Genomic DNA, 54,474 nt, shown 5'->3' on the forward strand with positions numbered 1-54,474 from the left:
CCGCGATCCCCGGCGTCGCTGCCAGCGCGCGCACCACCGGGAACAGCTTGATCGCTTCCGGACGCGTGCCGAAGATGACGAGGATCTTGTAGGGATCGGGCATGGCGGCCGCGCCTAAATCATTCTTCACGAAACCGCGAGTAGGAAGCCGCCGATTGCGGACGGCGGTCCCACGCTCTAATCCGCGCCGACCTTATTCGAGAGCAGGCAATGACCATCAAACCACTCCGCAAGGCCGTTTTCCCCGTCGCCGGGCTCGGCACGCGCTTCCTTCCCGCCACCAAGGCGATGCCGAAGGAAATGCTGACCGTCGTCGACAAGCCGCTGATCCAGTATGCGGTCGAGGAGGCGCTGGAGGCAGGGATCGAGCAGATCATCTTCGTGACCGGCCGCGGCAAGTCGGCGCTAGAGGATCATTTCGACGTGTCGTACGAGCTCGAGGCGACGATGCGCGCGCGGGGCAAGTCGATGGCGCTGATCGATGGCATCCGCCAGAAGCCGGGCTCGCCGGTCTATATCCGCCAGCAGGAGCCGCTCGGGCTCGGCCATGCCGTGTGGTGCGCGCGCGAGATCGTCGGCGACGAGCCGTTCGCGGTGCTGCTCCCCGACGAGCTGATGGTCGGCAAGCCCGGCTTCATCAAGCAGATGGCCGACGCCTATTACAAGGTCGGCGGCAACCTGATCGGCGCGCTCGAAGTGCCGGCCGACCAGACCGACAAATACGGCATCATCACGCCGGGCAAGGTCGACGGCCGGCTGACCGAAGTGCTGGAAGTGATCGAGAAGCCGCCACTGGGCACCGCCAAGTCGAACCTGATGACGCCGGGCCGCTACATCCTCCAGCCCGAGGTGATGAAGATCCTCGACAATCCGGTGCGCGGGGCGGGCGGCGAGATCCAGCTGACCGACGCGATGGCGCAGCTGATCGGGAAACAGCCGTTCCACGGCTTCACCTTCGACGGCAAACGCTACGATTGCGGCGACAAGGCCGGCTATATCGAGGCGAACCTGGCGATCGCGCTAGGCCGGCCCGATATCGGTCCGCACGTCCGCGTCTTCGCCAAGGCGCTGCTCGACGGTTGAGGCGTCGGGAACGAGCGCGCGCCGCTCGCCGCGCCGGACCAGCCAGCGGAACGCGACCAGGATCACGGTCGGCCATAGCATCGTCAGCCAGAAATCGTGCCATGCCGACGCCCAATTGCCCTCGTCGGTGACATAGGCGGTCTGGAACACGTCGTAGAGTTCGTTGGCCGATTCGATCGCGACCACGATGATGTACGGCCGCCAGTCCCAGGGCGGTCGCCGCAGCACCCATGCCGATACCACCAGGATCAGCAGCCCGGCATGGATGTGCAGCACGTCGTCGGGCGCGTGCAGCCACAGCGACAGCCAGCTCTTGTAATAGATCCAGTCGAAATGCGCCGCCTGCGGGTGGATGGCGGACGGGTCTAGCCGGGCTTGTGGCATCGGCAGCCGGGGTCCTTCGGTAGCGACAGGGTGCGGAAGCGGAAGGCGAGGGCGTCGGCGAGCAGGAGCTTGCCGGCCGGATCCTCCCCGAACGGGACGATCGCGCGCACGACTTCCAGCGCGGCCAGGCTGCCCATGACGCCGGCCATCGCGCCGAGCACGCCGATCTCCGCGCAGCTCACTTCCGGCCGGTCGGGATCGTCGCCGACGAAGCAGCGGTAGCAGGGCTTGTCGGCCTCCCACCCGCGATAGACCGCGAGCTGTCCCTCGAACTGCGCGACGGCAGCGGAAATGAGCGGAATGCGCGCGGCCAACGCGGCATCGGCGACCGCCAGCCGGGTCGCGAAATTGTCGCTGCCGTCGAGCACGACATCGGCGCCGGCGAGCAACTCGGCGGCGTTGCTCGCCTCGATCCGGACGGCCTGTGGCACGATCGTGACGGCGGGATCGATCCGGGCGAGCGCGGCGGCGGCGGCGTCGACCTTGCCGTTGCCGATGTCGGTCATGCCGAACACGGTCTGGCGCTGGAGGTTGGACAGGTCGACCGCGTCGTCGTCGACGATCGTGATCCGCCCGATCCCGGCCGCCGCCAGATATTGCAGCGCCGGCGATCCGATCCCGCCCGCGCCGATCACGACGACATGGCTCGCGCGCAGCCGCGCCTGGCCGACGCCGCCGATCTCCTTCAGCACGATATGCCGGGCGAAGCGCGTCAGGTCGGCATCGCTGAGTGGGGTGGGGTCAGACACCCGTCGAGCCGAACCCGCCTTCGCCGCGCGCGGTCTCGTCCAGATCGTCGACCTCGTCGAGCTCGGCGCGCAGCACGGGGGCGGGCACCAACTGGGCGATGCGGTCGCCGCGGGCGATCGCGAACGTCTCCTCGCCCAGATTGGCGAGGATCACCTTCACCTCGCCGCGATAATCGTGGTCGATCGTCCCCGGCGTGTTGAGACAGGTGAGGCCATGTTTGAGCGCGAGGCCGGAGCGGGGCCGCACCTGCACCTCATACCCCTCCGGAATGGCGATAGCGAAGCCGGTCGCGACCGCCGCCCGCGCGCCGGGCGCGAGCCGCAGGCTCTCGGCGGCGACGACGTCCATCCCGGCGGCACCGGCGCTGGCATAAGCGGGCAGCGGCAGGCCGCCGCCATTGGGCAGGCGCTTGACGGCGATGCGAATCGAATGGGCCATGGCGACGATCTATCCCCCGTTGTCGCGCCAGGCAAAGCGCACTCGCGCCTTCGCTCGCGTTAATCCGGCTGGTTAAGCGCGGCGTCAATCCGGGCGGCCAGCCGCGCGGCGACCTCGTCCTTGGGCAGCGGCGGCCAGCTTTCGATCGTGTCGCGCGTGACGATGTGCACGGTGTTGGCGTCGCCGCCCATCACGTCACCCGACACGTCGTTGGCGACGATCCAGTCGGCGCCCTTCCTGGTCAGCTTCGCGCGGGCATGCTCGACCAGTCGCTCGGTCTCGGCGGCGAAGCCGATCACCAGGCGGGGGCGTTTCGCGCTGCGGCTGAGCGTCGCGAGGATGTCGGGGTTCTCGATCAGGGCGAGCATGGGCGCGCCGCCCGCACCCTTTTTCAGTTTCTGGACCGAGCGTTCGACCCGCCAGTCGGCGACCGCGGCGACCATCACCGCGGCGTCGGCGGGGAGCGCGGCCTTCACCGCGGCCGCCATCTCCACCGCGGTTTCCACATCGACGCGGTCCACGCCGGGCGGGGTCGCCAGCGTCACCGGCCCCGCGACCAGCGTCACCCGCGCGCCCAGCGTCGCCAGCGCACCCGCGATCGCGAACCCCTGCTTGCCCGACGAGCGATTGGCGAGATAGCGGACCGGATCGATCGGCTCGTGCGTCGGCCCGGCCGTGACGATGACGTGGCGGCCGGCCAGCATTCAGCCGCCGATCTTCGCCTGGATCGCCGCCAGGATCGCGGCCGGCTCGGGCAGGCGGCCGGGCCCGTATTCGCCGCACGCCATCGCGCCCTCGTCGGGGTCGAGCACGGTCACGCCGTCGCCGCGCAGCGTCGCGACGTTGCGCACGGTTGCCGGATGCCGCCACATCCGCACGTTCATTGCCGGCGCGGCGAGCACCGGCTTGTCGGTCGCGAGCAGGAGGGTGGTGGCGAGGTCGTCGGCGATCCCCGCCGCCATCTTCGCCATCAGGTCGGCGGTGGCGGGGGCGACCACGACCAGGTCGGCCTGGCGGCTGAGCTGGATATGGCCCATCTCGGCCTCGTCCTTCAGGTCCCAGAGCGAGGTGTAGACCGGGTTCTCGCTCAGCGCGGCGAGGGTCATCGGGGTCACGAACTGCTGGCCGGCGGCGGTGACCACGCAGGTCACCTCGATCCCCGTCTTGCGTGCGAGCCGGACCAGCTCGCATGCCTTGTACGCCGCGATGCCGCCGCCGACGATGAGCAGGATGCGCGTCATGTCAGCCGCGTGACCGTGATCCTGCGCCGCTTCGGGAAGGCGGCGGCGATGACGTCGCGCAGCGCGTCGGGCGCGAAGGCCAGGCCGACCAGAATCGTGGGTGCCACCATCAGCCCCCAATAGAAGGTGTCGGGCCGAGCGAACAGGGCGATCAACGCGGCGTAGATCGTGAACGTCGCCAGCGCCCGCAGCCCCGTCGCGTCGCGCCAGCCCGCCCAGCCGAACAGGGTCAGCGCCATCAATCCCGCCGCCAGCCAGGCCGGCGCAAGCCGCAGCGCCGTCGACAGGGTCATCGCCTCGACGAAAAAGCCGAAGCCGAGCATGCCCGACCAGCCCGGCGAACTGGGATCGAGCGGCTTGACCACGGCCGCGACGGCATAGGCGTGGGCGACGACCGCCACCGCGAGCAGCGCCACCCCCGCGGCCCAGCCGGCCGCCTCGCGCCGATCGCCGTCGATCCACGCCGCCACCGCCATCACCGCGACGTACAGCGCGGCGGTCTCGCGGATCAGCATCGCCAGCGCGCCGATCCCGGCCGCCGCCATCCAGCGCCCGGGCCGGCGCAGCGCCAGGCTGAGCGCGATCAACAGCCCGGCCCAGATCTCATGGAAGGCGGCAAGGTCGCTCTGTACGAACGCTGCCAGCCCGCCGGCGAGCAATACCATCGCCACGACCAGTGGCGGCGGCCGTGCGAAGGTCGGGCGCAGGCGGACGAACCATGCCGCCATCACGCCGGCCGCCAGCGCGTAGAGCAGCACGATCACCGCCCAATGCGGCAGCATCGCCTGCACCATCGCCAGCGTCGGCAGTCGGAAGGTGACGAAGGGCTTCATCGGATAATTGCCCTCGCGCAACTCTTCCGCGGCGACCGCGTAGTAATTGCCCCCGTGGCGGATATCCTCGACGATCGATTCGTAGAGGACGACGTCGGCCTGGTCGTCGGCGCGGTTGGCGGTCGTGCCGCTGGCGACCGCGGCCGGTTGTGGCGCGGCGAGCGACGTCAGCGCGCCTGCCAGCAGCAAGGCGAGCGCGGCCAGCGCGAGCCGCGCCCGGCCTCGCGACAGGAAGGCGAAGCGCGTCGGTCGCGCAAGCCAGATGGTCACTCGTCGACCCTTGTCGCGATCCGTCCGGCGCGGGTCCCTGCCGAAATCACCGCAGCAACAGCCACGTCGCCGCCACCGCCATCGCGGCGCTCAGCACCGCCACCGCGACGTAGCGCCAGCCGCCGCCCAGCCGCACGACCTGGATCTCCTTGAGCGGCGGGGCGGGGGGGGCGCCGCCCGCGGCCGGGTAGCGCGCTTCGATCCGGCGGACGAGGTCGGGCAGGCGGGCGAGCGTGCGCAGGTCGGTGATGATGCGGTCCGCAACCGCCGCCTCCGGCCCCAGTTCGGTCCGGATCCACTCGCGGATGAACGGCGCGGCGGCGTCCCACATATTGATGTCGGGATCGAGGCTGGTGGCGACGCCCTCCACCATCACCATCGTCTTCTGCAGCAGCAGCAGGTGCGGCTGGGTCTGCATGTCGAAATCGCGGGTGATGCGGAACAGCCCGTCGAGCATCATGCCGACCGACATGTCTTTCACGGGGAGCCCGCGCATCGGCTCGCCGACTGCGCGCAGGGCCGTCGCGAACTCGGCGACGTTATGGTGCGCGGGAACGTATTGCGCCTCGAAATGGATTTCGGCGACGCGCTTATAGTTGCCGGTGATGAGCCCGTAGAGGATCTCCGCCAGCCACACCCGTGCGCGGCGGTCGATCCGGCCCATGATCCCGAAATCGATCGCCGCGATCCGCCCGTCGCGCGTGGCGAACAGGTTTCCCTGGTGCATGTCGGCGTGGAAGAACCCTTCGGAGATCGCCTGGCGCAGGAACGCGTTGATGAGCGTCGTCGCGAGCTTCTTCGGGTCGTGGCCCGCGGCGATCAGCCGGTCGCGATGGCTGAGCTTGACCCCGTCGATCCATTCGAGCGTCAGGACGGTGCCGCTGGTCCGCTGCCAGTCGATCGCGGGGACCATGTAATCGGGCTCGGCGCGCATCGCCTCGGCCAGTTCGGACGCCGACGCCGCCTCGCGCCGCAAATCGAGCTCGCGCGAGGTCCAGCGCTTGAACGTCTCGATGACGAGGCGCGGGCGCAGGCGAGCGAACTCGCCGCCCATCGCCTCGGTCTGCGCCGCCGCCCATTGATAGGTGTCGATCGCCTGGGTGAATTCCTCCTCGACGCGCGGGCGCAGCACCTTCACCGCGACCTGCCGCCCGTCGAGCGTGACCGCGCGGTGGACCTGCGCGATCGAGGCGGCGCCGACCGGCTCCTCGTCGAATTCCAAGAACATCGCCGCGATCGGCTTGCCGAGCCCAGCCTCGACCGCGCGGCGGATCGTCTCGAACGGCAGGGGGGGCAGCGCGTCCTGCAAGCGCATCAAATCGTGCGCGGCTTCCTCGCCGACCAGATCGGGGCGCGTCGCCAGCGTCTGGCCGAGCTTGATCGCGGCGGGACCGATCGCCTGGAACGCGTCGGCGTAGCGCGGCACCGCCGGCACGCGCGCGCCTACCCTCGCTAGCTTGACCAGCCGGCGCAGGCGCGGCGGCGTGTTGGGATCGCGCTCGATCCCCCGCAGCGCGCCGTGCCGCGCGAGGATGCGGCCCCATTTGAGCAGGCGCCAGGTATGGACGACGGACGAAGTCACCTAATTCCCCTCCCGCTTGCGGGAGGGGAGAAGAAAGCTCCCCATCAGATCTTCCAGCCGCTGTGAATCGCGACCAGCCCGCCGAGCATGGGCTCGACGCGCGTCTGGACGAAGCCGGCCTCGCCGATCATCGCCTTGAACCGCTCCATGTCGGGGAAACGGCGGATCGATTCGATCAGGTAGCGATAGCTGTCGGCGTCCCCCGCGATCGCCCGCCCCACGCGCGGCACGACATGGTGCGAATAGGCGTCGTACACCTCGCCAAACCCCGGCCACAGCGTGGTCGAAAATTCGAGGCAGAAGAACCGCCCGCCGCGTTTCAGCACGCGGTGCGCCTCGCGCAGCGCCTTCGGGATGTCGGTCACGTTCCGGATGCCGAACGCGATGGTATAGGCGTCGAAGAAGCGGTCGGGCCATTGCAGCGTCTCGGCATTGGCCTCCGACCAGACGAGAGTCCCAGTGTCGGGCTCGCGCCCGCTGGCGATCCCGCGCTTCGCCGCGCGCTCGATCCCGACCTCCAGCATCGCCGGGTTGATGTCGGCGACGGTCACCGCCGCGCCCGATGCGGCCAGCCGGAACGCGATGTCGCCGGTGCCGCCCGCCATGTCGAGGATCGCCTCCCCAGCGCGCGGCTTCACCCGGCGCACGAACAGGTCCTTCCACACGCGGTGCAGCCCGCCCGACATGGCGTCGTTCATGACGTCGTACTTGCTCGCGACGCTGGCGAAGACCCCGCCGACGCGGCGAGTCTTTTCCTCGGGCGAGACGTCTTCGTAACCGAAGGAGACGGTGTCGTTCATGCGGCGGGCTGTAGCGGGGCGCGGGCATAGCGCAAACCCCCACGTGCTCCTGCGAAGGCAGGAGCCCAGAGTAATGCGTGATGCCGCCTGTGGCCCTGGGCTCCTGCTTCCGCAGGAGCACGGCCGGCGGTAGAGGATGGCGATGCCCGAGCTTCCCGAAGTTGAAACCACCGTCCGTGGCCTGACCCCCGTCCTGAAGGGCCAGCGGCTGACGCATGTCGTGACGCGGCGCGGCGACCTGCGGCGGCCGTTCCCGCCCGATCTCGCGCAGCGCATGACGGGGGCGACCGTCACGGGGCTCGGCCGGCGCGCCAAATACGGGCTGGTCGAGACCGATCGCGGCGACACGATGATCTTCCACCTCGGCATGTCGGGGCGCTGGCGAGTCGATCCGGGCGAACTGGAAAAGCACGATCATCTGGTGATCGACACGGCGGGCGGACGGCGAGTCGCGCTCAACGATCCGCGCCGGTTCGGATCGGTCGACCTGGTCGCGAGCGAGACCGTCGCGGACTTCCCGGCGTTCCGCACGCTGGGGCCGGAGCCGCTTGGGCCGGACTTCACCGGCGTGTACCTGAAGCAGGCGCTCGCCGGGCGGTTCGCCTCGATCAAGCAATTGCTGCTCGACCAGCGGATCGTCGCCGGGCTCGGCAACATCTATGTGTGCGAGGCGCTCTACGCGTCGGGCATCTCGCCGAAGCGCGAGGGCGGGCGGATCAGCACAGCGCGGCTCGACCGGCTGGTCGTCGCGGTCCACGACGTTCTCAATGCCGCGATCGAGGCGGGCGGGTCGTCGCTGCGCGACTTCGCGCATCCCGACGGCAATCTCGGTTATTTCTCGAAGCAGTTCGCCGTTTATGGCCGCGAGGGCGAGCCGTGCGGATGCGGCGGGCTGGTGCACCGATATGTTGAGGGCGGGCGCTCGACCTTCTGGTGCCCGACGTGTCAGTCCTAGATCGCGGCACCGGCCCGGTTCGGCCCCGCCGAACCACAAAGGTTGACCGAATCCCCAACCGTCGCTAAGGGCCAGCGCTTCCGGGCGCGGCTATGGTCGTGCCCGTTCCATTTTCTCGCGAAATTTAGAGGACTTTCATGGCGAACACGCCGCAAGCCAAGAAGCGCATCCGTCGCAACGAACGTCGCGCCGAAGTCAACGGCAACCGCGTCGGCCGTATCCGCACCTTCATCAAGAAGGTCGAGGCAGCGCTCGAGGCCGGCGACAAGACCGCGGCGACGACGGCACTGGCCGCGGCGCAGCCCGAGTTGCAGCGCGGCGTCGCCAAGGGCGTGCTCCACAAGAACACCGCGAGCCGCAAGTTCGCGCGGCTGACGAAGCGTCTCGGCGCGCTCTAAGCGTCCGCTTCGACGATCGATTCGGGCCGCCGGCGAGGCATCGCCGGCGGCCTTTTTCGTGTCCGTTTGCCGGCGTTCGGAGCCACGTCCCGGCACTCGCCATACCGCATATTCGAACGAATCGGCGGCACCACGGATATCTGCGCGATTCGGCGAGGTTAACAGCCGAACAGGTTTGAAAACCTTTACTTATCAGTAGTCTACATGCGAAGTCGCCGATTTCCGCGGGTTCGGCGAGTCAACTTTTTTATTTAATAAATCTGTCATCGAATACGCTTGATCGCTCGGTCCCGGGCCGCATAATCGATCCTCGCCGCCCCGATTCAGGGACGGCCGACCAAATAGCAACGAATCATGCCAGACGGACGCGATCCGGCTGTGGCGGAACGTTGTCCGACGAACGTGGTGCGCAGGCGGGGGCTCCGGGCGCACCGGTAGGCAGAGGGATCGAGTTGGTGGCGCTGTCGGTGGTGAACGGAGGGGATGCCGGAGAGGTCGCGAATGCGTGGGCGCGCATTCGCCGCAACCTGCGCGAGTCGGCGGGCGCGCGGCTGTTCGAGCAATGGCTGAAGCCGATCGAGCTCGGTCACAGCGACGATGCGACCAATGTCCGCCTGACGCTGCCCTCGGCCTTCACCGCCAACTGGGTGCGCAACCATTATCAGGATCGGCTGGTGCAGGAGTTCCGCGCGGCGCTCCCGGCGATTCGCTCGGTCTCGATCGAAGTGCGCAGCGCGAACGCGCCCGCGATCCTGCGCGTCGCCGCCGAAGAACCGGCCGAAGCGCCGAAGCCGGCCGCGCCCGCGATCGACCGGCCCGCGCTCGACCCGCGGCTGACCTTCGACCGCTTCGTCGTCGATCCGTCGAATCGTGTCGCCTACAACGCCGCCAAGGCGCTGGCCGAGCCGGGCAAGCCGCGCTTCAGCCCGCTCTTCCTCCATTCGGCGACGGGCCTCGGCAAGACTCACCTGATGCACGCGATCGGCCATGCCTATCTGGCCGCCGTTCCCGATGCCCGCGTGATCCTGATGTCGGCCGAACGCTTCATGTTCGAATTCGTCGCGGCGATCCGCGCCAACGACACGCATGCGTTCAAGGCACGGCTGCGCGGCGCCGACCTGCTGATGATCGACGACCTTCACTTCATCTCGGGCAAGAAGCCGACGCAGGACGAATTCTTCCATACGATCAACGAGCTGACCGCCGCCGGCAAGCGGCTGGTCATCACCGCCGATCGCAGCCCGCAGGGGCTGGACGATGTCGAGGCGCGGATCGTGTCGCGCCTCGCAATGGGGCTGGTCGCCGACATCAAGACGCCCGACGGCGTGCTGCGCCGCGCGCTGATCGAGCATCGCCTGGGCGAGCTGGACGACGTGCGGGTGCCGGGTGACGTGATCGACCTGTTGTCGGCCAAGATCACCGGGTCGTTGCGCGAGGTGGAAGGGGCGCTCAACCGCCTGGTCGCCTATGCCCAGCTGACTGGCGAGGCGATCGACCTCGACTTCGCGCAGTCGACGCTGGGCGACGTGCTGCGCGGGGGCACGCGGCGGATCACGATCGACGAAATCCAGCGTGCGGTGTCGACGCATTACGACCTGAAGCCGGTCGACCTGGTCTCCGCGCGCCGCGCCGTCGTCGTCGCGCGCCCGCGCCAGATCGCGATGTATCTCGCCAAGCGCCTGACCACCCGCTCGCTGCCCGAGATCGGCCGCAAGTTCGGCGGACGCGACCACTCGACCGTCATCCATGCGGTCCGCCGCATCGAGGAACTACGCGGGCAGGATCATGAGATCGACGGCGCGGTGAAGGCGTTGCTGCGGCAGCTTGAGGGCTGACGCCCGTCGCGGCGTGGCGACCGACCACCCCGGCGTCGCGCGCCGGCAGGACAAGGCGATCACGACCGGGGCATGAGTCGGACGAGGCGCGCCATCGCGCCCTTTCAATGTTGGAATCGGCGCGTCATCGTCGCGCCGTGTTGCCGCAATCACCGCTTTCGGCGCGCCGCCAGAGGAGAACCGCGATGCGGCGTACCCCCGTCAAGTTTGTCAAGTTTGGACGCGGTGCCGTGACCGCCCGACGCCGTAAGCTACGAGAACGCCGGGATATTTTTCAGACCTGCAACCCGATCGCCTGCTGTGCCGCCTTCAGCGTCGGCGCGGCAAGGGCGCGTGCCTTGTTTGCGCCCCCTTCCAGCGCCTGCGACACCGCCGCGCGATCGTCGAGCAACTTCGTCAGCCGGTCGCGGATCGGGCCGAGCGTTGCGACCGCGAGATCGGCGAGCGCGGGCTTGAACTGGCCGAAGCCCTGGCCACCATGTTGCGCCAGCACCTCGCCCGGCGCCACGCCCGCCAGCGCCGCGTAGATCGTCACCAGGTTGCGGGCCTCGGCGCGACCTTCCAGCCCCGCCATCTCGCCCGGCAGCGCGTCGGCATCCGACTTGGCCTTGCGCACCTTGCCGGCGATCACGTCATCGGTGTCGATCAGGTTGATCCGCGACGCATCCGACGGGTCGGACTTGGACATCTTCGCCGCTCCGTCGCGCAGGCTCATGATCCGCGGTGCCGCCTGCGACACGAACGGCTCGGGCAGGGTGAACAACTCGTTGCCGAAATCGAGGTTGAACTTGGTCGCGATGTCGCGGGCCAGTTCCAGATGCTGTTTCTGGTCCTCGCCGACCGGCACATGCGTCGCCTGATAGAGCAGGACATCGGCGGCCTGGAGCACGGGATAGTCGAACAACGCGACGCTCGACCCCTCGCGGTTCTTGCCGGCCTTGTCCTTCCACTGCGTCATGCGGTTGAGCCAGCCCATCCGCGCGGTGCCGTTGAGCAGCCACGCCAGCTCCGAATGCGCCGGCACCCGCGTCTGGTTGAACAGGATCGACCGCGCCGGATCGATCCCGCAGGCGAGCAGGGTCGCCGCCATCTCGACCGTCGCGTTGGCGAGTTCGCTCGGCACCACCGGCAGCGAAATGGCGTGAAGGTCGGCCAGGAAGAACAGGCAGACGTCGTCGCTGCCCATGGCATCCTGCATCGCGACCCATTGCTTGATCGCGCCGAGATAGTTGCCGAGGTGGAGGTTGCCGGTGGGCTGGATGCCCGAGACGACGCGCATTTACACTTGCTCCTGACCGGTGGGCTTGCCGCGGCGCCGACGCCCGAGCAGCGACTGGAGGTCCGCGACGCGATAGGCGCCGGTCGCGAAACAGGCCAGCGCATAGACCGCGCACCCGCCGGACACCAGCGCGACGAGCGCGAGCCCGCGCCGGATCAGGCTACCCGTCAGGTACGGCTCGGCATAGGGCGCGAGCAGCCACAGCGCACCGCCCATCAGCACCGCCGCCGCCAGCAGCCGTGGCACGCGCCGCCGCAGCCGCGCATCGGTCGCGAAATGACCGCGCCGCTTGAGCGTCCAGTACAGCATCGCGACATTGACGCTCGACGAGATCGCGGTCGCGAGCGGCGGGCCGACATGGTGGATCGTCGGGATCAGGATCAGATTGCCGATCAGGTTCACTGCGACCGAGATCAGCGCGTAGCGGACCGGCGTCCTCGTATCCTCGCGCGCATAGAATCCCGGGGTCAGCACCTTGACCAGCACGTAGGACGGCAGGCCGACCGAGAAGCCGGCGAGCGCCCAGGCGCAGGCGGTGGTCGCCTGCGCCGTGAACGCGCCGTGCTGGAACAGCCCGCGGATGATCGGCTCGGCCGCGACGATGAACGCGACCGTGGCGGGCAGCGTGAGGAACAGCGCCAGCTCAATGCCGCGATTCTGCGTCTCCATCGCCTCGGCGTCCTTGCCGGTGGACAGCAGGCGAGAGACGGTCGGCAGCAGGATCGTGCCGAGCCCGATCCCGATCAGCCCGAGCGGCAACTGGTTCAGGCGGTCGGCGTAATAGATGTACGAGATCGAGCCCGGATCGAGCAGACCGCCGGCCAGCGCGGTCGAGATCGCGAGGTTCACCTGCACCGCCCCCGCGCCGATCGCGGCGGGCAGGATCAGCCGCATCAACTGGCGGACGTCGTCGCTCAACACGGGCTTGCGCAACCGCAGGCTGATGCCGGCCTGGCGGCACGACCACATCAGCCACGCTAGTTGCAGCGCGCCGCCGACCGTCACCGAAATCGCCTGCGCCCGCGCGGTGACATAGGCGCCTTCCGGCCCATGGCCGTGGAAGAACCACAGCGCGCCGACCATCGCAATGTTGAGCAGGATCGGCGCCGCGGCGTTGACCCAGAAGCGGTTGAGCGAATTGAGGATGCCGCCCAGCAGCGACGCCAGGCTGATGAGCATCAGATAGGGGATCGTCCAGCGCGACAGCTCGACCGCGAAGGCGAAGTCGCTCGCGCTGGGATGCTTGAATCCGCCCGACAGCGCCCAGGTCACTGGCCAGGCGGCGATCAGCATGACCGCGGTGAACACGACCAGAATCGGCAACAGCACCGCCAGCGCCGCTTCCGCGAACGCGATGCCCGCCGACAATTCGCCTTCCTGCCCCACCTTGCGGTTGAACATCGGGATGAACGCGGCGGAGAAGGCGCCTTCCGCGAACAGCGCGCGGAACATGTTGGGCAGGCGGAACGCCACGAAGAAGGCGTCCGACGCGAAGCTCGCGCCGACATAGCTCGCCTGCAACGTATCGCGAACGAGCGCCAGCACGCGGCTGGCGAGCGTCAGCCCGCCGACCCCGCCCAGCGCCTTCGTCAGGTTCATCGCGCCGCTCGCCCCGCCGCGTTGTCGCGGTTCAGGCGTTGCCCTCGGCGCCGGTCGTCGCCGCGTCCTGCTGCGCCTGGAGCTGCTGGAGGTAGAGCGCGCCGAAATCGATCGGGTCGAGCATCAGCGGCGGGAAACCGCCGTCGCGGACGGCGTCCGACACCACGCGGCGCGCGAACGGGAACAGCAGGCGCGGCGCTTCGCCCAGCATGAACGGCTGGAGCTGGTCGGCCGGCACGTTGCGCACGCCGAACAGGCCGGCATAGACCAGTTCGACGATGAACGCGGTCTGCTCGTCCGACTTGGCGCGGACGTCGACCTTGACCGTGACCTCGTGCACGTCGTCGGCGACTTGGGCGACCGCGATGCCGAACTCGACGTCGATCGCGGGCGCGACTTGGCTCTGGAAGATTGCCGGCGCGCTCGGGCTTTCGAACGACAGGTCCTTCACATATTGCGAGATCATGCCGATCGCGGGGGCGGTGTCAGCGCCGTTCGGCTGGATGGTCGTGTCCTGGTCGGCCATGGAAGATGCACTTTCTGCTAGCGGGAATGACGGGATCGCCGACGCGCCGGCATGGCGAAGTCCGTGCGCGCCTAGCAGGGCCGCCGCGCCAGTTCAACGGCACGGCACGATCCATGGTTTGAATCGTTCACGCCTTGCGCCTATGTTGGGATCAGAAAGTGGAGGTCCGGTGCTCGTTTATATCGTCATTCTCGCGATGGTCGCGGTGTTCCTGGGGCTGCGGCTGTATGCCGTGCTCGGCAAGCGGACCGGTCACGAGCAAGTGATCTCCAAGCCGGCGGAAGAGCGTATCGCGGCGCCTGCGGCAATGCCGCGCGTGATCGAACAGGCGCCCGAAGCGCGCGACCCGGCGCGGCAGGCGATTGAGACACGCGCGCAAAGCGGCCTGCGCGCCGTGATCGCCGCCGACCCGACGTTCGACGTCGCCGGCTTCGTCGACGGCGCGAAGAACGCCTATCGCATGATCCTGGAAGCGTATTGGAAGGGTGACGAGGAGACGCTCGTCTGGCTGGCCGACGAGCATGTCCGCGACGCGTTCGTCGATGCGATCCGGGCGCGGGCGGAGGCGGGCCACGTGCTCGACAATCGCCTGGTGTCGATCGAGCGTGCGCAGATCGTCGATGCCTCGGTCGAAGGGCGGGCGGCGCGGATCACCGTCGCGTTCGACGCCGATATCGCCGCCGTCACGCGCGATGCCGAAGGCAACGTGATCGCCGGCTCGTTGAGCGATGCGGTCGAGACGCACGACGTCTGGGTGTTCGCGCGCACGCTCAAGAGCAGCGACCCGAACTGGAAGCTCGCCGACACCGACGAGGCGTGAGCCGGTCGTTTCCGATCGTGAAGGGGGCCGGGGTGAAGCGGAACTGGATCGCGCTCGCCGCGCTGGCGCTGTCGGCGTGCAGCGGGCAAATCGTGCCACCCTCGGCCAACAGCGAGCGCCCCGTCGTCGCGACGCCTGCGCCGGTGCGACAGCCGGTCCGTGCGCAACCGATGGCACCGATCGCCAATCCCGGCGTCGCCGCCAGCGGGTCGAACGCGGCGGGAGCGGGGCTCGTCGCCGGGCCGCCGGTTGCGAGCCTGCCGATCGACCCGACGCGCGCGAACCAGGCGCTGGCCGCATTCCGGCTGAGCTGCCGCGAGCTGATCCGACGTACCGATCTGTCGGGACTGACACGCGGGACTGACTGGCAGCCGGCGTGTGACGCCGCTCAAGCTGCGAGCGACGGACGCACCTTTTTCGCGCAGTATCTGGAAGCGGTGCAGGTCGGCGACGGCAAGGCGTTCGCAACCGGTTATTACATTCCGGAGATCCTCGGCTCGCGCGATCGCCGGCCCGGCTACGACACGCCGATCTATGGTCGGCCGAGCGACCTGATCGACGTCGATCTCGGCAAGTTCTCCGACACGTTGAAGGGCAAGACGATCCGCGGGCGTGTCGATGGCCGCAGCTTCGTGCCCTATTACGACCGCACCCAGATCGAGCAGGGTGCGATGACGACAGCGCCGGTGCTGGCCTGGGCGGCCGATCCGGTCGCGCTGTTCTTCCTCCAGGTGCAGGGCTCGGGTAACCTCCGCCAGCCCGACGGATCGATCCTGCGCATCGGCTACGCGACGCAGAACGGGCGCGATTATACCGGTATCGGCGCGTGGATGCGTGATCGCGGGCTGCTCCAGAAAGGGCATGCGTCGATGCAGGACATCGTCGCCTATCTCCACGCCAATCCGGCGCAGGCGGTCGACATCATGCGCGCCAATCGGTCGTACGTATTCTTCCGCGTGCTCGACGGGCCACCGCTCGGCGCGATGGGCCTGCCGGTGACGGGCGGCGTCAGTGCGGCGACCGATCCGCGGTTCATCCCGCTCGGCGCGCCGGTGTTTCTGTCGATGGACCGGGTCGACGCGAACGGGCTGTGGGTCGCGCAGGACACTGGCGGCGCGATCAAGGGCGCCAACCGCATCGACACCTTCTGGGGCGCGGGTCGCGAGGCGGAGGCGATCGCCGGCGGCATGTCGGCGCGGGGCACCGCGTTCGTGCTGTTGCCGATTGGCACGCTTGCGCGATTGCAGGGGTTGCAGGGAGCGCCCGGTGGCGGGACGACGCCTCAGCCCTGACGAAGCGGCGCTGTGGGCAAGGGTGATGGCGACGGTGTCGCCGCTGTCGCCCGACAAGATTGCGCCGCTCGCCACCGCGACGGACGTACCCGCCAAGCCAGCGCCGAAACGGCTGGCGGGCCGCGTCGCCAAGCCGATGCCTCTTGTGCCGCCACCGTCGCCCAAGCCCGTCGCGCCGGGCATCACGCTCGACGGCGGCTGGGACCGCAAGCTGTCGCGCGGCGCGGTCGAGCCCGATGCCACGATCGACCTGCACGGTCATACGCTGACCTCGGCGCACGGCCTGCTCGACCAGGCGCTCGAACGATCGCGTGCGCGCGGCGACCGCGTCATCCTGCTCATCACCGGCAAGCCGCCGCGGCGCGAGAGCGAGCGCCCGCATGCGCGCGGCGCGATCCGCGCGGCGGTCGGCGACTGGCTCCACGCCTCACGCCATGCGGCGGCGATCGCGGCGGTACGCAACGCCGCACCCCGGCACGGCGGGGCGGGGGCGCTCTACATCATCCTGCGGCGGGCGCGTTCGGCACCGAAATCTTAACCCTTCGCCGTCACATTCGGGCCGGGGCGGCTGTGTCCGCGTGGTGAGATATCGGGGCGAATACGCGGGTGATGCAGGCGAAATCGCTGAAGGGTCGGGCGATCACCTTTGCGCTGTGTGCGGGCGCGGTGGTGTTCTTCCTTGCCGCGCTGGCGACGTCGCACGGCTCGCTCACGCTTGACAATCTCGGTCGCGCGTTGATTCCGGCAGTGGTCTGTGCCGCCTTTTCCTGGGCAGCGGCGGAACGTGCTATCGGTACGACCGCAGCGGCGCTGGACCGGGCTATCGCCCGCCTTGCGACAGCGGCGGAGGGTGACCTCGATAGCGCGATCGACCCGTCGATCGCCGCCGTCGTGCCCAATCTGGCCGACGCGATGGGCCAGTTGTTCAGCCAACTGTCCGCCAATCTCGACAGCGTCCACCGGCTGGCGATGTTCGACCCCGTCACGGCGCTGCCCAACCGCACCCATTTCCGCCGCGCCGCCGAACGCCATCTCGAACAGATGGATCGCGAGGCCGCGGCGTTGCTGTTCATCGACCTCGACCGGTTCAAGGCGGTCAACGACACGATGGGGCATGCGGCGGGCGACATCCTGCTCGGGATGGTCGCCAACCGGTTGCGCACCGTCGCCGACAACGTCGCCGCCGCAGAGGGCGCACCGCCGCCGCTCGTCGGCCGGCTGGCGGGTGACGAATTCACTATCCTGTTCCCGTATCTGGAGCACCAGCGCGACGCCGACGTCCTGGCGCAGGCGGTGCTGACGACGCTGGCCGAGCCGTTCGACGTGGCCGGGACCGAGGTGCAGGTCGGCGCCTCGATCGGGATCGCGCTGCGGCCCGACCACGGCCTGACGCTGCACGATCTGATGCGATCGGCCGACGCCGCGATGTACCGCGCGAAGGACGGCGGGCGGGGGCGGGCGGAGCATTTCTCCGACGCGTTGGCCGCCGAGCTCGCCGATCGCGCGCAGCTCGAACTCGAGCTGCGCGCGGCGATCGAGCGCGACGAATTCGCACTGGTGTTCCAGCCGCAGATGTCGCTGCGTGACGGGCGGATCGTCGCGGCGGAGGCGCTGCTCCGCTGGCAGCATCCCGCGCATGGGCTCAAACTGCCGGCGAGCTTCATCCGCCGTGCCGAGGAGACCGGCCTGATCGTCGAGATCGGCGACTGGGTGACCGCCGAAGTCGCGCGGACGATCCGACGCTGGGCGGCGGTCGGGTTGGAGCAGCGGCTGGCGATCAACATCAGCGAACGCCAGATCGACCATGCCCAGTTCTTCCGCCGCCTGCGCGCGGCGATGGTCGCGGCCGATGCACCGGCGCGGTTGCTCGAACTCGAGATCACCGAGACGCTGGCGATGCGCTGTTCCGACGACGTGATCGCGGCGATGGCGGCGTTGCGCGCGGACGGCGCGACGATCACGATCGACGATTACGGCACCGGCCATTCGAGCGTGTCGCGGCTGCGGCGGTTGCCGATCGACCGCATCAAGCTCGACGCCAGCCTGATCGCGGCGATCGGCGAGGACAGCGAGGCGCGCCAGATCGCGCAATCGGTGATCGGGCTGATCCACGGGCTGGGCTGCGAAGCGGTGGCCGAGGGGATCGAGCGCGACGAACAGGCGCTGCTGCTGCGCGTCATCGGCTGCGACGTCGTGCAGGGCTATGCCGTCGCCGAACCGATGGCGGAGGACATGTTCATCGCCTGGTCGCGCGGCGGCGACCAGGGCGAGGTCCAGGCCCAGGCGGGCTGATTACGCCGCCAGCTTCCTGAGCACGTATTGCAGGATGCCGCCGTTCAGGAAATATTCCAGTTCGTTGACGGTATCGATCCGGCAGCGCGTCTTGAACGTCTCGGTCGAGCCGTCGGCGCGGGTCAGTTCGACTTCGACCTCTTGCCGCGGGCGCAGGCCCGCGACGTTGCGGATGGTGAAGCTCTCGTCGCCAGTCAGCCCCAGCGTCTCGCGCGTCACGCCTTCCGCGAATTGCAGCGGGAGCACGCCCATCCCGACCAGGTTCGAGCGATGGATGCGCTCGAAACTCTCGACGATGACCGCGCGGACGCCGAGCAGGTTGGTGCCCTTGGCCGCCCAGTCGCGCGACGAGCCGGTGCCGTATTCCTTGCCGGCCACGATGACGAGCGGGGTGCCCGCCGCTTTGTAGCGCATGGCGACGTCGTAGATCGGGAGCACCTCGCCGCCGTAGCGCGACATGCCGCCCTCGACCCCCGGCACCATCTCGTTGCGGATACGGATGTTGGCGAAGGTGCCGCGGACCATCACCTCGTCATTGCCGCGCCGGGCGCCGTAGGAATTGAAGTCCGCGCGGCTAACCTGATGTTCTTGCAGGAAAGTTCCGGCGGGCGAGTCCGCCTTGATGCTGCCGGCGGGGGAGATGTGGTCGGTCGTGATCGAATCGCCCAGGATCGCGAGCGGCTTCGCATCGACGATGTCCTCGACCGCCGCCGGGGTCATCGTCATGCCCTCGAAATAGGGCGGGTTGTGGATGTAGGTCGAGCCCGCGCGCCAGGTGTACGTATCGGAGCCCAACACGTCGATCGCGCGCCATTTTTCGTCGCCCTGGTACACCGCGCCATAGCGTTGTTGGAACATATCGCGGTCTATGTTGGCGGCCATCGTCGCGGCGACCTCCTCGTTGGTCGGCCAGATGTCCTTGAGGTACACGTCGCTGCCGTCCGAACCCTGGCCGATCGGCGTCTCGACCATGTCCTCGGTCACTGTGCCCTTCAGCGCATAGGCGACGACGAGCGGCGGCGAGGCGAGGAAGTTGGCGCGCACGTCGGGCGACACGCGCCCTTCGAAATTGCGGTTGCCCGACAGGACCGACGCGGCGACCAGGTCGTTCTCGTTGATCGCGGCGGAGATCGGCGCGGCGAGCGGCCCGCTGTTGCCGATGCAGGTGGTGCAGCCATAACCGACCAGGTTGAACCCGACCGCGTCGAGATCGGCGGTCAGCCCGGCCTTGTCGAGGTAATCGGTCACGACCTGCGACCCCGGCGCCAGCGAGGTCTTCACCCACGGCTTCGGCTTCAGCCCCTTGGCATTGGCCTTGCGCGCGACCAGCCCGGCCGCGACCAGCACGCTGGGGTTGGAGGTGTTGGTGCACGACGTGATCGCCGCGATCACCACGTCGCCGTCGCCGACGTCGTGATCCTTGCCCTCCACCGCGACGCGCACCGGGCGGTCCTTGTGATACAGCTTCGACAGGTCGCCGTTGAACACTTCGTCGACCGTGGTCAGCGACACGCGATCCTGCGGCCGCTTCGGTCCGGCGAGCGAGGCGACGACGTCGCCCATGTCGAGTTCCAGCGTGTCGGTGAACACCGGATCGGGCGCGTCGGCCACGCGCCACATGCCCTGCGCCTTGGCATAGGCCTCGGTCAGCGCGATCGTCTCCTCCGGCCGGCCGGTCAGGCGCATATATTCCAGCGTGCGGTCGTCGACCGGGAAGAACCCGCAGGTCGCGCCATATTCCGGCGCCATGTTGGCGATCGTCGCGCGATCGGCGAGCGTCATGTGATCGAGCCCGGGGCCATAGAATTCCACGAACCGCCCGACCACGCCCTTCTTGCGCAGCATCTGGGTGACGGTCAGCACCAGATCGGTCGCGGTGATGCCTTCCTTCAGCGCGCCGGTCAGTTTGAACCCGACCACTTCGGGGATCAGCATCGAGACCGGCTGGCCGAGCATCGCCGCCTCCGCCTCGATCCCGCCGACGCCCCAGCCCAGCACGCCCAGGCCGTTGACCATCGTCGTATGGCTGTCGGTGCCGACCAGCGTGTCGGGATAGGCGATCGTCGCGCCGGCGCCGTCCGATCCTTGGCGGGCATGCTCGCCGCTCTCCGCCGACGACCACACCGACTGTGCGACATATTCCAGGTTCACCTGGTGGCAGATGCCGGTGCCCGGCGGCACCACCGAGAAATTGTCGAGTGCCTTCGACCCCCATTTGAGGAACTCGTAGCGTTCGAAGTTGCGCTGATATTCGAGCTCGACATTATCCTCGAACGCCTTGGGCGTGCCGAACTCGTCGACCATCACCGAGTGATCGATGACGAGGTGGACGGGAACCAGCGGGTTGATCTTCGCGGCATCGCCGCCGAGCTTGGTGATCGCGTCGCGCATCGCCGCCAGGTCGACCACGCACGGCACGCCGGTGAAATCCTGCATCAGCACGCGCGCCGGGCGATACTGGATTTCGCGGTCGGGCGCCTGCGGGTCGTTCTGCCAGTCGATCAGCGCCTGCACGTCCGCCTGCGTGACGGTCACGCCGTCCTCGAACCGCAGCAGATTCTCCAGCAGCACCTTCATCGAGAAGGGCAGCCGCGACACGTCGCCCAGCTTCGCCGCCGCCTTGGTCAGGCTGAAATAATCGTAGCTCTTGCCCCCGGCCGAGAGCGTGTCGCGAGTGCCGAGCGTGTCGTGGCCGATGGCGGTCATGCGGGTCCTTTCCCCTGTGAGCGGCCAGTCGCGAGCGCGGCGGGGAAGCGAGGCCGCCGGCGCTCCGTCAAACGGATCCAGCGTCTCGCGCGGGCGCGCCCGGACGGGCGAAATGCGAGTGTCGAGCGGCCGATAGCAGGGGGAGGGGGGAGGGGGAAGGGTAGGCGGAAGGTTTCGGTTTTCGTCTCGAGAGGGAAGGGGGCCGCGCATATTTTTCCGCTGTCCTACAGGGCCGTCGATGCGATACCTGGACCGCTTCCGTTCACGTTCGAGGAAGCCGCCATGGCGACGCCGCCTGCCCGACCCGATGCCACCGCCCGCATCCTGTATCCCGCCGCCGACGATGTCGCGCTGGTGCCGCTGCGGTTTCGCCATGACGGCTTCACGCCGCTCAAGCAGCGGCAGTTCCTGACGGTCCTCGGCGATACCGGGTGCATCCGCGATGCGTGCCGGGCGGTGGGCGTGTCGAGCACTACCGCCTATCGCTTGCGCCTGCGGTCGCCCGAATTCGCCGAGGATTGGGATTGCGCGCTGGCGATGGCCGCGACCGTGCTCGAGCTGGCGGCGTTCCGCCGCGCGGTGATCGGGGTCGAGGAGCCGATCTATCAAGCCGGCAAGCTGGTCGGGACGCGGCGGCGTTATTCGGACAGCCTGCTGCGCGTGCTGATCCTGCGCGGCGACTTGCGCAACAGCTCGCCGTTCAGGCGCGCGTCACGCGCCGAAACGGACAAGTTGCTGACCCGGAAGCTCGACGCGCTCGCGCGGCGGTTGCGCGAGGACTCGGCGGGCGACGACCCTACAGGTACTGCCCGTTGACGCGGACCTGGTCGAGTCGGAGGTCGCGGGTGTGCTGGATCACGGCGGGGGCCGTTGCGGTGGCGGTGGCGACGGTGACGTTGCGGATCAGGACGTCCTGCACCGGCGCCTGCGGCACGCCGACGATGTGGAGCGCTTGCCCCGTGTTGCGGCAATCGACGCTTTCGACCGTGAAGCCCTTGTAGGTGGGGGGCGACTTGCCGCGGCGGCCGCCGTGATAGGACGTCGTGAAGTTGATGAGCGTGTTGGTGTTGGCGACCTTCACGTCGCGGACGCGAACCTGTTCGACCACGCCGCCGCGTTCAAGGTTGGCCTTGAAATAGATGGCGTGCTCGGCGCGCTTCACCTGGATGCGTTCGGCGAAGATGTTGGCGGCGCCCCCCGACATCTCGCTGCCGATCGCAATCGCCGCGGCGATGTCGGTGCGCATCCGGCAATCGCGGATGACGACGTTCTTCGTCGGCCTGGCGACGCGCCAGCCGTCCTGGTCGCGGCCCGACTTGATCGCGATGCAATCGTCGGACACGTCGAAATGGCACTTCTCGATCAGCACATTGGTGCAGCTGTCCGGGTCGCAGCCGTCGGAGTTGAGGTGCTTGCTGACCACCGCGATGTTGCGGACAATCACGCCGTCGCAATAGACCGGGTGGATCGTCCAGAACGGCGAGTCGACGAATTTCGGCCCGTCGATCATCACGTTCCGGCAGTTGAAGAACTGGACGAAGGCGGGGCGGAGATAGTGGCCGGGGCCGAACACGCGCTTCTCGACCGGGACGCCCTTCGTCCCCATGTCGCGCAAAGCCGCCTTGTCGGCATCCTGTTGACCGCGCCAGCGGTAGAAGCCGTCCTTGCCCTGGCCGTCGAACATCCCGTTGCCGGTGATCGCGACATTCTCGCAATCGCGCGCGTAGATCAGCGGGGAGAAATTGTAGACCTCGGTCCCCTCCCACCGCGTCAGCACCATCGGCAGCGCGATCTCGCCGGGCTTGCCGAAGCGCAGCACCGCGCCCGATTCGAGGTGGAGCTCAACGTTGGAGCGCAGGTGGAGCGCACCGTTCATCCGCCAGACGCCTTCGGGGACGACGACGCGTCCGCCGCCGGCCGCCGCGGCGGCGTCGACCGCCGCCTGCACCGCGACGTGCGCGGGGGCATCCTGCTTGGCGCCGAAATCGGTGATGGTGAACCTGGCGGCGGGGATCAGCGGCGGGCGGATCGCGGCGACGATCGCGTCGGCGGCGGCCCAGTCCGGGTCGATCGCGGCCGGCGCGGCGGCGGCCGCGATCAGGTCGCTGGCAGCGGCCTTGCTCGCGGCGACCATGGCGACGGAGCCGGTTAAAAACGCCCGACGATCAAATATTTGCGACAAATCCCACACCCCGGTGCCCTGCGGCACCCCCGATCATGCCCCTTTGTCGTGGTAACGGCGCGGACCTGCCCGACCCGCACATAGTGGTTAAACTTTTTTCAGAAGTTCCACGGCTTGCCGCCCACGCGGTGCGGACTGGCGCAACTTCGCCGCCGACGCTAGCGTCGTGCGGTTTACCGGGTCTGAACGGCGACGAGGGGAGTGACGGACGGCGTGAGGACACGGCTGGCGGGACTGGCGGGGATCGCGCTGGCGATGGCGGGATGCGCGACGCCGCCCGCGCGGCTCGCGCCGCCGCCGGTGGTCGTCTCGCCGTTGTCGGTCGCCGAACGCGCGCGGACGTGCCGCCAGGTCGGCGACGTGGCGAGCATTCGGATCGACCCCGCCAGCGCCGCCGCGCTGGCGCAGATCGGGCTCGACCGCGCCGGCATCTTCGCGAGCATGCACGACACGTCGGTGCCGGAGACGATGGGCTGCTGGGCGATGCCGACCGGCAATTTCGACAGCCAGCTGGTGTCGGTCGGCATGGCGCAGTGGAATTTCGGGACGGGCAGCCTGCAACCGCTGCTGACCGCGTGGCGCGACCGATTTTCGAGCCGCCGTGCCTTCGCCGCTGCCCGCGACGCCATGACACCAATCTATGGCAAGCTGCTGTTTTCGAAGGATTGCCTGGCGGTCCCGGTGACGGCCGCCTGTCGCGCCGGGATCCTGGCGGCGGAGGATGCGAAGGGCGCGCTCGGCCAGGTGCTCGACCGCGAGTTGACCGCTTTGTTCGACAGCGACGCGATGCTCCAGGTGCAGGCCGATTCCTACGTCGCGCTGTTGCTGAAGGTGCGCGACGACCTGCTCCGCGTCTTCCCCGCCGGTTCGATCAGCCCACGCAAGGTCCGCTGGGCGATCGACACGCGCGTGCAGCAGGGCGCGTTGCCCGGCGACGAGGACATCGCACGGCTGCGGCGCAAGCTGGCGGCGATACCGGCGGCGGAGCGCGCGCCCCGGCTCCACGCGATCATCGACTGGTACGGCGCGCTCGCACGGACGATCGACCAGGACGGGATCGCACACGACGCGGCGTGGAACGTCGCCGCCTGGCACTGCCTGATCGACGCGGGGCGGATCGACGACGAGCAGAACGAATTGCTGTCGATCACCTTCTTGCGCAGCCGCACCGCGATCGGCAATTCGGGACGCTGGCAGGCGCTGACGTTCGAGCGGCGGGCGACGATCGTGCTGGGCGTCGGCAGCGTCAGCGGCGTGCGCACGGGCGAATGCGGCACCGGAACCGGGGCGACCGGCGGATAGTTGGCCGCATCAGGCGGCAACGACAGGAGGGACGACATGCGGGCAGTGACGGGAATGACGGTGGCGGCGCTGGCACTGGCGGTGGCGGCCTGTTCGGACAAGGAGCCGCGCGTCGGGGCGCCGATCGCAGGCGGGCGCGTCGCCACCGCGATGCTGCGCACCGCCGACGGCAGGGATGTCGGCCGCGCGACGGTGCGCGAAGTGGCCGGCGGGCTGCGCGTCACGATCGACGCGCGCTACATGCCGCCGGGGACGCACGGCGCGCACCTCCACACGGTCGGGCGCTGCGACGGGCCCGACTTCGCCAGCGCCGGCGCGCACTGGAACCCGACCGGCATGAAGCACGGCACGATGAACCCGCAGGGCCCGCACGATGGCGACCTGCCAAACCTGATCGTCGGTGCGGACGGGCGCGGCACGTTGGGCGTCAACATCGCCGGGGCGACGCTCGACGGACTGCTCGATGCCGACGGCGCGGCGATGGTGATCCATGCCGCGCCCGACGACCTGATGACCGACCCGTCGGGCAATTCGGGCGCGCGGATCGCGTGCGGCGTGCTGATGCCGGGATGACGATCGCCGGCTGACAGGACTCCCCGGCGTCGCTAGAGCAGCGGCGAACCGGGGAGCATCCGATGCGCAAGTGGATCATCGCTATCGTCGTCGTCGCGCTGGTCGCCGGCGCGGGCTGGTATTTCGGTTCGCCGTGGTGGACGCTTTATCAGGTCAAGGAAGCGGCTGAGCGCAAGGATGTCGACGCGCTGATCGGCTATATCGATTTCGACGCGTTGCGCGCCGACCTGAAGGTGCAGATGCATGAGGCCGCGCGCAAGGACGCCGCCGCCGACCACAGCCCGATCGATCCCGCCGCCGAGGCGATGGCCGACGAATCGATGGATTCGCAGGTCACGCCCGCGAACGTCCGCAGCTTGCTCCGCGACCAGTTCGCGCCCAAGCCCAAGGCGAGCGGCGGCGCGGCGACGTCCGGCGGCGCGAAATCGCCGAGCCCGATCGACCAGATCGGCAAGGACATCGCGGTCGACCGCACCTCGTTCGACAGCTTCGTCGTGCAGGGCCGCGACAAGCCGGACGGCGTCCGCCTGACCTTCGCGCGGCGCGGCCTGGGGTGGAAACTCGCCGGGTTGCGGTTGCCGGATAATCTGTTCTGAGGCTGGCGCGTTCCGGGTGACCGGCTGGAAACGGCTTATCGCTGTCCGCTTCCCCTTCGTCCTGCTCCTGCGAAAGCAGCAGCCCGGGGTGACGAGCGTCGCGCTACATAACTCTGTATTCCTGCTCTCGCAGGAATACGATTGCGGGGAGGGGCCGGGGTCACGATCTCACCCCAACGGATACCGCGCGATCGGCTCGTACATCGCGCCCTCCCGCGCCAAGCGGCTCTCGTACAGGACCATCGCATCGACCGCGAATGCCGGGCTGGCCAGTGCGGCATGGTCGGCGCGCCAGCGCTCGATCGCCGGGCCGACGCCGGCGCCGCGCGCCAGCCGGGCGAGCGTGACGTGCGGCAGGTAGGTGCGTCGCTCCGGCTCCAGCCCGACGCGGACCAGCGCCTGATCGACCTTGCGGTGGAGATGCGCGAGCGGCGCTGCGGGCGCGAGGCCCGCCCACAACGTATCGACGCGGCCCTGCTTGTCGAACGCGCCGACTCCGGCCACCGCGACGGTGATCGCCGGCGCATGGATCTGGCCGAGCACCGCCGCGATCTCCTCCGCGACCGGCCGCTCGACCTCGCCGACGAAGCGCAGCGTGACGTGCAACTGGTCGTCGTCCTGCCACCGTGCGCCCGGCACGCCGCCCTGCGCGGCGGCGAGCAGCGCGCGGATCGCGGGCGGCGGGCGGAGCGCGACGAACAGGCGGTGCATGGCGGCTCTCCTTTCGCGAAGTGTATCAAAGTGTTTCTGGCCCATCGCGTTTCGCTTGAATAGCGCACCCGAAACGCCGATATTGCGACCCGAACGGCCATAGTGGCCGTGAAGTGGAGAGTTCAGACAATGGCCAATTGGTCGGATCAACGTCCTGGCGTCGCGCCGCTGACCGGTGCCGCGACCGACGCGCGCGGCGTCGCGTACGATGCGGGGCTGCGGTCGTTCATGCTCGGCGTCTACAATTACATGGCGTCGGCGGTGTTGCTGTCGGGTGTCGTGGCGCTGCTGTTCTCGATGGGCGGGCGCGAGAGCCTGGCCGCGCAGGTGTTCATCGGCGGCGGCATTCTCAAGTGGGTCATCACCTTCGCCCCGCTCGCGTTCATCCTGTTCATGAACTTCAAGCAGATGAGCGCCGGCGCGTTGCAGGCGACCTTCTGGGGTTTCGCGGTGGTGATGGGCCTCAGCCTGTCTACCATCTTCCTGGTCTATCAGCCGATGGCGATCGCCTCGGCATTCTTCGCCAGCGCGGCGGGTTTCGCGGGCCTGAGCCTGTGGGGCTATACGACCGAGCGTAACCTGTCGGCGATGGGTTCGTTCCTGCTCGTCGGGCTGGTCGGGCTGATCGTCGCCAGCCTGCTCAACCTGTTCCTGCATTCGGGCCCGCTCGGCCTGATGATTAGCCTGGTCGGCGTGCTGATCTTCGCGGGCCTGACCGCGTACGACACGCAGCGGACCAAGTCGATCTACGCCTATGTCGCGGGGACCAGCGAGGAAGGGCGCGCGCAGATCATGTCGGCGACCAGCCTGTACCTCGACTTCGTCAACATGTTTATGTTCCTGCTGCGCCTGTTCGGTTCGAGCCGCAACTAAGGCGTACGCGACCGAGCGAACGACAATAACCCGGCGGAGCGATCCGCCGGGTTTTTTGCTGTCCTCGGCGCAGGGCGCGGAACACGACCGTGCGGCGCTTCGTTTTCCAGCTGAAACGGTTGCGAGAGAGGGCTGACCATGACCGAGGCGAATAGCGGCATCGACGAGAAGGCGATCGACAGCCTGTCGGTCGCTCCCGGCGGCGACAAGGACACCGATACCAAGACGTCCGGCGGCGACGAAGCGGGCGGTGCATCGGATCCCCGCCAGCAGGCTGGACAGGACAAATCGATCGAGAAGCGCCTGCGCCGCGATCCGGAAAATCCCGACGCGCAGCTCGATCGCGGGCTCGACGAGTCGATGGACGCCTCCGATCCGCCCTCGGCGACGCAGCCCGGCGACAAGGGCGAGCCGCCCAAATCCTCCGGCTATGACGAAGCCGCCGAAGCGGAACGCCAGCAGGACGCCTGACCCGACCGCCATGCCGCGCCGGCCGATGCCGGGGCGGCCGAGGTGGCGATGTCCACGGCGGCAAAATGTCGGCGCCGGTGCGACCGCCCCGTTTTCGCCACGTTGCGTTGCCGAAATCCCTCACATCGCGCACGATTGCGTCGTTACGGCACGGCTCGCCGCATCCGTGTTGCGCCGCAGCACCATCCGTGATTCCTTGCTGAATGCGGGGCGACGGGGCGTTAAGCATTACGTTAACCATCTTGGCGCATCATCGCCCGCATCGATGGTTGGCTGCGTGGGGCGGGGTGACGGCGATGGCAACGAAAAAAGCAGGCGAAGGCGCGATGGCGCTGGCGGAGATGAAGGAATTCGCGAGCTTCGCCCCGGCGACGCAGCGCTACCTGCGCCGCAGCCTCGATGTCGGACTGGGTCGCGAGGACGCGATGCTGCGCTGGTCGCGCGACGCGGTCGAGGCGGCCAGCATCCGTGCCCAGGCGCGCATCTATGCCCGGCTCGAGGAAATCCGCGCGATCGTCCCCGACGATAGCGGGCTCGACGCGATCGAGGATTTCATGGCGCCGCTCATCACGGTGACGGCGTTCGACCTGGGGCAGGGGCGGCTGACCAGTTTCTCCGCCTATAGGTTTCTCTACGAACGGCTGATCGGCGCGGAGGCGCGCCCGTGGCTGCCCGGCGCGTTCTGCGCGGCGGCGGCGCTCCCGCACCTCCACCCCGAACTGCGCCGCAAGCTGCTCCAGTCGATCAGCGAAGCCGCCGCCACCGCTAGCGGCTGGTCCAACCGCCAGCCGAGCTTCTTCCCGGCCTGGGTGGAAAAGGTGGATACCGGCGCCGCGCTGTCGAATTGAGCATCGAGGGGCGTCCAGCCCCATTCGGCACCGCGCCTTACGCGCTCCAACCACCGTCGATGTCGTACGTCGAGCCGGTGACGAAGCCGGCATCGGCCGATGCGAGATAGGCGACGAGTGCCGCGACCTCATCGGCGGTGCCGTGCCGGGGGATGGCGAGCGGACTGCGGTTGAGTTCGGCGTTCGGGCCGTCGGCGGGATTGCGCTCGGTGTCGATCGGGCCCGGCTGCACCAGATTCGCCGTGATGCCGCGTTCGCCCAGGTCGCGGGCCAGCCCGCGCGTCATGCCGCCCAACGCCGCCTTGCTGGCGGCATAGAGCGTCCCGCCGGCGCCGGGCATCCGGTCCGCGACGATGCTGCCGATCGTGATGATCCGGCCGCCATCGGTCATCAGCGCGGCGCATTTCTGCGCGGCGAGGAACGGCGCGCGGACGTTCAGCGCGAACGTGCGGTCGAAGGCGTCGTCGGCATAATCCTCCAGCGGACCGACGATCGCCGTGCCGGCCACGTTCACCAGGATATCCAGCCGACCGAACCGGCCGGCGATCCGATCGATGGCGGCACCGAGCGCCCCGGCATCGGCGACGTCGGCTTGCGCCATCGCCACGCTGCCGCCCAGCGCCAGCAGGTCCGCTTCGAGCCGCTGCGCATCGTCCGCGCGGTTCCGGTAAACGATGCCGACCGACGCCCCATCGGCGACCATCCGCCGGCTGACGGCCGCGCCGATGCCGCGCGTGCCGCCGATCACGAGGGCTACCTTGCCGTCCAACGCCGCCATCGATTTCACTCCCGGTACTGGTGATCGCCATCGTGTAGGGGCGCGATGACGCGCTTGCCAGCGGGTGTCGATCGGGCGTTTCGCGACCTACCCCCGCATCGCCCCGGTCAGCGGCTCGCTCGTCACCGGATAGTCGAGGTCGTCGGGGATGCAGAGGTGCGGCACGCCGTCGCGGTCTTCGGCGAACGGGGTGATCGTGCGGGGCGGGTGGGCGAGGGCGCGAGTGACGGCGTCGGCGTGGCTCGCATATTGCGCCAGGCGTTCGAGGTTGCGGCGAGTCGGGAAGATGACGTGGGCGCGGCCGGCGTCGCATTCTGCCAGGACCTCCGCCGGGCTCGCCCAGAACAGGCGGACATTCTCGGTATCGTCGACGCTCGGCTCGGGCGCGCCGTCGGGCCAGGCGGCGAGGTAGAAGCGCGTGTCGAAGATCCGCATGTGCGCGTGCTGCGGCAGCCAGCGAGCGAACCAGGTCAGCGGCGACGGATCGAGCGACAGGCAGTGCGCGACGAGCAGCGCGCCCAGCGTCTCGCCGTCGTGCAGCCCGGCGCGGATCGCGGCGAGCGTGGCGGGGTCGGGTGCCGGTGTCAGGCCGATCGCGACGCCGGCTTCCTCGATCGTCTCGCGGATCGCGGCGATGCGGGCCGCCATGTCCTCGGGATCGCCGCCCATCGCTGCCGCCAGCGCATGGTCGCCGGGATCGACGCGACCGCCGGGAAAGACCAGCGCGCCGCCGGCGAAGACCATCGCCTTGGCACGCTCGACCATCAGGATGGCGGGTGCGGCGCCGGGGCGGTCGCGGATCAGGACGAGGGTCGCGGCAGGTATGGCGGGCTGGGGGGCGGTCACGACGGTGATATGCGCGGGCGGGGCGGGATGCGCTAGGGGCGTGATGGTGTGTGGAGGGGGCTAGTTCATAAGGCTGGGATACTCCACACCACCCCGGCGAAGGCCGGGGTCCAGGTGGGAAGGCTGCTGTAGTGGAGCGCAACGCGCATCACCGATGTCGCCCAACTGGGCCCCGGCTTTCGCCGGGGTGGGGTTGCGGTTGGGGTATGCTGGCGAACCTATCAGCATGACTCGCATCAGGTTGGGGCCATCCGCCGCAACCTAGAACGACCCCGGCGTCTCGCGCTGCATCGTGGAGGGACGGTCGGGCATGACCAGTTGCTGCGGTTCGGCCTTCAGCGACAGGGTGCTGATCCCGCCGGAGCTGATCCTGGAGCAGACCTTGCCTTCGAGGAAATCGAGCGCCGACCGCACCGACGCCTCGCGCGCGTCGCCGAGCGGATAGGTGTAGTCGTCGCTCGCCGAGCAGCTCGCCTCCATGAATGGTGCGAGGCCGTCATAATAGGCGCCCTGATGCGCGCCGTTCTGCACCGCGAAGGCGATGACGCGGAGGCGATCGTCGCACGCCGACTTGTCGATCGCGACCTGGCCGACCGGCTTGCCATAGGTGTTGGTGCCGATCAGCGCGGCATTGGCGTGGAGGTAGGGGACGAAGCCGTTGATGAGGATCTCGCTTGCCGACGCGGTGCCGGTGGTGCCGATGAAGGCGATCTTCATCGCCCCGATCGATTGCGGCTGCTGCGTGAAGAAATGGCTGCTGTTGTTCGACGTCTTCTCCGGCCGGAAAGTCAGATACTCGAACGCGTCGGTCGATGCGCGATTGCCGCCGAGCAGGTCGCCGAACAGGTCGGCGATCGAGACCAGCCCGCCGCCATTGTAGCGCAGGTCGACGATCACGTTGGTGATGCCCTGCGCCTTGAACGTGGTGAAGGCGTCGCGCAGCGCGGGGTCGGCGGTGTTGATGAAGGTGCGCAGGTTGACGTAGCCGAACTTCTGCCCGCCATCGGTGATGATCTTCGCGCCATAGCGGCTGGAGACGGGCGTCAGCGAGTAATCGGTCTTGGTCACGGTGACGGTCGAGGTGACGCCGCCGGTCACGACCTTCAGCACGCGCGCGGTGCCCGCGGTGCTGGGGCCGAGCGCGTCGACCACGCCCTGCGACCCCGATGCCGCGATCAGGTCGCTGACGTTCTGCAGATTGCTGGCCGAAGTGCCGACCGCCAGGATCTCCGTCCCGCGGTCGATCCCGGCAGCGAGCGCGGGCGCGCCCTCGAACGCCTCGACCACGAACACGCGGCGGGCGGTCGTGTCGTAGGTCAGCCGCACCCCGAACCCCGCGCTCGACCCGCTGTTGTAATAGGCGTCCTCGGTGGCGATCGAGGTCAGGTAGGTGAAATAGCGGTCCTTGTGCTGCGCCCGCGCGGTCGCGGTCAGCGCGTCGATATAGTCGCTGACGGTGGTGTAGGGCGACGGATCGAGGTTGCTCGGCAGCGTGTCGGGGAACAGATACCATTCGTTGAGCACGCCCGCCGCCCAGTTCTGGCGGTCGCGGAGCGTGCAGCCCGCGGTCGGTGTGGGGGTCGGAGCCGCCCCGGTTGCGCCGGTGCCGGACGACGCGGTGGTCGACGATCCGCCGTCGCCACACGCGCTCATCATTGCCAGCGCGACGATCGCGCTCACCGCCCGGTTGATCCTACGCTTCACTGACCGTCCCTCCACGTCCCGTCCGCATCTGTATCGCTAAGCGTCGGCCAAGTCACGGGAATCGATTGGCGATTGCCTGGCGCGGCGGGGCAGGGCAAGCCGGCCCCACGATGACTCGCAAGATCATCCATATCGACATGGATGCGTTCTTCGCGTCGGTCGAACAGCGCGACGACCCGGCGTTGCGCGGGCGTCCGGTCGCGGTCGGCTCGGCCAGCGGGCGCGGCGTGGTCGCGGCGGCGAGCTACGAAGCGCGGGTGTTCGGTGTGCGGTCGGCGATGCCGTCGGTCACGGCGCTGCGGCGGTGCCCCGACCTGGTCTTCGTCCCGCACCGGTTTGACGTGTACCGCCAGGTCTCGCGCCAAATCCGCGACATCTTCGAGGACTATACTCCGCTGGTCGAGCCGCTGTCGCTGGACGAGGCGTATCTCGACGTGACCGCGAACCTGCGCGGCCTGCCGTCCGCCACGGCGACCGCGAGCGAGATCCGCGCGCGCATCCTCGACGCGACCCGGCTGACCGCGTCGGCCGGCATCTCGTACAACAAGTTCCTGGCGAAGCTGGCGTCGGACCAGAACAAGCCGAACGGGCAATTCGTCATCCCGCCGGGCACAGGCGAGGGGTTCGTCGCCGGCCTGCCGGTCGGGCGGTTCCACGGCATCGGGCCGAAGACCGCGGAGAAGATGAACGCGCTGGGCATCGTGACCGGCGCCGATTTGCGCGCGCGCCAGCTCGCCTTCCTCCAGTCGCGGTTCGGCAAGGCGGGCGGCTGGTATTACCGCATCGCGCGCGGCGAGGACGATCGCGCGGTCACGCCGGACCGTCCGCGCAAATCGTCCGGGTCGGAGACGACGTTTGCCCAGGACCTGACCACGCCCGACGACGTGCGGGCGGCGGTGCGCGGACAAGCCGAGCAAGTCTGGGCCTGGGTCGAGCGCACCCGCACGTCGGGCCGGACGGTGGTGGTGAAGGCGCGCTATGCCGATTTCCGCATCGTCACGCGCTCTCGCACGCTGGGCAGCGCGGTTGCGAGCTTCGACGAACTGGTCGGTGTGGCGGAGCGGCTGGTGGCGACGCTGTTCCCGTTGCGCGCGGGAATCCGGCTGATCGGTGTGACGCTGGCGGGGATGGTGGAACTGGACGCGCCGGATCAGCTGGCGTTGCCGGTAGCGTGAGGGCGCTGAGCATGAGGCGGCGACGGGTGTGACGGTCGTAAGACGTTTTCAAGTCCCACCGACCCCACCGACTGTCCCGTTCGTGCCGAGCTCGAAGCACCGCTCTTCTTCCGCTTCTGACGGAGGCTAAGAGAATGTGGCCCTTCGACAAGCTCAGGGCGAACGGGAGTTTCAGGCGCGACTTGCCATAGTCGTCGCTTCCCCGGCGAAGGCCGGGGTCCAGGTGGGGAGCGCCCATGAACAGCGTTGCGCGCCGTTACTTCCGCTTTCCCAACTGGGCCCCGGCGTTCGCCGGGGTGGGAAAAGGGGGATTGGTTACGCCAGCTCGCTTAGCTGGCCATCGGTGAAGGCAAGCGCCGCCGCCAATCCCGCCGGATCAATCCGGCAGGCCGTTGGTAATCCGCTTGATCTTCTCGTTGAACTTCGCCTCGGAGCGCTGGTGCGCGCGGCGGAGGCCGAAGCCAATGCCGCCGAAGCCCAGGATCAGCATGCCCCAGGTCGCAGGCTCGGGCAGGTGCGCCGGGGCAGCCTTCGCCTTGGCGCGCTGGTCGGCCGCGGCGTCGCCGGCGCGGTCGAGCCCCGCCGCCGAAGCTTCGCGCACGATATCGTCGGGCGACGCGCCGGAGAAGCTGCCGCCGCGATCGGCCGCGAGCTGGTCGGTCGCGCGAATCACCTTGGCATTCCATGCCGCGACTTCGAGCGCCTCCGCGCTCGCGCCGTGCCCGGCGCCATAACCGGACGGGGCCGGCGCGCCGGTGAAGGTCGTCATCGGCCCGTCGCGGAACGCGCCCTTGCCGGACGTGGCGACAGGTGCGGCGAGATGGCTCGACCTGGCGGTCGCGGGGACATGCGCCGATGCCACCGCGGCGATCGCCACGGCGCTCATCCCTCCGGCGATCGCCAGAACGCGCTTGTCGAACCTCATCACAACCCCATCGATGCCGCACGAAGCGGCGCCCGGCGCCATTAACATGGGGTTAAGGGCGACTTCCACTGCTTTCGTGAGCCGAACGTCCCGGCGATAGGGCCGTTCCGTACGATTTCGAGACAGGCCCGGTCACCCAAACCGATAGGGATCGAAACAGGCCCCGTCGGGATCGGGCTCCCCGGCCAGCGCTCCGGCGACGATCTCCGCCGCCAGCGCCGCGAACGACACGCCGTTGCCGCCATAGGCACCCGCCAGCCACAGGTGCGGGTGGTTCGTCGCGCGCCCGATCCCGGGCAGGCCGTCGGGCGAGCTCGCGAACGCCGCGCTCCACGCGCAATCGATCGCGATGTCGTCCTGACCGAGCAAGCCGGCGAGCTTGCCCGCGATCGTGCCCGCCTTCGCGCCGATCAGCGCGTCGCGGCGGCGCGCGTCGTCGACATCCTCGTCCTCACCGCCGGCGATCACGCGTCCGTCGGCGGTGGCGCGTGCATAGAGATAGGGCGATGACGCTTCCCAGATCATCGCATCGTCGCGCCACAACGGCGCGATGCCGGGCGCGGTCGCGATCGCGAAGCTCGATCCGATCGCGAAGGCTGGCGGCACGAACCACGGCGCGCGCTCGTAGCCGCTGGCCAGGATCACCTCGTCCGCGACGACCCGGCGGCCATCGTCGAGCAGCAGCGTCGTGCCGTCGAGCGCGGCGACGTCGCAGGGGAAGTGGATGCGGGCGCCATGCTCACGCGCGCGGCGCAGCAGGGCGATGGTCAGCCGCACCGGATCGACTTCGTAGCAGCCGTCCGACACCAGCCCGGCGCGCGGGGCGATCCCGAACCGCTCGGCAACGGCATCGGCATCGAGGAAGGTCGAGGGCAGGCCGTGGCGCTGTCGCAGATCGGCTTCGGCGCGCAACGCGTCGGCGTCGAGCAGCGTCCCTGCTAGATAGAGTTCCGGCCGGTCGATCCGCGAACAATCCAGCCCGGTGGCGTCGATATGCGCGGCCAGATCGCGCATCGCCTGCCGCACCCGCCGCCAGCGCCGCGCCGCTTCGTCCTCGCCGACCCGCTCAGCCAGCTGTGTCAGCGGCACGTCCGCCGCCCACATCACCAAAGCGGTCGAGGCCGCGGTGCTGCCGTGCGCGGGCGGGCGGCGATCGAGCAGCAGCACGTCGCGGCCTGCGCTCGCCAGCCGGTCGGCCAGCATCGCGCCGACCACGCCGGCCCCGACGATCGCGATCCCGGCGCGGTCGGGCAGGGGGTCGGCGTGAATCAGCGTCGCCTGGTCGGTCCAGCACGGCGTGCCGCCGCGCAGGTCACGATGTTCGGTCAGCCCGATCGGCCCGGCGGCGCTCACTGGAGGAACGGCGTGCCCTCGTGCGCCACCAGCAGGTCGTGCATATCGGAGGCGTGGTCCTCCTCCTCGGCCAGGATATGCTCCAGCATGATCCGCGTGGTCGGATCCTTGTCGTCGAAGAAGCGGATCAGCTCCTGGTAATGCTCGATCACCAGCCGCTCGGCGATCAGGTTCTCCTTCAGCATCTGCACCAGGTCGCCGCCCTCGCCATATTCGGTCGCGGCGCGGCTGGCCAAGCCCTTGGGGTTGAAGTTGGGCACGCCGCCCAGCTGGTCGATCCGGTTCGCCGCCATCAGCATGTGCTCGCGCTCGCTGTCGGCATGCTCCTGAAATTCTTCCGCCACGCTCTTGCTGTCGATCCCTTCCGCGGCGATCGCGTGCATCTGGTAGCGCAGCACGCAGACCAGCTCGGTCGCGACCACGGTCTGCAACAGGTCGATCGTCTGCTGCACGTCGCCCTGATAGCTCGGCATCACCGCGCCGTCGTCGAGCGACTTCTTCGCCCGCTCGCGCAGCGTCTGGACGTCGGTCAGGAACGGCGTGGCGGTCTTGGGCGGCTTGGCCATCGGCGGGGTCTCCGGAAAAAAAGGAAGCGTCGTTACGCCGCTGCTACGATCCTCACCTACGTTGGTTCCCGCCTCCCTTGCGCGGCCGGGGGTGGCATCCCCATCAAGGGGTCGAACGAAGGAGCCCGACATGACCGACCAGACCGATTACGTGCCGCCCAAGGTGTGGGAGTGGAAGCAGGGGAATGGCGGCCAGTTCGCCAATATCAACCGCCCGATCGCCGGGGCGACGCACGATAAGGACCTGCCGGTCGGCAAGCATCCGCTCCAGCTCTATTCGATGGGCACGCCCAACGGAGTCAAGGTGACGGTGATGCTGGAGGAACTGCTCGCGGCGGGGCATGCCGGGGCCGAATACGATGCGTGGCTGATCCGCATTTCGAACGGCGACCAGTTCGGCAGCGGGTTCGTCGCCGCCAATCCCAATTCGAAGATCCCGGCGCTGGTCGATCGCAGCGGTGCCGAGCCGGTGCGCGTGTTCGAATCGGGTGCGATCCTGATCTATCTGGCGGAGAAGTTCGGCGCGTTCCTGCCGACCGACTATCCGGCGCGGGCGGAAGTGCTGGCGTGGCTGATGTGGCAGATGGGATCGGCGCCGTTCCTGGGCGGCGGGTTCGGGCATTTCTACGCCTATGCCCCGGTCAAGATCGAGTATGCGATCTACCGCTATGCGATGGAGGTGAAGCGCCAGCTCGACGTATTGAACCGCCGGCTGGGCGAGAGCGAGTATCTCGGCGGGCCGGACTATACGATCGCCGACATCGCGGCGTGGCCGTGGTACGGCGCGCTGGTCAGCGGGCTGGTCTATGACGCCGCCGAATTCCTGCAGGTGAAGGACTATGCCAACGTCATCCGCTGGGCCGACGCCATCGCCGCCCGCCCGGCGGCGAAACGCGGCCGCATGGTCAACCGCGTGATGGGCGATCCGGCGAGCCAGCTATGGGAACGCCACGACGCCGGCGATTTCGACACGAAGACGCAGGACAAGGTGGGGGCGACCAGCTAATTGTCATGCCGGGCTCGTCCCGGCATCCACCGTGCCGCGAACCGACCGTGTTTTGCGGACGCGGCGCGGTGGACCCCGGCACGAGGCCGGGGCGACACCTACCGCTACCGCGTCTTCTTCCCCGCCGCCTTCGCCACATTGTAGCGCACCGCTTCCCGCACCAGCGTCGCCAGCGCGTCCTCGTCCACCGTGTCGCCCGCGCGCACGTCGATCGCGCGGCGGACGTTGCCGTCGAGGCTGGCGTTGAACAGCTTGGCCGGATCGGCGAGCGCGGCGCCGTGGGCGAAGGTCAGCTTGACCACCGCCTTGTAAGTCTCGCCGGTGCAGACGATGCCGTCATGTTCGAAGGTCGGGACGCCGCGCCACTTCCACGTCTCGACCAGGTCGGGGTCGGCGCGGTGCAGCACCGCGCGCAATTTCGCCAGCATCGCGCCGCGCCAGTCGCCGAGCTCGGCGATGCGCTGGTCGATCAGGTCGGACGGTGTCTTGTCGCCATCGCTCATGCCGCAATCCTCTCGTGAACAGAGGTCATATCGTCGCGATGGCAAATCCGGAAGCGGCTGGTGGAGCTGAGGGGAATCGAACCCCTGACCTCTGCAGTGCGATTGCAGCGCTCTCCCATCTGAGCTACAGCCCCGCCGCCGGTTCCCGAGGGGCAAGACCGCTCGGGAGCGCGAGCCTCTAGCGACCCTTGTGGGGCATTGCAACAGGCCGTTCGCCGCTTCTTTCGACCACTTCGCGGCCATGCGCCCGCCGCCGTCGTCGAGCGCCCCGCAATCTGCGACCAACCGCCGGAACTCGCGGCATTTGTCTGCCGTTATGCAGGTCGAGCGGCGCGCGTTCCTCCCCCCGTCCGCGCGCCGCCGTTCGCACAGTCTAGGAGAGTATCGCCATGGTCTATGAACGCTATCCGCGCGACGAATTGTCGGGCGACGAGTTCCGCGGCGCGCAAGGCGGCGACCGCAACCGCCAGTACGGCGCGCGTGACTACAGCGCCGGCCAGAGCAATCGCGGCTTCGGCAACGATCGCTTCCAGAACCGCGACGCCAGCGACTGGCGCAGCAGCGGCAGCGACGACGACCAGCGCGGCTATTACAGCGCCGGTTCGACGAGCGACCTCTATGGCCGCGGTGCGCGCTATGGCGGCAGCTACGGCGACGATTACGGCGCGAGCGGATCGAGCCAGGCGCGCGACTATGGGCGCGGCGGCTACGGCCAGAGCGAGTATGGCCGGTCGAGCCAGAACCGCGATTTCCAGTCGCGCGGCGATTACGGCCGTTCGAACCATGGCCAGTCCGACTATGGCCGCCCCGACATGTATCGCGGCCAGCGCGGGCAGCAGCAGGACTATAACTACAAGGACCGCACCTTCTTCGATCGGGCCGGCGACGAGGTCCGTTCGTGGTTCGGCGACGACGAGGCCGAGCGGCGGCGCGAACTCGATCAGCGCTACGACCAGCGCTATGCCCGCGGCGACGAGCGCGACCAGGACTATCACAGCTGGCGCAGCGGCCAGATCGCGTCGCTCGACCGCGATTACGACGAATATCGCCGCGAGAACCAGTCGAAGTTCCACAACGAGTTCGGCAGCTGGCGCACCGATCGCCAGGGCCAGCGCGATTCGCTGTCGCGCGTGACCGAGCATATGGACGTGGTCGGGTCGGACGGCGAGCATGTCGGCACGGTCGACAAGGTCCGCGGCGACCGCCTGATCCTGACCAAGAGCGATGCCGATGCCGGCGGGCGCCACCATTCGGTCCCGTCGCGCTGGATCGAGCGCGTCGAGGACAAGGTGACGCTGCGCAAAACCGCCGACGAGGCCAAGTCGCACTGGCGCGACGAGGAACGGAACGAAAGCGAAGGGCGCGGGGCGTTCTTCAACGAGGATCGCGACGGCGACCGCGACACCGACTCGAACGGCCGCATCCTCAACCGCAGCTTCTCGGGCACCTATTGAGCCCAACCAGAATCCCCGTTTCGGGGGCGAGCCCGGGCGAGCGATCGCCCGGGCTCAATTTTTTTGTGGCGCTCGGCGCGAACCGCGGAGACGATCCGGTTCAGTCCTTCGCGCAGGTCGGCGCTGTCGCCGCGCCGGCTGCCGGCACCGCGGCATCGTCGATCCCCGGATTCGCCGGAAACCGCCGCCGCGCGTCGGCGAATATCTGCCGCGCCTGCGCCGCGCCTGGCGCCACCGCGGAACATCCGACCCAGCGCCAGTGCCACGGCTCGTAGCTGACGCCCTGCTTCGACACGCACCGCCCGTCGTCCTGATGGTCGCATGGAAACGACAGTTCGAAGCCGTATTCTCGCGCGTGGAGCAGCATCCACTGGCCGGGCTTGCTGGCGGCGAAACCCTGGGTCAGCCCGCCGCAGCGCGCGCCCGCGCCGACGCCGCAGGCGACGAAATCGGCGGTATAGCCGGTCGCATGCTCGCTATAGCCCGGTGGTGCCGACACCTGCGCGCGCTTGACCGGATCCAGGCACTTGGCGGTCGGCAGGTTGCGCGCGGTGTTGCAGAAGATGCCGACCTGTTCGGGGATCGAGCGGAAGCACGACTGCGCCTTCAGCATCGCAGTGCCGGCCAGGTCGGCATTGGCCGCGCGCATCATCTTCTCCGCCGCCGTCGCCGCGACCGGCAGCATGTCGCATTGCTTGGTCCGATAGAGCGGCTCGATCCCGACGAGCGCATCGATCGCGGCGGCAACCGTCGTCGGGTAGGGCAAATGCGACAGCACGCGACCGTCTGCGGCGGGGGTCAGCGCGGCGGTATAGGCCGGCGTCCGCAGCGCGATATATTTGTCGGCATAGGCAGGCGCGCTCTGGTAGAGTCGCTTGTCGACCTGTAGCGTCGTCGCCGTGGCGGCGGCGGCCAGCGCCAGCGCGATCCCGGCCGCAACACCCTGCGTCGATCGTTTCATGCCGCCGTCCTTTCGTGGAATACCGACGACGCCTAGCGTTGCGGGCTCCGGGCTGGCAAGGCGGCAGGATGTTGGCTGACAAGGTTCTTTTCCTCGACGGCGAGGCGCTGGTGATCGACAAGCCCGCGGGGTTGCCGGTCGACCGGCCGCGATCAGGCGCGATCAGCCTCGAAAACCATCTCGACAGCCTGACCTTCGGGTTCAAGCGCTGGCCGATGGCGGTGCACCGGCTCGACCAGGACACGTCGGGCTGCCTGCTGCTGTCGCGCAATCCGAAGGCGCATGCCCGGCTGCAACAGGCGTTCGAGGCGAACCGGGTGGCGAAACGCTATCTCGCGGTGCTCGACGGCGTGGTGGACGGGGAGGGCGTCATCGACCTGCCGCTGGCGAAGGTGTCGAGCAAGGAGGCGGGGTGGCGGATGGTCGGCGCCCCGGACGGCAAGGCGGCGAGCACCATGTGGCGCGCGCTGGCGACGCGCGACGGGCGGACGCTGGTCGAGTTCCGCCCAGGGACCGGTCGCACGCACCAGATCCGCGTCCACGCGCTCGAAGGGCTGGGCGCGGCGGTGGTCGGCGATCCGGTCTATGGCCGGGCCGATCCGCTCGGCCTGCTGCTCCACGCCGCCGAGCTGACGGTGCCGCGCGAGGGCAAGCCGCCGATCGAAGCGGTGGCGCCGCTGCCCGAGCGGTTCGTGAAGGCCGGGTTCGGCGATGAATGATTTTTGGCGCTTCGCCCAACAGGGCTACGCGCGTGCCTGACATCCCCGACGACGCGATCATCGAGGAGAAGTTCCTCGCCGCGACCGGGCCGGGCGGGCAGAACGTCAATAAGGTCGCGACCGCGGTGCAGCTGCGCGTCGACGTGTTCAAGCTCGGCCTCGCGCCGTTCGCCTACCAGCGGCTGAAGGAACTGGCCGGCAGCAAGCTGACGGCGAGCGGCGAACTGCTCGTCACCGCGCGCCGCTTCCGCACCCAGGACGCCAACCGCGCCGACGCGCGCGAACGGCTGGCGCAATTGATCGCCGACGCCCATGTCCGCCAGGCGAAACGGGTGAAGACCAAGCCGAGCAAGGCGGCGAAGGCGAAGCGAGTCGACGAGAAAAAGGGCCGTAGCGCGGTCAAGGCCGGACGGGGGAAGGTGCGGGTGGATTGACGCGCGTCGCCCCAGCGAAGGCCGGGGCCGCTGGATTTCCGGCGTCGCGCTTCGCATATCACGCAACGGCCCCGGCCTTCGCCGGGGCGACGAGGACAGCCATGTACGCTTTCGATATCGCCACCGACGCCAAATCCGACCTCTACCGCGACGTGCTCGCCGCCGTCGATGCGGTGACGGCGGGCGAGGCCGATGCCGTCGCTAACATGGCGAACGTCGCGGCGATCCTGTGGCAGTACCTGCCCGACCTCAACTGGGCGGGATTCTACCGGGCGGTCGGCGACGAGCTCGTGCTCGGCCCGTTCCAGGGCAAGGCGGCGTGCATCCGCATCCCGTTCGGCAAGGGCGTGTGTGGCGCCGCCGCCGCCTCGCGCGACACGCAACTGGTCGCGGACGTCCATGCCTTTCCCGGCCACATCGCCTGCGATGCCGCCAGCCGCTCCGAACTGGTCGTGCCGATCGTCGCCGGGGGTCGCGTCGTCGCGGTGATAGATCTCGACAGCCCGCATCCGGCGCGGTTCGATGCCGAGGACGCCGCCGGGGTCGAGGCGATCGCGCGATTGTTGCGCGACAGGGTTAACGGCTAAATCCCGACCCAGAACGGGACGAACATTCCCCTCCCCGAAACTGGCGGAAAACTGCGGTTTTCGCTAGACAAGTGGCAAGGGCCCGGCGCGATCGTGGTTAATCGGCGCGCCGGTCAACAGGGAGTGTTAAGCATGCGAACCCTCATGATTGCTGGCGTTGCCGCCGCATTGACGCTTGGCGCGACGGCCGCCGATGCGCAGCGAATCGGGCCGAACGGCGCCGGCGCGAACTTCCCCCCACCGGGTGCCCGGCCGATGCCGTCCCCGCCGCCCGCGCCGATGCCCGCCCCGCACGGCGGCGGTCAGTGGAACGGCGGCTCGCACGGCGGCCAGTGGCAGGGTGGCCAATGGCATGGCGGCGGCCAGTGGAACGGCGGGCAATGGTCGGGTGGCCAGTGGTCGGGCGGGCAATGGCACGGCGGCACCGGCTATAACGGCCAATGGCGCCGCGGCGGTCGCTGGGGCGGCTCGATCGGCGGTTTCTGGTATGCCGGGGTGCAGGCGCCGGGCGGTTGGAACGGCTACAAGCATTTGAAGCGCGGCCGCACGCTGCCCGGCTACTGGATCTCCGACGCGTTCATGATCGGCGATTACGGGCGCTATGGCCTCTTCACCCCGCCGCCGGGCTATTACTGGACGCGGTACTATAACGATGCCGTGCTGATCGATCGTTACGGCGTGATCTACGACAGCCGCGATGGGCTCGACTGGGACAGCTACGACGCCGGGTATCAGGGCGATTACGCTTATGGTGCCGGTGGGGACGGCTATGTCGTCGAGGGGTATCAGGCCGGCCCGGGCTATCCGCCGCCGCCCGCTCCGGTCCCGGCCCCCGGGTACGGTGCCAGCTACAGCTATCGCGCCGGTGCTGGCTATATCGCGGCCCCGCCGCCGCCGATGCCGGTCGGTGGCGCGGGCGTGTCGATCACCACCTATCCGACCCCGCCGGGCGTCGCGACGACGATCGTCATCCCGGGGGCGGTGACCACCACGACGACCACCGAATATGTCGAGGAACGCTACGTCGCGCCGCGCCGCGCGGTCCGCGTCGTCAAGCGCGCCTGGCACCCGCGGCCGAAGCCGCGCTGCTACTGCCAGATCCGCGGCAGCTGACGCGAAACGAGCTTGAAGGGGGAGACCGCTCGTCACCAGCGATGGTGGCGGGCGGTTCGCTGTTGGGCTCTACCGCCGCGGGGCGGGGCCGGCGAAGGTGACCAGACTTTCGGCGCCATCGGCGCCGATCGCCGAAACGCCGACGAAATTGTCGTCGATCGGCACGTTCTTCAGCACCACCTGCGTCGCGTTCGCGACGTCGCGGCTGTCGCTCCATGCCGCGGTGTCGGCGCGGCGCCAGTGGACGCGGTAGCGGACGGCGCCGGCGACCGGCTGCCACGCCACGGTCACGTCGCGGGACAGCGCCCCGGACACCGTCACGCCCTCCGGCGCGGCGGGGGCGGCGGCGAGCCGGCGGATCGTCGCGACGTTGATCGCGGTCACCTTGGCGAGATAGGCGAAGTCCATCTTGTCGATCGTGTCGCCATAGGCGACGCCGCCTTCGGTGCGAACGTACTGGTGCTGCCCGTCCCAGCGCTCGGCGGCGACGGTGAAGCGCACCGCGGGATAGCCGAGCTCGAGAAACGGCTGGTGGTCGCCGCCGCGCCCGAAGCGATCGGGCCGCCGCACGATGAACGCGTCGAGCCCGCCCGGGATGCCCGCCGCGACCTGATCCACGGCCTTCGCCAGCGCGCGGCTCGGCCCGTCATCCTCGCCGCCATTGGCGCGGCGGGCGAGGTCGCCCTTCAGATCCTCGGCCTGGCGGATGCCTTCCGAGAACACGCGCACGCTGCGGTCGGCGCGGACGCCGCCCTGGCCGATCGAATTGCCGACGATGTCGTTGTTGAGCATCGCGGTCACCTGCCAGCCGCGTTCCTTCGCGGTGTCGGCGAGCAGCTTGCCGCCCCACAATCCCTGTTCCTCGCCGGAGAAGATCGCATAGACGATCGTCGCGCGGAACTTGTGTTTCGACAGGATGCGCGCCGATTCGAGCACCAGCGCCACACCCGAGGCATCGTCGTTGGCGCCGGGCGCATCGGCCATCGCGTCCATCACGTCGCCGACGATCGAATCGATATGGCCGCCGACGATGACGACGCGGTCGGGGTCGCTGCCCTTCTGGATGCCGAGCACGTCGACGATCTCGACGCCGTCGGGTGCGCGTGGGCCGGTGAAGTTGCGCGCGATCGTCTCGGTCGTCAGGCACCCGCCGCAGGCCGCGCCGATCGCGTCGAACTGTGCTTTGGCCCAGGTCCGCGCCGCGCCGATCCCGCGCTTGGGATCGGTGGTCGAGGACGATGAATGCCGCGTGCCGAAGCCGACCAGCGTGGTGACGGTCTGCTTCAGGCGGGCCGGGGAGGGCTGCTCGGGCGCCGGTGCGGCGGAGACGAGCAGGGGCAAGGCGAACAGGATCGAAAGGCGCATGATTCCCTCAGCTTAGCCGGTCGATCGCGGCGCGGTCCAGACTGCCGGGCACGATCATGATCGGAACCGCGAGCGTGCCGGCGTCGGCGCCCGCGAAGTGGGTGACGAGCGGACCCGGCGCGCCGCTGGGGGCGGCGCCCAGCACGAGTGCGGCGATCTCCGGATTGGCGGCGATGATCTCGCGGATGACCTTCGGCCCGTCGCCCTCGCGCACGGTGATCGCCGGCTGCAGGCCCGATTCCTCGAACAACGTGCCCGCCGCGCCTGCGACCAGCGCCTCGGCATGCAGCCGCGCTTCCTCCTCGATCGTCGCCTGGACGCCGCCGAACGCGATGAACTCCTGCGGCGGCAACAGCGTCAGGATCTCGACCCCGCCGCCGGTCTTGACCGCGCGCCGCGCGGCGAAGCGCAGGGCGACCTCCGCCTCCGGGGTATCGTCCACCACCACCAGATAGATGCGCATCGCGTGATCCTTGGTTGACGCGCTTGCGCGCGTGGGCGGCACCAGCCCGCTCCCCCTCCCGACCGCCCAGGCGTCCTATCCTATGGGCGGTCGGGAGGGGGAGCGGGCCGGTGCTGCAACAAAGCGAAACCTGACGCGGAAGTGGGTTCGGCGCAAGCGTCGGTCTTGACCCGAACCGTGCCGGGCGCGAAAGCGATGCCGACAGTCCGCCTCTTCCCAGGACGATCCGCAAAGGACGCGTGAATGCCCATCGAGATCAAGATGCCCGCTCTGTCCCCGACGATGGAGGAGGGCACGCTGGCGAAGTGGCTGGTGAAGGAAGGCGACACGGTCAAGGCCGGCGACCTGATGGCCGAGATCGAGACCGACAAGGCGACGATGGAGTTCGAGGCGGTCGACGAGGGCACGATCGTGTCGATCGCGGTGCCCGAGGGAACCGACGGCGTGAAGGTCGGCACCGTCATCGCGACGCTGGCCGGCGAGGGCGAGGATGCCTCGGCCAAGCCGGCTAAGGCCGCCGAGGCGCAATCTCCCTCTCCCCCCCGGGGAGAGGGGCGGGGAGAGGGGCAGTCCCAAGCGCCTACTTCCGCGACTGCCCCTCTCCCGACCTCGCCTTCGGCTCGGCCACCCTCTCCCCAGAGGGGAGAGGGAGATAGGGTGAAGGCCAGCCCGCTCGCGCGGCGCATCGCCGCCGAGAAGGGCGTCGACATCGCCGCGCTGAGCGGCTCCGGTCCGAACGGCCGTATCGTCAAGGCCGACGTCGAGGGCGCGAAGCCCGGCGCGGCGCCCGCGGCCGGCGCCGCGGCTGCATCCGCCGGCGCTCCGGCGACCACCCCGGCCGCCCCCGCCAAGCCCGCCGCGATCCCCGACATCCCGCACGAGGCGACCAAACTGTCGAACGTCCGCAAGACGATCGCGCGCCGCCTGACCGAATCGAAGCAGCAGGTGCCGCACATCTACCTGACGGTGGACATCCGGCTCGACGCGCTGCTCAAGCTGCGCGGCGACCTCAACAAGGGGCTGGAGGGGCGCGGCGTCAAGCTGTCGGTCAACGACCTCATCATCAAGGCGCTGGCGGTCAGCCTGATCCAGGTGCCGAAGTGCAACGTGATGTTCACGCCCGACCAGCTCGTCAGCTTCCACCGCGCCGACATCTCGGTCGCGGTGTCGACGCCGTCGGGGCTCATCACGCCGATCATCGCCGACGCGAACGCGAAGGGCGTGGCGGCGATCTCGGCCGAGATGAAAGACCTGGCGACCCGCGCCCGCGACAACAAGCTGAAGCCCGAGGAATATCAGGGCGGCACCGCGTCGCTGTCCAACATGGGCATGTTCGGGATCAAGCAGTTCGAGGCGGTCATCAACCCGCCCCAGGGCATGATTATGGCGATCGGCGCGGGGGAGAAGCGGCCCTACGTCATCGACGATGCGCTGGGCGTCGCGACGATCATGTCGGCGACCGGCAGCTTCGACCATCGCGCGATCGACGGGGCGGACGGCGCCGAGCTGATGCAGGTGTTCAAGGCGCTGATCGAATCGCCGCTGGCGATGCTGGCCTAGGCGCTCGTCGTGTCGGGGCGGACGCTGGCCGAACTGTGCTACATGATCGCCAGCGTCGTCGTGACGTTGCTCATCACCTGGTACGCGGCCTGGGGTTATCCGCAGGGCGGCACCGAGATCTGGGTGATCGGGATCGTGTCCGCGGTGCTGGTCGCGATCATGGCGTTGCGGCCCTTCCTCGATTCGTGGCGAGTCGATCGGGCGCGGATGTCGGGCCGGCGGCATGGCTGAGGACGCGGCCCCGCCCGACCGCGCGCCGGATATCCGCGTGACGGTGATGGCGGCGGACGCCAATCCCTACGGCTCGGCCTTCGTCGGCTGGCTGTTCGGGCAGATGGCGCTGGCGGGCGGGAGCCTCGCGTCGCGGCGCACCGGCAAGCGCGCGCCGGTCGTCGCGGCGGACGGCTTCACGTTCCGCGCGCCCGCCGCGATCGGCGACGAACTGTCGGTCTGGGCCGAGGTGACCGCCGCGGGCCGCACCTCGCTGACCATCGCGACCCAGGCATGGAAACGTGACCGCCATGGCGAGGCCGTCGCCCGGGTCGCCGAGGGCAATTTCGTGTTCGTCGGTGTGGAAGCATGAACCCCTCTCCCTTCAAGGGAGAGGGAGGGGCCCGCCGCGTAGCGGTGGGAGGGTGAGGGCGTGGCCGGGTACGACGCCGCCACCCTCGAACGCGCAAAGGCAATGCGCCGAGATCCGACCGACGCGGAGAAACGGCTGTGGAAGCACCTCCGCGGTGCCCAGTTGGCCGCCGCCAAGTTCCGCCGTCAACAGCCGATCGGCCCCTATGTCGTGGACTTCGTGTGCCAGGCGCATCGGCTGATCGTCGAAGCCGACGGATCGCAGCATGCGGGCAGCGAGCATGACGCTCGCCGCGACGGATTTCTGGAGAGCAAAGGCTATCGCGTGCTGCGATTCTGGAACAACGACATTCTGACCAATATGGCAGGCGTGTCGGAAACGATCCGCGTTGCGCTGCAAACCCCTCACCCTCCCATTGCTTCGCAATGGGCCCCTCCCTCTCCCTCAAGGGGAGAGGGGTTCGGAAAGGACCTTACCTAGTGGCTGACACCTACGACCTCATCGTTCTCGGCTCCGGGCCCGGCGGCTATGTCGCGGCGATCCGCGCGGCGCAGTTGGGCTTGACGACCGCGATCGTCGAGCGCGAACTGCTCGGCGGGATCTGCCTCAACTGGGGCTGCATCCCGACCAAGGCGCTGCTGCGCTCGGCCGAGATCTACCACTATATGCAGCACGCAAAAGACTACGGCCTGGTCGCCGACGGAATCTCGGCCGATCTGGAAGCGGTGGTGAAGCGCTCGCGCGGGGTGGCGAAACAGCTCAATCAGGGCGTCACGCACCTGATGAAGAAGAACAAGATCACGGTCCACTTGGGCACCGGCAAGCTGACGGGGAAGGGCAAGCTGGCGGTCACCGACAAGGACGGCAAGACGACCGAACTTCAGGCCAAGAACATCGTCCTCGCGACCGGCGCCCGCGCCCGCGACCTGCCGTTCGCGAAGGCCGACGGCAAGCGCGTCTGGACCTATCGCCACGCGATGACCCCGGCCGAGATGCCGACCAAGCTGCTGGTCATCGGGTCGGGCGCGATCGGGATCGAGTTCGCCAGCTTCTACAACGACATGGGCGCGGATGTTACCGTGGTGGAGATGCTCGACCGGCTGGTCCCGGTCGAGGATGCCGACGTCTCCGCGTTCCTGGAAAAGGCGCTCAAGAAGCAGGGCATGACGATCCTGACCAAGGCCGGCGTCGACAAGCTCGAGGTGGGCAGCGCGGGCGTCACGGCGACGATCAAGGACAAGGACGGCAAGGTCACCACCGGCGACTACAGTCACGTCATCGTCGCGATCGGCATCGTGCCCAATACCGAGGATATCGGGTTGGAAGCGCTTGGCATCGAGACCGATCGCGGGTTCGTGAAGACCGGGCCCGACTGCCAGACCAATGTCGACGGCATCTACGCGATCGGCGACATCACCGCGCCGCCCTGGCTGGCGCACAAGGCGAGCCATGAGGGCGTGATCGCGGCCGAGGCGATCGCCGGCAAGCACCCGCACGCGATGGACCCGCGCAACATCCCGGGCTGCACCTATTGCCACCCGCAGATCGCGAGCGTCGGGCTGACCGAGGCGAAGGCGAAGGAAGCGGGCTACGAGGTCAAGGTCGGCAACTTCCCCTTCATCGGCAACGGCAAGGCGATCGCGCTCGGCGAGCCAGAAGGCTTCGTGAAGACGGTGTTCGACGCGAAGACCGGCGAGCTGCTCGGCGCGCACATGATCGGCGCCGAAGTGACCGAGCTGATCCAGGGCTACACCGTCGGCAAACAGGGCGAGCTGACCGAGGCGGAGTTCATGGAAACCGTCTTCCCGCACCCGACCCTGAGCGAGATGATGCACGAAAGCGTCCTCGCCGCATACGGCAAGGCGCTGCATATCTGAGGCACGGTTAGCGGTTTGGCGAGGATTGGCCGTTATCTCGCGCGTGACGGGAGGCCGCGTGCGATGAAATCGACCAAGACGATGTTGGGCCTGGCGTTCGCGCTGGTGCCGATCCTCTATTGCGGCGGGCTGGTCTATTATCTCAACGCGGCGCCGCGCCATGTCGAGGGCGTGCTGGGGGTGCCGGGCGGCGCGACCGGCGGGATGACGCAGCAGATCGGGCCGACGGTACTCGGGCTGGGGGCGCTCGGCGTGATATTCGCGTTCGTGTTCGTGCTGAAACTGATGCGTGCCGCGACGGGCAAGACACCCGAGGTCGCGGCCGCCGACAGCGCGAGCGACGAGGGTGAGCCGTTCGATGCCGACGCCGCGCTGGCCCGCTACATGGCGAGGAAGGCGGCGGGGACGATCGACGCGCCGGCCGCGCCGACTTCGGAAGCCGCGGTGCCGGCGCCGCGGGGATTCGGCCGCAAGGGCGTCTAGCGCTCGGCGAACGCCGCCAGCAACGTCGGATAATCCGCCATGTCCGGGAACTTCTCGAACTGGTGCGGCGCGCCGGCGATCGCCCAGGGCAGCGCCTCGCTGGTATAGGTTTCCGCGAACGGCACGAACCACGACGGATCGTCGAGCGCGCCGGCGCGGACGTTGACGAAGCCCAGCTCCGGCGGAACCCGCGTGAACACCCAGCTCTTGCACCAGTCGCAATGATGATGCCGGGCCTGGTCTCCGTGCATCCCGCCGATCACCGGCTCGCCCCGGATGACCGCGAACCCGTCGCCGGGGACGATCACCGTGGTGAAGAAGGCGCTGGCGCTCATGTGCTGGCACCCGGTGCAATGGCAGATCGTCGTCATCATCGGCGGCCGGGTGATGCGGAAGCGCACGCGGTCGCAACGGCATCCGCCCTCCATCGGCAGGGTGTAGTCGGGCATCACGATCTCCGCGGCTGGGTCGGCGAACCTTAGGGCCGCCGCGTCGTTCTTGCCAGCGAAGGAGAGTGCGCGTGGCCAAGGACGATGACGGGCGCGAACAGGTCTGGAAGGATTTCCGCGCGGCGGTGAACATGACCCCGGCGCGGCTGGAGAAGTGGCTGGAGACCGACGACAGCAAACGCGTCGGGTGGAAAGGGTCGGACGGCGACGGACACGGCGAGAGCGTCGGCCACCATTCGGGGCGGCGGATCATCGCGATCAAGCGGAAGAAGAAGGCCGACCTGACTGCGGACGACTATGCGCACATGAAGAAGGTGGTCGGCTATGTCGCGCGGCATACGGCGCAGGGGCCGGGCCACGACAAGGCGCAGTCGGACTGGCGCTATTCGCTGATGAACTGGGGACATGACCCGCTGAAGAAATAGCGCTTCGGGTGTTTCATCTTGTCGTCACCCCGGCCTTGTGCCGGGGTCCACTGTGCCGCCAGCGCATCGCTCGATCTTCGCACGAGGAAAACCGCTTCGTGGCCCCCGGCACAAGGCCGGGGCAACATTTGTGGGATCAGGCCGCCGCATCGCTCGACGGCGTCTCGACCACGCGGACCTGGCGCGGCGTGCCGACGGCGGGGGCGGACTGGCGTGTGGTGTGGCGGAGGTGCCCGTCGATCCTGGCGCCGTTCTCGATCGAGATCGCCTCATACTCGACGTCGCCGGTGATCCGCGCGCTGGCTTCGATCGTCAGCTGGCGGATCGCGACCGACCCTTCGATCGCGCCGGCCAGCCGGGCGGTCTCGCCGCGGACCTGGCCCTTGATCGTTGCCTCCGCGCCGAGCACCAGGTTGCCGCAATCGACATCGCCCTCGATCCGGCCTTCGACATGCAGGTCGGCGGTGGCGCGGACGTTGCCCGTCACCACGACGTCGGCACCGAGCACGGAAAAGCCGGTCGTGCCGGTCCGCCGGACCGCGGCGGGCTGGTGCGCGGTGCCGCCCGCATCGTCGCGCTTGTTGAACATGCCAGCGATCCCCCTTGCCGAAAACCCCCGAGTCGCAGGAGCTTGATGCTATCAGGCGGCGCGGCGCGGCAAATAGAGTCGGGGCGCCGGGAGCGGCAGGGCGTTGTCGTTGGCGGGCAGGACGATGGCGATGCGTGCCGTCCGCCAGATCGCGACGCCGATCGCGACGCCGCCGAGCGCGGGCAGCCCCAGTATCGCGGCGAGCAGGCCGGCGGCGGTCCATCCGGCAAGCTCCGCTGTTCGCCGCCGGTGCGTATCGGCCACCGCCAGCAGCAGGGCAGGGGCGACGTCGATCAGCGCCGTCGCCGGCAACAGCCAGGGCAATGCCAGCGCCGCGAGCAGGGCTGCGGCCACCGCTTGCTCCCGACGCGGCGGCGTCAGGACGAATTGGGCGAGCAACGCGGCGAAGGTCCCGATCACCGTCGCCAGCGCCAGCCCGGACAGCTCGATTCTGTCGGGCACCATGCTGCCGACGATCGCCCACAGACTCGGTCCGCCCGCCGCGATCGGCACGTCGCGCGTCACATCGAAGAACCCCGGCAGCATCGCACCGATCCGCCAGGCCGGTCCGGCCATCGCCGCGAACAGCAACGCCCGGCTCGACGCGCGTGGCGACCATCGGATAGGGGAGGGGGCGCGGCGCATCGCGGCCGTCGATAGCGCCCGGCCGGTTAGCGTGGCGTAAAGCGGGGCGCCCATTGACCACGCGACCCCTTCGAGTCTATAGGCGCGCCCGCTCCATGCAGCAGTCTGCCGCGTGGAGAGAGCTGAACGCTGCCGGAAGACGCGGGTCATGGGATGTGCCGAGAGGCGCCCAACGACCCTTTTCGTTTTTTCCAAAGGCTCCCGGCACAGTAACCGCCAGGTTTTCTGGTCAACGCAAAGGTGAAGGGCTTCATGCCAACGATCAACCAGCTGGTCCGCAAGGGCCGCGACCCGCAGAAGGCCAAGTCCAAGGTCCCTGCGATGGAGCAGAACCCGCAGAAGCGCGGCGTCTGCACCCGCGTCTACACGACGACCCCGAAGAAGCCGAACTCGGCGCTGCGCAAGGTGGCCAAGGTCCGCCTGACCAACCAGCGCGAAGTCATCAGCTACATCCCCGGCGAGGGCCACAACCTGCAGGAGCACTCGGTGGTCCTGATCCGTGGCGGCCGTGTGCGCGACCTTCCGGGCGTGCGCTACCACGTGCTGCGCGGCGTGCTCGACACGCAGGGCGTCAAGGATCGCAAGCAGAGCCGTTCGAAGTACGGCGCGAAGCGTCCGAAATAACCGTCGTCCCGGCGAAGGCCGGGACCGCTAGGTTGTCTGTTGATACATTGCCGCCAACGGCCCCGGCCTTCGCCGGGGCGACGGCTGGTTGATTAGAAGGAAGAGCAAATGGCTCGTCGTCGTCGTCCCGAGAAGCGGGAAATCCTGCCGGACCCGAAGTTCGGTGATATCGTCCTGTCCAAGTTCATGAACAGCGTCATGCTGGACGGCAAGAAGTCGGTCGCGGAAGGCATCGTCTATTCGGCGATGGAAACCGTCGAGACTCGCGCCAAGAAGGATCCGCTGGGCGTGTTCCACGACGCGCTCAACAACATCAAGCCGGGCATCGAGGTCCGCAGCCGCCGCGTCGGCGGTGCGACCTACCAGGTGCCGGTCGAGGTCCGTCCGGAGCGTGCGCAGGCGCTCGCGATCCGCTGGCTGATCTCGGCGGCGCGCTCGCGCTCCGAGAACACCATGTCGGCGCGCCTGTCGGGCGAGCTGCTCGACGCGTCGAACAACCGCGGCAATGCAGTGAAGAAGCGTGAGGACACGCACCGCATGGCGGAAGCGAACCGCGCCTTCTCGCACTACCGCTGGTAACACGCCCGGCCGCTTCGGCGGTCTGGCACTGGCAATAATATTACCTACATAACGGGAGGTCGGATCGTCCGGCCTCCCACATCGCTAAGGAACAGATCGTCATGGCCCGCAGCCATCCGCTCGAACTCTATCGTAACATCGGCATCATGGCGCACATCGACGCCGGCAAGACGACGACGACCGAGCGCATCCTCTATTACACCGGCAAGTCCTACAAGATCGGCGAAGTGCACGAAGGCACGGCGACGATGGACTGGATGGAGCAGGAGCAGGAGCGCGGCATCACGATCACGTCGGCGGCGACCACCTGCAAGTGGAAGGCCGAGGACGGCAAGGGTCCCGAGCACCTCATCAACATCATCGACACGCCGGGCCACGTCGACTTCACGATCGAGGTCGAGCGTTCGCTGCGCGTTCTCGACGGCGCGGTCGCGTGCTTCGACGGCGTTGCGGGCGTGGAGCCGCAGTCGGAGACGGTGTGGCGCCAGGCGGACAAGTACAAGGTTCCGCGGATGTGCTTCGTCAACAAGCTCGACCGCACCGGCGCCGATTTCTATTATTGCGTCAACTCGATCATCGAGCGCCTGGGCGCGAAGCCGGCGGTGCTGTATCTCCCGATCGGCATCGAGGGCGGGTTCAAGGGCCTGGTCGACCTGGTCGAGAACCGCGCGATCATCTGGCTCGAAGAGTCGCTCGGTGCGAAGTTCGAATATCAGGCGATCCCCGACGACATGGCCGAGAAGGCGGCGAAGTATCGCAGCGACCTGATCGAGCTGGCGGTCGAGCAGGACGACGACGCCATGGAGGCGTATCTCGAGGGCAACGAGCCCGACGTCGCGACGCTCAAGAAGCTCATCCGCAAGGGCACGCTCGCCATGTCGTTCGTGCCCGTCGTGTGCGGCTCGGCGTTCAAGAACAAGGGCGTGCAGCCGTTGCTCGACGCGGTCGTCGACTATCTGCCGAGCCCGCTCGACATTCCCGACGTGCAGGGCGTGAAGCTCGACGGCGAGACCCCGGATTCGCGTCCGGCGAAGGACGACGCGCCGTTCTCGGGCCTGGCGTTCAAGATCATGAACGACCCGTTCGTCGGCTCGCTGACCTTCACCCGCATCTATTCGGGCACGCTGACCAAGGGCGGCTACCTGAACTCGGTGAAGGACAAGAAGGAAAAGATCGGCCGTATGCTCCTGATGCATGCGAACAGCCGCGAGGACATCGAGGAAGCGCGCGCCGGCGACATTGTCGCGATCGCGGGTCTGAAGGAAACGACGACCGGCGATACGCTGTGCGATCCCGCCAACCCGATCATCCTCGAGCGGATGGAGTTCCCGGACCCTGTCATCGAGCTGTCGGTGGAGCCGAAGACCAAGGCCGACCAGGAAAAGATGGGCATCGCGCTCAACCGCCTGGCCGCCGAGGATCCTTCGTTCCGCGTGTCGACCGATCACGAATCGGGCCAGACCATCATCAAGGGGATGGGCGAGCTCCACCTCGAGATCCTGGTCGATCGCATGAAGCGCGAGTTCAAGGTCGAGGCGAACGTCGGCGCGCCGCAGGTGGCGTATCGCGAATACCTCAAGAAGCCGGTCGAGCTGACCTACACCCACAAGAAGCAGTCGGGCGGCTCGGGCCAGTTCGGCGAAGTGAAGGTGCAGCTGAAGCCTGGTGAGCGCGGCACGGGCTTCCAGTTCTTCGACGAGATCAAGGGCGGCAACATCCCCCGCGAGTACATTCCCGCGGTGGAAAAGGGCTTCCGTGAGACCGCCGAGACCGGCTCGCTGATCGGCTTCCCGATCATCGACTTCGAGGTGCACCTGATCGACGGCAAGTATCACGACGTCGACTCGAGCGCGCTGGCGTTCGAAATCTGCGCCCGCGGCGCGATGCGCGAAGGCGCGCAGAAGGCCGGCATCACGCTGCTCGAGCCGGTGATGAAGGTCGAGGTGGTGACCCCCGAGGATTATCTCGGCGACGTCATCGGCGACATGAACAGCCGTCGCGGCCAAATTCAGGGCACCGACACGCGCGGTAACGCGCAGGCGGTGACCGCGATGGTGCCGCTGGCCAAC

The 54,474-nt window shown here is 68.6% G+C and carries 58 protein-coding genes, 1 tRNA gene and 1 pseudogene (2 of these 60 cut by a window edge); 32 read left to right on the plus strand and 28 right to left on the minus strand.

The window, feature by feature from the left end; genetic code table 11:
* On the minus strand, nt 1-103 hold the beginning of the coding sequence (gene wecB, locus J0I47_RS01605; RefSeq protein ID WP_294044694.1) for a UDP-N-acetylglucosamine 2-epimerase (non-hydrolyzing). It extends 1,025 nt beyond the left edge of the window; only the first 103 of its 1,128 coding nucleotides appear in the window; the start codon lies at nt 101-103; the stop codon falls past the left edge of the window.
* A gap of 107 nt (nt 104-210) precedes the next feature.
* On the opposite strand from wecB, the gene galU reads away from it, so the two are divergent.
* Nucleotides 211-1,083, plus strand: a complete 873-nt coding sequence (gene galU, locus J0I47_RS01610; protein WP_294044695.1) for a UTP--glucose-1-phosphate uridylyltransferase GalU — start codon at nt 211-213, stop codon at nt 1,081-1,083.
* On the opposite strand, the gene J0I47_RS01615 is transcribed toward galU, so the two are convergent.
* The 7 genes and pseudogenes from J0I47_RS01615 to J0I47_RS01645 form a co-directional block, all read right to left on the minus strand.
* Nucleotides 1,021-1,467, minus strand: coding sequence for a hypothetical protein (locus tag J0I47_RS01615; protein ID WP_294044696.1), 447 nt, complete (start codon nt 1,465-1,467; stop codon nt 1,021-1,023). The two genes, galU and J0I47_RS01615, sit on opposite strands and share 63 nt — an antisense overlap.
* The gene (gene moeB, locus J0I47_RS01620) at nt 1,449-2,216 is read right to left on the minus strand and encodes a molybdopterin-synthase adenylyltransferase MoeB (RefSeq protein WP_294044697.1); all 768 of its coding nucleotides are present in this window, start codon (nt 2,214-2,216) and stop codon (nt 1,449-1,451) included. The genes J0I47_RS01615 and moeB overlap by 19 nt, the downstream gene beginning before the upstream one ends.
* Nucleotides 2,209-2,655 (minus strand): dUTP diphosphatase, encoded by a 447-nt coding sequence (gene dut, locus J0I47_RS01625; RefSeq protein WP_294044698.1) that lies wholly within the window; start codon nt 2,653-2,655, stop codon nt 2,209-2,211. The genes moeB and dut overlap by 8 nt, the downstream gene beginning before the upstream one ends.
* Nucleotides 2,656-2,714: 59 nt before the next feature.
* A pseudogene (gene coaBC, locus J0I47_RS01630) lies at nt 2,715-3,896 on the minus strand (bifunctional phosphopantothenoylcysteine decarboxylase/phosphopantothenate--cysteine ligase CoaBC).
* Nucleotides 3,893-4,999, minus strand: coding sequence for a hypothetical protein (locus tag J0I47_RS01635; protein WP_294044699.1), 1,107 nt, complete (start codon nt 4,997-4,999; stop codon nt 3,893-3,895). Before J0I47_RS01635 ends, coaBC begins: the two are co-directional and overlap by 4 nt.
* A 46-nt stretch (nt 5,000-5,045) precedes the next feature.
* Nucleotides 5,046-6,581, minus strand: a complete 1,536-nt coding sequence (ubiB, locus tag J0I47_RS01640) for a 2-polyprenylphenol 6-hydroxylase (RefSeq protein ID WP_294044700.1) — start codon at nt 6,579-6,581, stop codon at nt 5,046-5,048.
* A 44-nt stretch (nt 6,582-6,625) separates the two neighbouring features.
* Nucleotides 6,626-7,381 carry a class I SAM-dependent methyltransferase gene (locus tag J0I47_RS01645; protein ID WP_294044701.1) on the minus strand — a complete coding sequence of 252 codons (756 nt, stop codon included), beginning with the start codon at nt 7,379-7,381 and terminating at the stop codon, nt 6,626-6,628.
* Nucleotides 7,382-7,523: 142 nt separating this feature from the next.
* Between J0I47_RS01645 and mutM the strand changes: the two genes are divergently transcribed.
* The 3 genes from mutM to dnaA all read left to right on the plus strand — a co-directional run bounded on the left by mutM (nt 7,524) and on the right by dnaA (nt 10,569).
* Nucleotides 7,524-8,336, plus strand: a complete 813-nt coding sequence (gene mutM, locus J0I47_RS01650) for a bifunctional DNA-formamidopyrimidine glycosylase/DNA-(apurinic or apyrimidinic site) lyase (protein ID WP_294044702.1) — start codon at nt 7,524-7,526, stop codon at nt 8,334-8,336.
* 137 nt (nt 8,337-8,473) lie between these two features.
* Nucleotides 8,474-8,734, plus strand: a complete 261-nt coding sequence (gene rpsT, locus J0I47_RS01655) for a 30S ribosomal protein S20 (protein WP_294044703.1) — start codon at nt 8,474-8,476, stop codon at nt 8,732-8,734.
* 455 nt (nt 8,735-9,189) lie between these two features.
* Nucleotides 9,190-10,569, plus strand: coding sequence for a chromosomal replication initiator protein DnaA (gene dnaA / locus J0I47_RS01660; RefSeq protein WP_294045832.1), 1,380 nt, complete (start codon nt 9,190-9,192; stop codon nt 10,567-10,569).
* 274 nt (nt 10,570-10,843) lie between these two features.
* Here the strand turns inward: dnaA and trpS are convergent, their stop codons facing one another.
* From trpS to secB, 3 genes are read right to left on the minus strand one after another with little or no spacing between them, the layout of a single operon-like run.
* Nucleotides 10,844-11,848, minus strand: a complete 1,005-nt coding sequence (gene trpS / locus J0I47_RS01665) for a tryptophan--tRNA ligase (protein WP_294044704.1) — start codon at nt 11,846-11,848, stop codon at nt 10,844-10,846.
* Entirely contained in the window at nt 11,849-13,447 is a 1,599-nt protein-coding gene (gene murJ, locus J0I47_RS01670) for a murein biosynthesis integral membrane protein MurJ (protein ID WP_294044705.1), read from the minus strand. It abuts the gene before it with no gap.
* Nucleotides 13,448-13,478: 31 nt separating this feature from the next.
* Nucleotides 13,479-13,973, minus strand: a complete 495-nt coding sequence (gene secB / locus J0I47_RS01675) for a protein-export chaperone SecB (RefSeq protein ID WP_294044706.1) — start codon at nt 13,971-13,973, stop codon at nt 13,479-13,481.
* Nucleotides 13,974-14,115: 142 nt separating this feature from the next.
* Here secB and J0I47_RS01680 point away from each other — a divergent pair, with 142 nt between their 5' ends.
* The 4 genes from J0I47_RS01680 (at nt 14,116) to J0I47_RS01695 (ending at nt 18,377) form a co-directional block, all read left to right on the plus strand.
* Nucleotides 14,116-14,793, plus strand: coding sequence for a Tim44/TimA family putative adaptor protein (locus J0I47_RS01680; RefSeq protein ID WP_294044707.1), 678 nt, complete (start codon nt 14,116-14,118; stop codon nt 14,791-14,793).
* Between the two features lie 170 nt (nt 14,794-14,963).
* The gene (locus J0I47_RS01685; RefSeq protein WP_294045833.1) at nt 14,964-16,085 is read left to right on the plus strand and encodes a murein transglycosylase A; all 1,122 of its coding nucleotides are present in this window, start codon (nt 14,964-14,966) and stop codon (nt 16,083-16,085) included.
* Nucleotides 16,060-16,623: a Smr/MutS family protein gene (locus J0I47_RS01690; RefSeq protein WP_294044708.1), complete on the plus strand. Its 564-nt coding sequence runs from the start codon at nt 16,060-16,062 to the stop codon at nt 16,621-16,623. The genes J0I47_RS01685 and J0I47_RS01690 overlap by 26 nt, the downstream gene beginning before the upstream one ends.
* 71 nt (nt 16,624-16,694) lie before the next feature.
* Nucleotides 16,695-18,377, plus strand: coding sequence for an EAL domain-containing protein (locus J0I47_RS01695; protein ID WP_294044709.1), 1,683 nt, complete (start codon nt 16,695-16,697; stop codon nt 18,375-18,377).
* On the opposite strand, the gene acnA is transcribed toward J0I47_RS01695, so the two are convergent.
* A complete protein-coding gene (gene acnA, locus J0I47_RS01700) occupies nt 18,378-21,083 on the minus strand; it encodes an aconitate hydratase AcnA (RefSeq protein WP_294044710.1) in 2,706 nt (901 codons plus the stop codon).
* A 282-nt stretch (nt 21,084-21,365) separates the two neighbouring features.
* On the opposite strand from acnA, the gene J0I47_RS01705 reads away from it, so the two are divergent.
* Nucleotides 21,366-21,899, plus strand: a complete 534-nt coding sequence (locus tag J0I47_RS01705; protein WP_294044711.1) for a hypothetical protein — start codon at nt 21,366-21,368, stop codon at nt 21,897-21,899.
* Here J0I47_RS01705 and J0I47_RS01710 read toward each other — a convergent pair.
* Nucleotides 21,880-23,217, minus strand: a complete 1,338-nt coding sequence (locus tag J0I47_RS01710; protein ID WP_294044712.1) for a glycoside hydrolase family 28 protein — start codon at nt 23,215-23,217, stop codon at nt 21,880-21,882. The two genes, J0I47_RS01705 and J0I47_RS01710, sit on opposite strands and share 20 nt — an antisense overlap.
* Nucleotides 23,218-23,478: 261 nt before the next feature.
* Here J0I47_RS01710 and J0I47_RS01715 point away from each other — a divergent pair, with 261 nt between their 5' ends.
* The 3 genes from J0I47_RS01715 (at nt 23,479) to J0I47_RS01725 (ending at nt 25,736) form a co-directional block, all read left to right on the plus strand.
* Nucleotides 23,479-24,567 (plus strand): hypothetical protein, encoded by a 1,089-nt coding sequence (locus tag J0I47_RS01715; protein WP_294044713.1) that lies wholly within the window; start codon nt 23,479-23,481, stop codon nt 24,565-24,567.
* A gap of 36 nt (nt 24,568-24,603) precedes the next feature.
* Complete coding sequence (locus J0I47_RS01720) at nt 24,604-25,140, plus strand: superoxide dismutase family protein (RefSeq protein ID WP_294044714.1); 537 nt, start codon at nt 24,604-24,606, stop codon at nt 25,138-25,140.
* Between the two features lie 62 nt (nt 25,141-25,202).
* Complete coding sequence (locus tag J0I47_RS01725; protein ID WP_294044715.1) at nt 25,203-25,736, plus strand: DUF2939 domain-containing protein; 534 nt, start codon at nt 25,203-25,205, stop codon at nt 25,734-25,736.
* A 168-nt stretch (nt 25,737-25,904) separates the two neighbouring features.
* Here J0I47_RS01725 and thpR read toward each other — a convergent pair whose 3' ends face one another.
* Complete coding sequence (gene thpR / locus J0I47_RS01730; RefSeq protein WP_294044716.1) at nt 25,905-26,447, minus strand: RNA 2',3'-cyclic phosphodiesterase; 543 nt, start codon at nt 26,445-26,447, stop codon at nt 25,905-25,907.
* A gap of 129 nt (nt 26,448-26,576) precedes the next feature.
* Between thpR and J0I47_RS01735 the strand changes: the two genes are divergently transcribed.
* The 3 genes from J0I47_RS01735 (at nt 26,577) to J0I47_RS01745 (ending at nt 28,639) form a co-directional block, all read left to right on the plus strand.
* Nucleotides 26,577-27,320: a Bax inhibitor-1/YccA family protein gene (locus tag J0I47_RS01735; RefSeq protein WP_294044717.1), complete on the plus strand. Its 744-nt coding sequence runs from the start codon at nt 26,577-26,579 to the stop codon at nt 27,318-27,320.
* 138 nt (nt 27,321-27,458) lie between these two features.
* Nucleotides 27,459-27,791: a hypothetical protein gene (locus J0I47_RS01740; RefSeq protein WP_294044718.1), complete on the plus strand. Its 333-nt coding sequence runs from the start codon at nt 27,459-27,461 to the stop codon at nt 27,789-27,791.
* 296 nt (nt 27,792-28,087) lie between these two features.
* Entirely contained in the window at nt 28,088-28,639 is a 552-nt protein-coding gene (locus tag J0I47_RS01745) for a hypothetical protein (RefSeq protein WP_294044719.1), read from the plus strand.
* 37 nt (nt 28,640-28,676) lie between these two features.
* Here the strand turns inward: J0I47_RS01745 and J0I47_RS01750 are convergent, their stop codons facing one another.
* From J0I47_RS01750 to J0I47_RS01760, 3 genes are all read right to left on the minus strand, one after another.
* The gene (locus J0I47_RS01750) at nt 28,677-29,417 is read right to left on the minus strand and encodes an SDR family oxidoreductase (protein ID WP_294044720.1); all 741 of its coding nucleotides are present in this window, start codon (nt 29,415-29,417) and stop codon (nt 28,677-28,679) included.
* An 87-nt stretch (nt 29,418-29,504) separates the two neighbouring features.
* A complete protein-coding gene (locus J0I47_RS01755; RefSeq protein WP_294044721.1) occupies nt 29,505-30,263 on the minus strand; it encodes an NUDIX hydrolase in 759 nt (252 codons plus the stop codon).
* A 261-nt stretch (nt 30,264-30,524) separates the two neighbouring features.
* On the minus strand, nt 30,525-31,967 hold the full coding sequence (locus J0I47_RS01760; protein WP_294044722.1) for a S41 family peptidase: 1,443 nt from the start codon (nt 31,965-31,967) through the stop codon (nt 30,525-30,527).
* A 110-nt stretch (nt 31,968-32,077) separates the two neighbouring features.
* Here J0I47_RS01760 and dinB point away from each other — a divergent pair, with 110 nt between their 5' ends.
* Nucleotides 32,078-33,142 (plus strand): DNA polymerase IV, encoded by a 1,065-nt coding sequence (gene dinB / locus J0I47_RS01765; RefSeq protein ID WP_294044723.1) that lies wholly within the window; start codon nt 32,078-32,080, stop codon nt 33,140-33,142.
* A gap of 376 nt (nt 33,143-33,518) precedes the next feature.
* Here dinB and J0I47_RS01770 read toward each other — a convergent pair whose 3' ends face one another.
* The 3 genes from J0I47_RS01770 to J0I47_RS01780 all read right to left on the minus strand — a co-directional run bounded on the left by J0I47_RS01770 (nt 33,519) and on the right by J0I47_RS01780 (nt 35,986).
* Nucleotides 33,519-34,067, minus strand: coding sequence for a PEPxxWA-CTERM sorting domain-containing protein (locus J0I47_RS01770; protein ID WP_294044724.1), 549 nt, complete (start codon nt 34,065-34,067; stop codon nt 33,519-33,521).
* Between the two features lie 132 nt (nt 34,068-34,199).
* Nucleotides 34,200-35,420 (minus strand): FAD-dependent oxidoreductase, encoded by a 1,221-nt coding sequence (locus tag J0I47_RS01775; RefSeq protein ID WP_294044725.1) that lies wholly within the window; start codon nt 35,418-35,420, stop codon nt 34,200-34,202.
* A complete protein-coding gene (locus J0I47_RS01780; RefSeq protein ID WP_294044726.1) occupies nt 35,417-35,986 on the minus strand; it encodes a ferritin-like domain-containing protein in 570 nt (189 codons plus the stop codon). Before J0I47_RS01780 ends, J0I47_RS01775 begins: the two co-directional genes overlap by 4 nt.
* 130 nt (nt 35,987-36,116) lie before the next feature.
* On the opposite strand from J0I47_RS01780, the gene yghU reads away from it, so the two are divergent.
* Nucleotides 36,117-36,992 carry a glutathione-dependent disulfide-bond oxidoreductase gene (gene yghU / locus J0I47_RS01785; RefSeq protein ID WP_294044727.1) on the plus strand — a complete coding sequence of 292 codons (876 nt, stop codon included), beginning with the start codon at nt 36,117-36,119 and terminating at the stop codon, nt 36,990-36,992.
* Nucleotides 36,993-37,096: 104 nt separating this feature from the next.
* Here yghU and J0I47_RS01790 read toward each other — a convergent pair whose 3' ends face one another.
* Both J0I47_RS01790 and J0I47_RS01795 read right to left on the minus strand, forming a co-directional pair.
* Nucleotides 37,097-37,495 (minus strand): DUF1801 domain-containing protein, encoded by a 399-nt coding sequence (locus J0I47_RS01790; protein WP_294044728.1) that lies wholly within the window; start codon nt 37,493-37,495, stop codon nt 37,097-37,099.
* A 58-nt stretch (nt 37,496-37,553) separates the two neighbouring features.
* Nucleotides 37,554-37,629, minus strand: a tRNA-Ala gene (locus J0I47_RS01795).
* 255 nt (nt 37,630-37,884) lie between these two features.
* Between J0I47_RS01795 and J0I47_RS01800 the strand changes: the two genes are divergently transcribed.
* On the plus strand, nt 37,885-38,949 hold the full coding sequence (locus J0I47_RS01800) for a DUF2171 domain-containing protein (protein ID WP_294044729.1): 1,065 nt from the start codon (nt 37,885-37,887) through the stop codon (nt 38,947-38,949).
* Nucleotides 38,950-39,049: 100 nt separating this feature from the next.
* Here the strand turns inward: J0I47_RS01800 and J0I47_RS01805 are convergent, their stop codons facing one another.
* On the minus strand, nt 39,050-39,910 hold the full coding sequence (locus J0I47_RS01805; RefSeq protein ID WP_294044730.1) for a M15 family metallopeptidase: 861 nt from the start codon (nt 39,908-39,910) through the stop codon (nt 39,050-39,052).
* 68 nt (nt 39,911-39,978) lie between these two features.
* On the opposite strand from J0I47_RS01805, the gene J0I47_RS01810 reads away from it, so the two are divergent.
* From J0I47_RS01810 to J0I47_RS01825, 4 genes are all read left to right on the plus strand, one after another.
* Complete coding sequence (locus J0I47_RS01810) at nt 39,979-40,629, plus strand: RluA family pseudouridine synthase (RefSeq protein WP_294044731.1); 651 nt, start codon at nt 39,979-39,981, stop codon at nt 40,627-40,629.
* 32 nt (nt 40,630-40,661) lie between these two features.
* Nucleotides 40,662-41,063, plus strand: a complete 402-nt coding sequence (arfB, locus tag J0I47_RS01815; protein WP_294044732.1) for an alternative ribosome rescue aminoacyl-tRNA hydrolase ArfB — start codon at nt 40,662-40,664, stop codon at nt 41,061-41,063.
* Between the two features lie 101 nt (nt 41,064-41,164).
* Entirely contained in the window at nt 41,165-41,650 is a 486-nt protein-coding gene (locus J0I47_RS01820) for a GAF domain-containing protein (protein WP_294044733.1), read from the plus strand.
* Between the two features lie 132 nt (nt 41,651-41,782).
* A complete protein-coding gene (locus J0I47_RS01825; RefSeq protein WP_294044734.1) occupies nt 41,783-42,763 on the plus strand; it encodes an RcnB family protein in 981 nt (326 codons plus the stop codon).
* 69 nt (nt 42,764-42,832) lie between these two features.
* Here J0I47_RS01825 and J0I47_RS01830 read toward each other — a convergent pair whose 3' ends face one another.
* Nucleotides 42,833-44,128 (minus strand): M28 family metallopeptidase, encoded by a 1,296-nt coding sequence (locus J0I47_RS01830; RefSeq protein ID WP_294044735.1) that lies wholly within the window; start codon nt 44,126-44,128, stop codon nt 42,833-42,835.
* A gap of 7 nt (nt 44,129-44,135) precedes the next feature.
* On the minus strand, nt 44,136-44,591 hold the full coding sequence (locus J0I47_RS01835) for a universal stress protein (protein ID WP_294044736.1): 456 nt from the start codon (nt 44,589-44,591) through the stop codon (nt 44,136-44,138).
* Nucleotides 44,592-44,834: 243 nt separating this feature from the next.
* Between J0I47_RS01835 and J0I47_RS01840 the strand changes: the two genes are divergently transcribed.
* From J0I47_RS01840 to J0I47_RS01865, 6 genes are all read left to right on the plus strand, one after another.
* On the plus strand, nt 44,835-46,151 hold the full coding sequence (locus J0I47_RS01840) for a pyruvate dehydrogenase complex dihydrolipoamide acetyltransferase (RefSeq protein WP_294044737.1): 1,317 nt from the start codon (nt 44,835-44,837) through the stop codon (nt 46,149-46,151).
* 9 nt (nt 46,152-46,160) lie between these two features.
* Entirely contained in the window at nt 46,161-46,382 is a 222-nt protein-coding gene (locus J0I47_RS01845) for a hypothetical protein (protein WP_294044738.1), read from the plus strand.
* Nucleotides 46,375-46,734: a hotdog domain-containing protein gene (locus J0I47_RS01850; RefSeq protein WP_294044739.1), complete on the plus strand. Its 360-nt coding sequence runs from the start codon at nt 46,375-46,377 to the stop codon at nt 46,732-46,734. The genes J0I47_RS01845 and J0I47_RS01850 overlap by 8 nt, the downstream gene beginning before the upstream one ends.
* Before the next feature lie 60 nt (nt 46,735-46,794).
* Entirely contained in the window at nt 46,795-47,214 is a 420-nt protein-coding gene (locus J0I47_RS01855) for an endonuclease domain-containing protein (RefSeq protein WP_294044740.1), read from the plus strand.
* Complete coding sequence (lpdA, locus tag J0I47_RS01860) at nt 47,214-48,611, plus strand: dihydrolipoyl dehydrogenase (protein WP_294044741.1); 1,398 nt, start codon at nt 47,214-47,216, stop codon at nt 48,609-48,611. Before J0I47_RS01855 ends, lpdA begins: the two co-directional genes overlap by 1 nt.
* A gap of 63 nt (nt 48,612-48,674) precedes the next feature.
* Nucleotides 48,675-49,094 carry a hypothetical protein gene (locus J0I47_RS01865; RefSeq protein ID WP_294044742.1) on the plus strand — a complete coding sequence of 140 codons (420 nt, stop codon included), beginning with the start codon at nt 48,675-48,677 and terminating at the stop codon, nt 49,092-49,094.
* On the opposite strand, the gene J0I47_RS01870 is transcribed toward J0I47_RS01865, so the two are convergent.
* Entirely contained in the window at nt 49,091-49,543 is a 453-nt protein-coding gene (locus J0I47_RS01870; protein WP_294044743.1) for a GFA family protein, read from the minus strand. The genes J0I47_RS01865 and J0I47_RS01870 overlap by 4 nt on opposite strands.
* A gap of 71 nt (nt 49,544-49,614) precedes the next feature.
* On the opposite strand from J0I47_RS01870, the gene J0I47_RS01875 reads away from it, so the two are divergent.
* On the plus strand, nt 49,615-49,968 hold the full coding sequence (locus tag J0I47_RS01875) for a DUF3140 domain-containing protein (protein ID WP_294044744.1): 354 nt from the start codon (nt 49,615-49,617) through the stop codon (nt 49,966-49,968).
* A 136-nt stretch (nt 49,969-50,104) separates the two neighbouring features.
* On the opposite strand, the gene J0I47_RS01880 is transcribed toward J0I47_RS01875, so the two are convergent.
* Both J0I47_RS01880 and J0I47_RS01885 read right to left on the minus strand, forming a co-directional pair.
* Nucleotides 50,105-50,557 (minus strand): polymer-forming cytoskeletal protein, encoded by a 453-nt coding sequence (locus J0I47_RS01880; RefSeq protein WP_294044745.1) that lies wholly within the window; start codon nt 50,555-50,557, stop codon nt 50,105-50,107.
* 51 nt (nt 50,558-50,608) lie between these two features.
* Nucleotides 50,609-51,202, minus strand: a complete 594-nt coding sequence (locus J0I47_RS01885) for a hypothetical protein (protein WP_294044746.1) — start codon at nt 51,200-51,202, stop codon at nt 50,609-50,611.
* A gap of 252 nt (nt 51,203-51,454) precedes the next feature.
* Between J0I47_RS01885 and rpsL the strand changes: the two genes are divergently transcribed.
* The 3 genes from rpsL to fusA form a co-directional block, all read left to right on the plus strand.
* The gene (gene rpsL, locus J0I47_RS01890; RefSeq protein WP_022691828.1) at nt 51,455-51,826 is read left to right on the plus strand and encodes a 30S ribosomal protein S12; all 372 of its coding nucleotides are present in this window, start codon (nt 51,455-51,457) and stop codon (nt 51,824-51,826) included.
* A 108-nt stretch (nt 51,827-51,934) separates the two neighbouring features.
* Nucleotides 51,935-52,405 carry a 30S ribosomal protein S7 gene (rpsG, locus tag J0I47_RS01895; RefSeq protein WP_294044747.1) on the plus strand — a complete coding sequence of 157 codons (471 nt, stop codon included), beginning with the start codon at nt 51,935-51,937 and terminating at the stop codon, nt 52,403-52,405.
* Between the two features lie 101 nt (nt 52,406-52,506).
* Nucleotides 52,507-54,474: the 5' portion of an elongation factor G gene (fusA, locus tag J0I47_RS01900; protein WP_294044748.1), read on the plus strand. Its footprint extends 126 nt past the window's final position; the window shows 1,968 of its 2,094 coding nt (coding positions 1-1,968); it begins with the start codon at nt 52,507-52,509; its stop codon lies beyond the right edge, outside the window.

Source organism: Sphingomonas sp. (assembly GCF_017304635.1).
Taxonomy (GTDB): Bacteria; Pseudomonadota; Alphaproteobacteria; order Sphingomonadales; family Sphingomonadaceae; genus Sphingomonas.

What these genes read in the sequence shown, in the direction of transcription:
- mutM (WP_294044702.1), top strand. Translation starts at nt 7,524, where the DNA reads ATGCCCGAGCTTCCCGAAGTTGAAACCACCGTCCGTGGCCTGACCCCC.
- J0I47_RS01825 (WP_294044734.1), top strand. Translation starts at nt 41,783, where the DNA reads ATGCGAACCCTCATGATTGCTGGCGTTGCCGCCGCATTGACGCTTGGC.
- J0I47_RS01800 (WP_294044729.1), top strand. Translation starts at nt 37,885, where the DNA reads ATGGTCTATGAACGCTATCCGCGCGACGAATTGTCGGGCGACGAGTTC.
- dinB (WP_294044723.1), top strand. Translation starts at nt 32,078, where the DNA reads ATGACTCGCAAGATCATCCATATCGACATGGATGCGTTCTTCGCGTCG.
- trpS (WP_294044704.1), bottom strand. Translation starts at nt 11,848, where the DNA reads ATGCGCGTCGTCTCGGGCATCCAGCCCACCGGCAACCTCCACCTCGGC.
- J0I47_RS01820 (WP_294044733.1), top strand. Translation starts at nt 41,165, where the DNA reads ATGTACGCTTTCGATATCGCCACCGACGCCAAATCCGACCTCTACCGC.
- J0I47_RS01790 (WP_294044728.1), bottom strand. Translation starts at nt 37,495, where the DNA reads ATGAGCGATGGCGACAAGACACCGTCCGACCTGATCGACCAGCGCATC.
- J0I47_RS01615 (WP_294044696.1), bottom strand. Translation starts at nt 1,467, where the DNA reads ATGCCACAAGCCCGGCTAGACCCGTCCGCCATCCACCCGCAGGCGGCG.
- J0I47_RS01870 (WP_294044743.1), bottom strand. Translation starts at nt 49,543, where the DNA reads ATGCCCGACTACACCCTGCCGATGGAGGGCGGATGCCGTTGCGACCGC.
- J0I47_RS01840 (WP_294044737.1), top strand. Translation starts at nt 44,835, where the DNA reads ATGCCCATCGAGATCAAGATGCCCGCTCTGTCCCCGACGATGGAGGAG.
- J0I47_RS01740 (WP_294044718.1), top strand. Translation starts at nt 27,459, where the DNA reads ATGACCGAGGCGAATAGCGGCATCGACGAGAAGGCGATCGACAGCCTG.
- J0I47_RS01720 (WP_294044714.1), top strand. Translation starts at nt 24,604, where the DNA reads ATGCGGGCAGTGACGGGAATGACGGTGGCGGCGCTGGCACTGGCGGTG.
- J0I47_RS01770 (WP_294044724.1), bottom strand. Translation starts at nt 34,067, where the DNA reads ATGAGGTTCGACAAGCGCGTTCTGGCGATCGCCGGAGGGATGAGCGCC.
- acnA (WP_294044710.1), bottom strand. Translation starts at nt 21,083, where the DNA reads ATGACCGCCATCGGCCACGACACGCTCGGCACTCGCGACACGCTCTCG.
- rpsT (WP_294044703.1), top strand. Translation starts at nt 8,474, where the DNA reads ATGGCGAACACGCCGCAAGCCAAGAAGCGCATCCGTCGCAACGAACGT.
- J0I47_RS01830 (WP_294044735.1), bottom strand. Translation starts at nt 44,128, where the DNA reads ATGCGCCTTTCGATCCTGTTCGCCTTGCCCCTGCTCGTCTCCGCCGCA.
- J0I47_RS01745 (WP_294044719.1), top strand. Translation starts at nt 28,088, where the DNA reads ATGGCAACGAAAAAAGCAGGCGAAGGCGCGATGGCGCTGGCGGAGATG.
- murJ (WP_294044705.1), bottom strand. Translation starts at nt 13,447, where the DNA reads ATGAACCTGACGAAGGCGCTGGGCGGGGTCGGCGGGCTGACGCTCGCC.
- dut (WP_294044698.1), bottom strand. Translation starts at nt 2,655, where the DNA reads ATGGCCCATTCGATTCGCATCGCCGTCAAGCGCCTGCCCAATGGCGGC.
- galU (WP_294044695.1), top strand. Translation starts at nt 211, where the DNA reads ATGACCATCAAACCACTCCGCAAGGCCGTTTTCCCCGTCGCCGGGCTC.
- J0I47_RS01695 (WP_294044709.1), top strand. Translation starts at nt 16,695, where the DNA reads ATGCAGGCGAAATCGCTGAAGGGTCGGGCGATCACCTTTGCGCTGTGT.
- J0I47_RS01780 (WP_294044726.1), bottom strand. Translation starts at nt 35,986, where the DNA reads ATGGCCAAGCCGCCCAAGACCGCCACGCCGTTCCTGACCGACGTCCAG.
- J0I47_RS01705 (WP_294044711.1), top strand. Translation starts at nt 21,366, where the DNA reads ATGGCGACGCCGCCTGCCCGACCCGATGCCACCGCCCGCATCCTGTAT.
- J0I47_RS01710 (WP_294044712.1), bottom strand. Translation starts at nt 23,217, where the DNA reads ATGGTCGCCGCGAGCAAGGCCGCTGCCAGCGACCTGATCGCGGCCGCC.
- rpsL (WP_022691828.1), top strand. Translation starts at nt 51,455, where the DNA reads ATGCCAACGATCAACCAGCTGGTCCGCAAGGGCCGCGACCCGCAGAAG.
- thpR (WP_294044716.1), bottom strand. Translation starts at nt 26,447, where the DNA reads ATGCACCGCCTGTTCGTCGCGCTCCGCCCGCCGCCCGCGATCCGCGCG.
- J0I47_RS01680 (WP_294044707.1), top strand. Translation starts at nt 14,116, where the DNA reads ATGTTGGGATCAGAAAGTGGAGGTCCGGTGCTCGTTTATATCGTCATT.
- J0I47_RS01885 (WP_294044746.1), bottom strand. Translation starts at nt 51,202, where the DNA reads ATGCGCCGCGCCCCCTCCCCTATCCGATGGTCGCCACGCGCGTCGAGC.
- J0I47_RS01810 (WP_294044731.1), top strand. Translation starts at nt 39,979, where the DNA reads ATGTTGGCTGACAAGGTTCTTTTCCTCGACGGCGAGGCGCTGGTGATC.
- J0I47_RS01685 (WP_294045833.1), top strand. Translation starts at nt 14,964, where the DNA reads ATGGCACCGATCGCCAATCCCGGCGTCGCCGCCAGCGGGTCGAACGCG.
- yghU (WP_294044727.1), top strand. Translation starts at nt 36,117, where the DNA reads ATGACCGACCAGACCGATTACGTGCCGCCCAAGGTGTGGGAGTGGAAG.
- J0I47_RS01645 (WP_294044701.1), bottom strand. Translation starts at nt 7,381, where the DNA reads ATGAACGACACCGTCTCCTTCGGTTACGAAGACGTCTCGCCCGAGGAA.
- J0I47_RS01865 (WP_294044742.1), top strand. Translation starts at nt 48,675, where the DNA reads ATGAAATCGACCAAGACGATGTTGGGCCTGGCGTTCGCGCTGGTGCCG.
- J0I47_RS01725 (WP_294044715.1), top strand. Translation starts at nt 25,203, where the DNA reads ATGCGCAAGTGGATCATCGCTATCGTCGTCGTCGCGCTGGTCGCCGGC.
- J0I47_RS01735 (WP_294044717.1), top strand. Translation starts at nt 26,577, where the DNA reads ATGGCCAATTGGTCGGATCAACGTCCTGGCGTCGCGCCGCTGACCGGT.
- J0I47_RS01835 (WP_294044736.1), bottom strand. Translation starts at nt 44,591, where the DNA reads ATGCGCATCTATCTGGTGGTGGTGGACGATACCCCGGAGGCGGAGGTC.
- J0I47_RS01750 (WP_294044720.1), bottom strand. Translation starts at nt 29,417, where the DNA reads ATGGCGGCGTTGGACGGCAAGGTAGCCCTCGTGATCGGCGGCACGCGC.
- J0I47_RS01805 (WP_294044730.1), bottom strand. Translation starts at nt 39,910, where the DNA reads ATGAAACGATCGACGCAGGGTGTTGCGGCCGGGATCGCGCTGGCGCTG.
- secB (WP_294044706.1), bottom strand. Translation starts at nt 13,973, where the DNA reads ATGGCCGACCAGGACACGACCATCCAGCCGAACGGCGCTGACACCGCC.
- J0I47_RS01850 (WP_294044739.1), top strand. Translation starts at nt 46,375, where the DNA reads ATGGCTGAGGACGCGGCCCCGCCCGACCGCGCGCCGGATATCCGCGTG.
- J0I47_RS01880 (WP_294044745.1), bottom strand. Translation starts at nt 50,557, where the DNA reads ATGTTCAACAAGCGCGACGATGCGGGCGGCACCGCGCACCAGCCCGCC.
- rpsG (WP_294044747.1), top strand. Translation starts at nt 51,935, where the DNA reads ATGGCTCGTCGTCGTCGTCCCGAGAAGCGGGAAATCCTGCCGGACCCG.